This is a genomic window from Leuconostoc sp. UCMA20149 (assembly GCF_030400235.1).
In the GTDB taxonomy this organism is placed as follows: Bacteria; Bacillota; Bacilli; order Lactobacillales; family Lactobacillaceae; genus Leuconostoc; species Leuconostoc pseudomesenteroides.
Genome location: NZ_VJYC01000012.1, coordinates 1 through 56829 on the forward strand (window position 1 = coordinate 1; position 56829 = coordinate 56829).

Consider the following 56829-nt stretch of genomic DNA (forward strand, 5'->3'; position numbering starts at 1 on the left):
TATAAGCCTAACATTTTGCAAAACCAATGTGAAGACATCGGCTTATTTCAGTAGTACTTTATTATCAATTGCATCATAAGAAAAAGAAGCTAAATGCATTGAAACACTTGACTTCTGGTAGAAAAAATACCTTTCTTCAATAATCTGTATTGCCTTAATCGGAAAAGCGCTAAGCAAATCACAACGCCGTATAGCATCATTGATAACATTATTAAGCTGAATTTTAGTTGCCCATTGATTAACCAAAACATCATTAAAGTGGTGACTAGCACCGTTTCCATTAAAAAAACTAGGGCAATTTGATGCCATTTTTTCTTTAAAAAGGTGGCGTATGTTGGATTAACTCGCGGTAGTTCTGACATAAATTGCAAATACAGGCTTTCTAATTTGTCAGTCATTGAAGCGTCGACGAAAAAAATGGTGACTTTATCTTTGATAGAAGTTATTGGTAAGGATGTATAGAGGTTATCAATCATAAATGGTCTTGCTCCAATTAATCGTATTTATCAAATAGGTGTGAATAGTGTGCAAACTGATTATTAGCCGTTATTGTCGGCTTCAATTTTTTAGCACCAATGCGGGTCTTTGTGTCTGACTGTATATTTTCCGGTGTCGAGGTTAAAATCTTCATAGATTTTCGTGAGTATGCCCGAGCCTGTGAACGAGCCGTAGCCTTGTTAATCGGGTGTTACTTAACACGACAAAAAATGGCAATCCAAATTGATGGTTTGTCATCATGCCATATTATTCAAGATTTTTTTCAACGGCAGACTAATATTTTTAGTTTTTATTACAGACCACCAGTGGGGAGCCAGGGGAAAAATAGAGTCATTAAAAAGTGCATACGATATACCTCTCTTCATGTGCTTTTTGCAAATAAACTGTATAAGTGTATGATATGCTTTAAGTAATAACGCACAACATTTTATGCAAAATCGGATAAAATTTATTGTGAGGGTGGGGATGAGTATGAACCAAGGACAATTGTTGAAAAAAATCAGAGTCTCTAGAAGATTGAGTCAACAGCAGTTGGCCCAAAATATTACATCACAAGCAGCATTATCGCGAATGGAGAAATCTGGCAATATTGATGCCAATGTTTTATTACGTTTTTTGGATAAACTTGATATTCATCCGACGGAATTTTTTATGTTGGCCAATCCTGATGGTTGGATTGATTCTCAGGACTATCAAAAAAAGTTGTATGCAGCTTATTATAATGAACAAAATAGTCAAACCCTAATCAATCAAGAGTTGCTTTTATATGACAAGACGAAAATTAAAAAGCACCAAATCAACGCATTACGCGTTCAAGCGGTCTATGCTAAAATTAATAATTTGCCGTTAGAAAATCGCGAAGAAATAACGTATGAGATTCAGAATTATTTATTTGGGTTTGAAACGTGGTTTTTAAGTGACATTTTGATGTATCTTGATGTCTTGTTTTTGTTTGATGATACTTTTATTCGGAGCTACCATAACAGAATGATCCGTTCGTTAGATAAACTGCCTTTTAGCGCTGTGCAAAAGCATTATTTGCAAATAGCGTACGCCCATAATGCCACGGTTCTAGCATTTGACAGAAATAATATGCAGGATGCGCAATTGTACTTGCAAGCCTTTGAAAAATTTGTCTCCCTAGACACTAGAACCTTGACCGACACAATCTACTACTTAACCTACTCAAAACTTTTTAGTTTAAAACAAGGATTTGATCAACAAATATACGATGATATGCTTGATGATTTAGCGGTATTTAAACGATTTGGATATACGAAAGAATATCATGATATTCTTTATTTTATAGAAAGTATACTCAAGCCAAATAAACCATAGGGAAGTAGATGATTAGTATTAAGGTGTCAGAATGAGAGAGGCGTAATTATGAAAAATTACAAAAAGAGATATATTATCATTGCTGGATTAATAATTGGCATATTAATTTTTATGGCATTGAAATCTTGGCAAGATACCATCAGTAGTCAGAAAATGGATCAAGAGATGAGCCAAAAGGTATCTCGTGAAAATGCGGCAATTCCTGGACCAAAAGGAACTAAGCGACCAAAAAATGTTCCAGAAACATCTGGTAAAAGTTTTGCTGCGTCTACGTCCGTTACAGCGTCTGAATTGGGAAATGATGCTAGCCGAAATGCTAGTCCAGTGTATTTAATGCAGGAAGATGGCGTTTGGATATTTCGAAACTTTGAGACTGGAAAAAATCATGTTTTGACTAAAGAGGAAATTCAAAAGTATGTAACTGATCAATGAATGATTGTTAATAAGATATTTTTCAATTGAAAAAGTCACTCCTAAGAAATTAATCATTGGATTAATTTTTTTGTTAAAAGAATCAATCGCTTTACTTTGGTCATGCACATTCTGATAAGTTCGCTTCTTTTAATGTGTGTTTTGCTTTTTACCTTGAAAAATACTATAAAGTTTTTCGCTTATAACTTAATACCATAGCAATGAATATGAGTGCAAGTGACCAGGAGAGTACACATCTATAAAGATTACTAACCACAGGATAGTTATAACATTGGTTAGTAATACATAAATAATATAAGACATAACAGGTATATCCTTTGCTGGAATTATTTCTCTTTTTTTATTATTGGTTGACTGTGATAATCGATATTTAAATATAAAAAATTCACAAAAGTGTTATATTTAATTATATAAGGTGCATATTGTGTAGTTAGGCGGTTTAACGCTAAAGGAGAACACAAATGAAAGATCAAAAAACAGTAATGAAAAATCCGCCTATTTTGTCAGTTCCTGATAATCTGGTGTTGGTTTATGATCACTTTATTGAGTTGTGGGCGATGCAACTCAATGGGCAGTTTTACCCTGATAATGGTACGTTTTCAAAGATTTTTAATCGATTCATGAGTGCAACTATCACGACCGATAAAATAATAGTGAATGAAAAAAATAAAGAAAAGTTGTCAATTGATATAGCAGATGTGTCACAAGCTACTGTTTTAATTAAAAAGGTTAATTATCAAAATTTTATGGCTGGTGGCGCTAATGAAGGACCGATGTATTTAACCTTGCTGATCATTGAAGACAAAAGTGGTCATAATTATTATTTCAATTTTATGAGTGCATTAGGTGCTTGGCAACTTGTCACGAATCCACCGAAAAACCTAAAAGTGGTGGATCCTCTAAACATTAAACGACTACCGTCATTTAAAAACGAGTATGAGATTGTTGCTGCAATCAATGATCTAGGATTTGCAAAATTTATTGCAGGAACAGGATATGAGTTTTTGGATTTGAAACCTTCAGAGGTGATAAAACAAAAGGATTAAGTACTTTGCATATAAAAAACTCGTGATATTAATATCACGAGTTTTTTATGAGAACGATATTATAGTCAACGATGTACTGACTAATTTGATAATAAAACTGCTCCACCTGGATTCGAACCAGGGACCTGCGCATTAACAGTGCGTTATTCTACCGCTGAACTATGGAGCAATTAGTTGAATAATCAACTATTAAAGTATATCAAGATTAAAAATATTTGTCAACGTTTATTATTTTGAAAGAGAATTTTTAATAATATCCAAACCGATTAACAATTGTTCAGTTGGAATGGTCAAGGGAGGTAGGAGCCGAAGTGTGTTGTGACCGGCACTGAGGGCCAAAACATGTTGTTGCTGTAAATCAGATACAACTTTTGCGACAGGTACATTTAATGAGATTCCTGCCATCATACCCAAGCCACGGACATCATTTACAGTCTCTAATTGAGAAAAAGTAGCCAAATTCTTCCATAAAATGGCAATTTTATCAGAAATAGTCGGTAAAATTGTGTTGAGCTCATCAAGTGTGGCACTGGCAGCAGCCATGACCAAAGGGTTACCACCAAAAGTTGATCCGTGTGTGCCATAGCTGAAGGCTGGTGCAAATTGGTTTTTGGCAAGCATTGCGCCCACTGGTATGCCATTTGCTAAAGCTTTAGCGCTAGTTACAATATCGGGTGTAAACCCAAATTGTTCATACGCAAATTTAGTCCCAGTGCGCCCAATGCCTGTTTGAACTTCATCCACAATGATCAACGTGTGGTGTTCGTGTGCCAGAGCAACAAGGTCATTGACAAAATTTGAATTGGCAGGAACAACGCCACCTTCACCTTGCACCAGTTCTAACATAATGGCAGCCACATCATCATTTAACAACGCCTTAACGCTTTCAATTTTGTTGAATTCGGCGTACAAAAAACCGTCCAGCATAGGCAAACCTTGATGGATACTGTCTTGACCAGTTGCTGACATGGCTGCATAAGTTCGGCCATGAAACGAATTAGTAAAAGAGATGATGTTTGGGCGCTTGGTGACCAAACGGGCTAATTTGATGGCTGCTTCATTGGTTTCAGCACCGGAATTTGCAAAATAAACAGTATACTCTGAACCGCCGAGTTTATTGGCGACAGTTTCTTGTAGTGGATTATCATAAAGATTAGGCAAATGCCAAAAAAGATCTGCTTGCGTTTTTAAAGCATTAACAACAGTCGGGTTATTAGCACCAACATTATAGACACCAATACCGCTGGATAGGTCAATATAGTCGGCGCCAGTTTGATCAGTCCAAGTTGCATTGGACATTTTGGCAAATGTAATCGGCGCGCGTTTGTAATTTGGGAAAAGGGTCATTGAGATGCCTCACATTGAAATGGTTGTGCCATGACTGGCGATTGTATTAGTTATATGAACCGCGTTAACACCGTTTTTAACGGCAGAAAAAGCGCTGTTGACTTTTGGTAACATGCCACCATGAATGACAGATTCAGTCTGTAATTCAATAGCACGTTGTGGTGTGAGTTGCTGCAAAATGTTGCCGTGGACTTCAATGCCAGACACATCAGTTAACAAATAAAGTTCATCAGACTTCAAAAACTTTGCAACCGTAGTTGCGGCGCTATCGGCATTGACATTAAGCCACTGGCCTTGATTAGTGATGGCTAGTGGTGCAATGATTGGAATCAAGTTTTGCTGCCAAAGCGATTGAATTAGTTGGGTATTAACTTGATCAATTTGTCCTACCAGACCAAAAACTTCCTGATTGATATAATGACCAGTCAAAAGTTGATTGCTCTCGGCATTGAGACCAATGGCGCTCAAACCATGATGACGGAATGCTTCAACTAAATCTGGCTGAACTTGTCCTAATAATGCCATCTTCGTGATAGCGAGTCCAGTTGGTGTTGTTTGACGAATACCATCAATTTTGACAACAGGTTCGTTAAGTTGGGTCATCAGGGTTGAAATACTGTCGCCGCCACCATGAACGATTGTGATGTTGTAATTATTTTTTTGCCAATGCTTAATTGTTTCAAAAAAAGCAGGTGTGAGTTGGCTGGCAGCGTTACCGCCGATCTTAATCAGAATATTTTTCATAGTTTTTTCCGTCCATGTGTGATGACTTGGTGGGTTAGGTGGTGTATAAGGCGTTTATTTTGACGTAACCGTATGTGAGGTCACTGCCCCAAGCTTGACCTGTGGCAGTGCCGTCATGTAGATCAATGGTAATATCAATGTCGTGTTGTGCTAATTGCTCGCTCATTTGTTGCGCGTCAAAGTCAATAGGAGCGCCAGCCGACATTACGGTGATGTCATTTAAAGCAATGTCGATGCTATCGGGATTGATGTTAACACCGCTAGCACCAATTGCTGCGATGATACGTCCCCAGTTAGGATCTTGACCAAACATAGCTGTTTTGACGAGGGACGAGCCAACGATTTTTTTGGCAACCATGCGTGCGCCAAGACCATCCTGTGCGTGGTTGACGGTGACTGTTAGCAGTTTGGTTGCACCTTCGCCGTCGTTAGCAATGGCAATCGCCAGTGCCGTAGTGACAGTGTTAAGCATAATCTTGAACTGGGAAAAATCATCATTTTCTGTTGTGATAGGTGGATTTTGAGCGCCGCCATTAGCCATCACAAGGACCGTATCGTTAGTTGATGTATCACCATCGATGGTGATTTGATTAAAACTAGTTTCGACGTCAGCTGACAATGCAGTTTGTAGAAGAGAAGGCGTAATACTGACATCTGTTGTGATAAAACCTAGCATTGTCGCCATATTGGGGTGGATCATGCCAGAGCCTTTGGCTACACCGCTCATAGTCACTTGATGCCCTGCAATTTCTGATTGAATTGTGATGGTTTTTTTGACCGTATCAGTGGTTTTAATTGCTTCGGCAAAGCTATCTGCATCACCGTCAATATTGAGTTTTGCAATGCCGGCGGTGACAGTGTCGATAGGCAGTGGCTGACCAATCACGCCCGTTGACGAAACAGCTACTAATTCTGGTGAAATATTGAGTTGCGTAGCAGTAACGGCTTGCATCGTTTTGGCGTGAGTCAAGCCAATGGCGCCAGTTACGGCATTAGCGTTGCCAGAATTAACAACGATGGCTTGTATTTGACCGTTTTGGATCACGTTTTTGTCAAGCTGAACCGGTGCGGCTTGCACTTGATTGGTTGTGAAAACACCAGCCACACTAGCAGGTACATCACTATAAATCCAACCAAGATCCTTTGATTTATGTTTGAGTCCAACATGCTGACCGTCAGCATGAAAACCTTTTGGTGTGGCAATATTGCCATCAGTGATGGTGTGAATTTGTGAGAGAAGTTTTGTCATAAGTAGTCCTTAAGCATATTGTGCAATGAGATTTAGACCGATTGATTCGGTAAAACCGAAAAAGTGATTAGCATTTTGAATTGCTTGACCGGCAGCGCCTTTGATCATGTTGTCAATGACGCTAACAATAGTGAGAAATTGTGTCTCTGGGTTGTAAGTTAACCCGATATCCGCGAAATTAGTGCCAACAACTTGCTTGATATTTGGTAATTCATTGCTAGGCATGACACGTACAAACGTTTTGTCAGCATACGTGTTTTCAAATAGTTCTTGTAGTTGCTGCGGTGTTCGAGGTTCTTTTAATTTGACATAAGCACTGACGAAAATACCGCGATTAATTGGCAATAATGATGTTGTGAACTGAATATGAGCAATATCTGGTTGCCAAATATGTAACTGCTGGGTGATTTCGGGAATGTGTTGATGTGAATTTGGTTTATACATTGTGAAATTATCGATGACATTGACAAAATGGCTGGCTGTGGTTAATGATTTGCCAGCCCCAGACAAACCACTTTTGGCATCAATCACGATACTATTTTGATCGAGTAAATGATGTTGGGCTAGTGGTGCTAATGCTAACAGTGTTGCTGTTGCATAACAACCCGGATTGGCAATGTAACTTGTCGTTTCGTTATCATAAAAATCAGCTAAACTGTACTGACTTTTTGCTAACAATGCTGGTTCTGCAGGCGTTTTGTGATACCATTTTTGATAATCATCAGCAGTGAGACGGAAATCACCAGACAAATCAATCACTGGAAAGTTAGCAAGAATAAAGGGCTCCGCGAGATCCTTACTGATACCACTGGATGTTGCAAAAAAAACAATGTCAGTTTTTTGCATAATATGCAAGGCGTCAAACGCTTCAGGTGACAAATTATACATTCCAGAAAAATGTGGGAATTGTTCACTGATGTCATGACCATCCGGTTGTGTGTTGGTAATGATAGCAACGTCAATAAAGGGATGAGAATAAAGAAGACGCAGCAATTCAAGTCCGGCGTATCCTGTAACGCCGACAATTGTCGCTTTGATTTTTTGTATTGTCACTGCAAATCTCCTATCTCATTTAATGATTAAATATTAAATTAAAATGAATTTTAATTCAATAAATATGCATGATAAAGGTGAATAAGCGTTGAATTATTGCATAAAAAAAACACTTCCGAAGAAGTGTTAAGCGCGAGCGGGTAAATCAAGAATTGCAGTTGCAAGCACGTGGTTTTGACTTTTGTTACGCAGCTCATTCAGAAAGAATCCGTCTTGTAAATCTAATTTGGTGTCTAAGGCAAACACAGTTAGCGTATATTGGTGTGTTTTGTCGGGTGGCATTGGGCCAATATAAGCTTGGTTGATATCAGGATTAGCTGTTTCACCCATTTTTTGGACATTGTGCCAAGTAGAATTTGTACCAAAAGTAGCTGTCCCGGTTGCACGCAAATTTTCTGGAATATTGGCAACGGGTAAGTTAGCAGCTAACCAGTGAATCCAAGGGAAACCAGTTACAGGTACAGCGTCGTAATCAATTAAACTCACTGATAATGATACGGTGCCCGTGGGAATGTCGCTAATATTGACTGGAAAGTTAACAGTAGGCATGCCATTGGTACGATAATTATCTGGGGCATATTTAGCATAAATATTGGGTAATAATTGATTTTCTAATGTAACGTTAAGTTTCATTTTGTTTCTCCAATCAAATTTTTTTTGGCTTGTGCGAGACGGGTGCGAACTTGGATTGGCATGTCAGCGTTATATGCGCGGACGGTTGCAATCGCTTTAATAATGGCATCAGTCTGTTCATCTATGTCAGTAACTTTGGTAATTTGACGTTGTGTTTCAACTTCAAAGCGGTCGATAAAATCCAGTTGAAGTTGGGTTTTGTCTGCGCGCAACGTTTCGGCTGATGCTGATTTACCTTCGGACTCAAGCGCCTTAATGGCTGCTTGATAACCCTCAAAAAATTCATTGGCATCGCTAGTATTGCGCCATGTTTTAGGCGCTTGTGGTTCGGGTTCAGATATTGTATCAAGCTTTTTCTCAGTGGGCTTTTTTTTGAAAATATCGAATAAAGACATTATATGTCCTTTCTCCTGAAAATGCAGGGAACATGCTTATCTAAGATGGGAATGGTTGTTTTTGTCATGAGACTGGAATAGCGAACAAACGTTTTATTTGATACAATAAAACTAGTTTTTGAATCGGGGAAAATCATGGCAGCACGGAAAACAATTTTTAATGACAAACAACGCATCTTACGCTTATATTCATCACTCATTAGTCATCGTGAGCTTTCAATAGAAGAAATCGAAGACATGTTTTTTGTTGGGCGCAAGACAGTTCAACGCGATATTTCAGAAATACGGACTTTTTTGCATGACTTACAAATTGGTGAACCAGTTAAGTCTGAAATTATTTTTGATCGTAATTCTAAAAAGTATCGTTTAACCGAAATGGATAATTTGTTTGCCGTGTTTGATAAGATCAATCAGCTAGATGAGGGCATTTAATTAAGTTGATTGGTAATTTGGTCGAAGTCATCAACCATATCTTTAGGATCAACGACTGATACAATGTCTTTTTCTTGAAGGGTGTAGCTTGCCTCTGGGGCAACGATGACTTCGTTAGCATGCCTGACGGCAATCACATTCAGACCAAATTTTTTGCGGATGTTGAGGTCTTTGATCGAACGACCGTAAAAAGCAGGATTGACAATTTGTATTTCTGCCATTGAATAGTCATCAGATAACTCTATAAAGTTTAACATGTTGGGCGCTAATAGTTTGCGTGCCACTCGTTCGCCCATCTCGCGTTCCGGTTGCACAACGACATCAGCGCCTATTTTTGTGAGCACACGCAAATGGGTATGATTTTCCGCTTTAGCAATAACATTTTTGGCGCCTAAATCTTTGGCGTTGATGGTAGCTAGAATGCTGGCTTGCATGTTATGACCAATGGCAATGATAACGTGATCAAAGCTTGCAATGTCAAGCTTTCGTAAGACATCATCTTCTTGTGCATCTGCGACAACTACCTGTGTGGCAATATCACGATAATCGTTGACATTTTCTTCATTAATATCAATACCCATCACATCCTGACCGTTAGCGATCAGTGTTTGTAAGAGGGCACCGCCGAATCGACCAAGTCCAATAATAGCGTAAGTTTGTTTCATAATTTACCTCAAATTTTTTATCCGATAATGACTGATTCTTCGGGATAGCGATACGGTGCGGCTTCGTCATGAACATTCAAAATTGAAAACATAACGGTATAAATACCAACACGACCAATGAACATTGCTAACATGATGACCAATTGCCCAAAAGTCGTCAAATGTGGCGTGAGACCAAGTGTCAAACCAGCAGTGGCAAAGGCACTGACCACCTCAAAAATAACATATTCCAGACCGTGGTTGGCGGCATGACTTTGAGTGAGCATCAACATAAACGACAGAATACCAAGAAAAACAAGTGACACACAAACTAATAACAACGCTCGCATGATATTTTCTTGGGTCAAGCGCCGATGAGCAAATGTGACATCTTTTTTGCCACGTAAAGCAGCATGCGTTTGTAAAATTAAGACACCAAGAGTTGTTGTCTTAATACCGCCGGCGGTCGAGCCCGGCGTACCACCAATATACATTAACATCATGGTCAATAGAATAGTGGCAGACCCAAGACCACCGACATCAAACTGTGTAAATCCGGCGGTACGATACGAAATAGACATAAATAGCGTATCAAAAACACGCATGACGGGTGACAAGCCACTGGCAAACGCTAAGTTGCGTTCAGTTAATTCGAACAAAAGCCAACCACCAATGATTAAAGCGCCGGTCATGACCAAAGCTAACTTTGAATGAAGTGTTAGACGATGCGTTTTTTGATACAATAACACGTCACGCCAAACCAAAAATCCTAACGAACCAGCAATGACTAAGGCCGCAATAATCGCTAACACAAAGGGTTGGTTGACATACTCGGCAGTGTTTTTTGGCAAAATGGAAAAACCTGAATTACCAAAAGCAGAAATGGCATGGAAGATTGCATAAAAAGCACCACGGCCCCAACCAAAATCATGAATAAAAAAGGGTGCTAATAATATAGTGCCAATGAATTGAATTGCAATCGAAAGTTTAATCACATAGCCAAAGACGGCACGTGTGTCATATAGACTTTGTAAATTATAGACCTCTTGCACCATCATTTTACTGCGCAAGTCCATCTGCCGACGAGTGGCCGTAAATAACAATACTGAAAAAGACATAAATCCAAGAGCACCAATTTCGATTAAAATCATGATAATGGTTTGCCCGAACGTAGTCCAATGGGTTGCTGTATCAACAACGGTGAGACCAGTAACAGATGCAGCAGAAGTGGCAGTGAATAAGGCATCCATAAATGTATGATCACGACCACCAACATAACTGATGGGTAGCATCAATAATAGTGCGCCAACTGTAATCACGGTTAAAAAACCTAACGACAGTCGTTGCGGCATTGAAATACGCGACCAAAAAAAACGTCGCTGTGAATAATCATGGAATTTCCGCATTTCCGCAGCGGAGGGCAGGTCGATTTTTCTAGACATGCTCTTATTATAACGCATCTAATAAGGTTGATGAGGGTTTATTAGTTGGTATGGGGGAATATGTTGAGTCACTTTATTGCCATTTTCACGATTGAAAAGCGTTTAGCAATAGGTAAAAATAATGAAATATATGTGTTTATAGAACATGGTATAATATTCTTTAAGGAATTTCCGCGAACAGCATTTGTCCGCGGAATTTTTACAAATGAATAGAAAGAAGTGGATGATATATGACCGAATCAACACCAGTCATTGAAATGCGACACATCGTCAAAAAGTTTGGCGATTTTGCTGCCAATGATGACATCAATTTACAAGTCCAACAAGGTGAAATTCACGCGTTACTTGGTGAGAACGGTGCCGGCAAATCGACATTAATGAATATTTTAACAGGGTTGTTGCAACCAACTAGTGGGGACATTTTAATTAATGGACAACCAGTAGTGGTAGATTCACCCTCAAAGTCAGATTCGTTAGGTATTGGTATGGTTCACCAACATTTTATGTTGATAGATGCTTTTACAGTGACGGAGAACATTGTTTTAGGATCGGAAATTACAAAAGGACTCTCATTAGATACCAAAACGGCGGCTAAAAAAATCCAAAGTTTGTCAGACCAATATGGTTTGGCAGTTAATCCAATGGCTAAAATCTCAGACATATCTGTGGGACAACAACAGCGTGTTGAGATTTTAAAGACCTTATATCGCGGTGCTGATATTTTGATTTTTGATGAGCCTACGGCGGTTTTGACACCACAAGAAATTGATGAATTGATTGCAATTATGCACAATTTAGCCAAAGAAGGCAAGTCAATTATTTTAATCACCCATAAGCTGGATGAAATTCGTGCTGCCGCTGACCGCGTAACGGTTATCCGTGCTGGTAAGTCTATCAAGACATTCCCAGTTGCTGGTGTTTCATCACAACAATTAGCTGATTTGATGGTTGGACGTGAAGTGAGCTTCAAAACGGAAAAAGAACCTGCGCACCCAAAACAAACAGTGTTGGCGATTGACAATATTGAAGTAGATGATGCACGTGGCGTTGCCGCTGTAAAAGATTTCAGTCTTGAAGTTAAAGCTGGTGAAATTGTTGGTTTGGCCGGTATTGATGGTAATGGTCAAACTGAACTAATTCAAGGGATTACAGGGTTAACCAAGGTTAAGTCCGGCCATGTCACATTGAATGGTAAGGACGTGACGAACAAAAAACCACGTCAAATCACGGAATCTGGCGTTGGGCATATACCGGAAGACCGTTTACGTTTTGGCATGGAAGTTGACATGACCTTGTCAGAAAACTTGTCATTACAAACTTACTATAAGCAACCAATTTCCAAATCTGGTGTCTTACAGCCAGCAGAAATGGATAAGTTGGCTAACAAATTAGTCAAAGAATTTGATGTTCGTGCAGCAAGTATTCATGTGACAGCAGGTTCAATGTCAGGTGGTAATCAGCAAAAAGCTGTTGTCGCGCGAGAATTAGATCGTGACAATGACTTGATTATCGCAGCTCAGCCGACGCGTGGTTTGGATGTTGGTGCAATTGAATATATTCATCGGCGATTGATTGATCAACGTACCGCTGGAAAAGCGGTTCTGGTAGTGAGTTTTGAATTAGATGAAATATTAAATTTGTCAGACCGGATTGCTGTCATTAATGCTGGTAAAATTGTTGGTATTGTAGACGCCAAGGAGACAAATAAACAAGAATTAGGTTTGTTGATGACTGGCATGAGTTTGGAAGCAGCGCGTGAAGCGTTGAAAGAAGAGGTGACAGTCTAATGGTGGTGCAAAAAAATAATTTTTCAGTTGCACTGTTTTCTGTATTGTTTGGGTTGATTGTCGGCGCTATCATTATGTTAGTGTTCGGGTATAACCCTATTTCAGGTTATATTGCGCTAATTAGTTCGGCGTTCGGGTCAATGCAAGACATTGGTGGCGTCCTGACGCAAATGACACCGTTGATATTGACTGCCTTGGGATTCACGGTTGCATCAACGGCGGGATTCTTCAACATTGGCTTATCTGGGCAGGCATTAGCTGGTTGGGTAGGCGCTGTATGGTATGCGCTAAGTTTCCCTGATATGCCAGCATTTGTGATGATTCCCAGTGCGTTAATTTTAGGTACTGCTTTGGGTGCCGTTGCTGGATTAATTCCGGGTTGGCTACGCGCACAGTTTGGTGCTAGTGAAGTGATTGTCACCATCATGATGAACTATATTTTGCTCTTTTTGGGTAACAATATTTTGCAAAATACGATGGCAAAAAGCATCAAAGAATCTGCTGAAACGACGAAACAAGTCGGGCATAATGCCTCACTTCAATTAAAATGGCTGACAGATTTGACACAAGGTTCAAGCGTTTCGACGGGCATCTTTATCGCGTTAATTATGATAGTGGTAGTTTGGTTTGTCATGAAAAAGACAACATTAGGCTTTGAAATTACCGCTGTTGGCTTGAACCCCGACGCCGCTAAATATGCTGGTGTTTCGGCAAAAAGAACAGCAGTTGTTGCGATGGCAATTTCTGGTGGTTTAGCTGGTTTAGCAGGTACAATCGAGGGACTTGGCAACTATCTTAACTTCTTCACACAAAATAGCTCACCATCTATCGGATTTGATGGTATGGCCGTTGCATTGTTGGGCGGTGGTTCATATTTGGGTATCTTGGGTGCTGCTGCGCTATTCTCAGTGCTCAAAATTGGCGGCCTAGGTATGCCAATGAGTTCAGGTGTGCCATTTGAATTAGTAGATATTGTGATTGCCTCAATCATTTTCTTCGTTGGCGCAAACTACTTAATCCGTCTGATTCAAAAGCGCATTAAAGCTATGGATGAAAAGGCAGCAACTCAAGACGCTGCTAAAAAGTCGGCCAAAGTTGCTAGCAAACAAGCGAAAGGTGGTGAATAAACATGTCATTAGTAGCGATTCTTACATTAGTTGTGTCAAGTACATTGGTTTATTCAGCACCACTGATATTTACATCAATTGGTGGCACATTTTCGGAACGTAGTGGTGTGGTCAACGTTGGTTTGGAAGGTATCATGGGTATGGGTGCATTTGCGTCCGTTGTGTTCAATCTTACGTTTGCAAATACTTTTGGCACGTTGACCCCTTGGCTTGGTCTGGTTGCTGGTGCGATTGTTGGATTAGTCTTTTCACTCTTACATGCAGTGGCGACGGTCACTTTGCGAGCTGATCACATTATTTCTGGTACTGTTATTAATTTGATGGCGCCAGCGTTGGGTGTCTTTTTGATTAAAGTCATCTATGGCAAAGGACAAACCGAACCTATTTCGCAAGACTTTGGTTATGCTAACGTACCTGTTTTAGATAAAATCCCGTTTATTGGACCAATCTTTTTTGAGAAAACATCAGCACCGGCATGGTTAGCAATTATCGTGGCTGTTCTATCATGGTATATCATTTTCAAAACAAAATTTGGCTTGCGCTTGCGTTCAGTTGGTGAAAATCCACAAGCAGCGGATACGCTAGGTCTAAATGTTGCCCGCTTGCGATATTCTGGTGTGATGATTTCTGGTGTTTTAGGTGGTGTTGGTGGTGCAGTAGTTGCTCAGTCAATTTCACTTAATTACAGTGTCGGCACTATCGTGGGACAAGGATTCGTGGCTATGGCGGCCATGATATTTGGCCGATGGAATCCATTAGGTGCCATGGGCGCTTCATTATTTTTCGGATTATCACAGTCACTTGCAGTTGTGGGTGCACAATTGCCGGGATTGAAGAATGTCCCATCAATCTGGTTACAAATTGCACCTTACGTACTGACAATTGTCGTGCTTGTCTTCTTCTTTGGTAAGACACGAGCGCCAAAAGCAGATGGTGTTAATTATATTAAAGCAGCTTAATACCCTTCAAAGCATGTCAAAATGGCATGTTTTTTTGATGTAAAAAACCCTTCGCGAGAAGGGTTTACGATTTAAGAATAATCTGTGGTTTTGGTTTGAATAGCTTTCGCGCTGGCTGCCAACTTGTCTTGTTCTTCGGGAGTTAGTGGCAAATCAAAGTTAGCGACAACACCGCCACGACCAATAATCGCTGGAGATGAAATATAGCCATCAAAATCCTCGTTATAGTGAGAAACAATCGCTTCTTTTCGTGCATCAGACAAAATGATTTGTAGCAATGAAACAGCAGCGTGGGCAATGGCAAAATTCGTATAGCCTTTACCAGAATGAACAGTGAAGCCACCGACGCGAGCGTCATTTTCTAATTTATCCAAATCAAGTGATTTTTCTGCTGCCCACGTACGGGCATTTTGACCCATAACATTAACTGTTGACCAAGCGGCAAACTGGGAGGCACCGTGTTCACCTAATACATAGCCGTTGACACTACGCGGGTCGACACCTAGCGCTTCGCCAAAGACGCGCTTGAGTCGCGCTGTGTCAAGGTAAGTCCCTGTCCCAATAACTTGTGCACTTGGCAAGCCGGTAGCTTGCTGGTAGATACCAGTAATGACATCAACAGGATTACTAATCGCTAACAATACACCATTAAAGCCGACTGCTTTCAAGTCAGCACCGACCTGCTTGGCCATTGGCAAGTTTGCTTTGAGTTCACCAAAGCGATCACCATCTGGTTTGATGAGATGAATGTGACCAAGTGCGCTAATGACAACATCTGCATCTGCTAAATCAGGGTAATCACCAACATGCACATCAATGTGTTTATCCAAAAGACTTGAGGCGTCGCTGAAGTCTAATGCTTCAGAGGCCACTTTTTCTGGTTTCTTATCAATCAGCACTAGTTCATCAGCTAAACCTTGGGACACAATCAAATGTGCGACGGTTGCGCCCACATGACCGATACCAACTATTCCTACTTTACGCATAAAAACCCCACCTATTCATTTTCATTAAATATGAATTAAATTATACACTTAATAAGTTAGAATTTCCTTGCTAATATCACATTTTAAGCGTTAAGCAATAAAATACTTTAGAATTTGTTCTTCAGTAAGCATATCTTTATCTTCACCACGAACATCAAGGACAATTTGACCAGCATTTAAAATAATGAGGCGATTACCATATTCTAAGGCATCTGCTAGATTATGAGTAATCATCAAAGCAGTTAAATGATTCTCCGTGACCTGCTGATTGGTGGCTAACATCAGTTGTTCTGATGTTTTTGGATCGAGCGCTGCCGTGTGTTCGTCTAGTAAGAGTAGCTCTGGCTTGACGCGCGTTGCCATTAAGAAGCTTAAAGCCTGTCGCTGACCACCAGATAAATCACCGGTGGCTGTTTGTAGACGTGTATCTAAGTTATTACCCATGGTTTTGGTAATAGTGGCGTACTCATTGAGCTTTTCTTTTGTCAGGCCTCGACTGCGCAAACGACGCTTAGCGCCTCGTTTTTCAGCGAGCAATAAATTTTCGGCCACAGTCATTCGAGGCGCTGTCCCCATCTTCGGATCTTGAAAAACACGAGCGATATAGTTGGTGCGTGTTACGGCAGATTCGTTGGCAATGTTATGATTATGGTGCAAAATTTGACCCGTACTAATCGGTAAATTACCAGCAATCGCGTTGAAAAGGGTTGATTTTCCAGCGCCGTTGGTGCCCAAAACAGTAATGAAGTCACCGTCAAAAATATCAAGGTTAAGCGATTTGAGAATTTCGGTATTCTCACCGACAGTCACAACGACATTTTTAAGTGAAAAAACAGGTTCAGTCATGAGGGGCAACTCCTTTTTTAAGCATAGTGTCTAATTTCAGCGCGTGGCGAATTTGTGGCAACATCATAGCCAAAGCCAATACAAAGGCAGAAATTAAGTTCAAATCGTTAGTGCTAAAGCCAAGTTGCAAGACAGCCAGCAAGACCAAACGATATAAAATCGAACCAACAATCACGGCAACAAGTCGTTCATTTAATGTTAATTCGCCAAAGACAACTTCACCAATAATGATTGAGGCTAGGGCAATAACAATAATACCAATGCCCATGTTAATGTCAGCGTAGCCATTATTTTGAGCAATGACAGCCCCGCCAAAAGCGATTAAACCATTTGATAACATCAGTCCCATGATGGTCATCCGATCAGTTTTGATACCAATTGATTGCGCCATATTAGGGTTATCGCCAGTGGCAATGAAAGCTTGTCCGAGTTCAGTTTGGAGGAAGAAAATCAGTGCGATGGTGATAATTGCAATGATGACAGAGCCAACCAATACAGAGTCAAAATATTTAGGCAGGTGCCGCAAGAAAGCGGCCGAAAAGAGTGACTTTTGGTTGAGCAATGAAATATTAGCTGACCCCATAATGCGTAAATTGATGGATAACGAGGCTGTCATAACCAAGATACCAGCTAACAAGATAGGAATTTTTCCTTTTGTGTAAAGTAGACCAGTGATTAAACCGGCAATTGCACCAACAATAAAAGCGCTGATGGTTGCCAAATAGGGATTCACGCCGTGGGCAATCATAGCTACAGCAGTAGCTGCGCCCAATGGAAATGAGCCTTCAACAGTCATATCAGGAAAATTTAAGATACGAAATGTGAGAAAAAGCGCGACCCCTAATACGGCCCAAAGTAGTCCTTGACCAATGCTTGAAACGATAATACTCATTTGATTACTTCTCCTTTACTTTCAGCATCTTTGACGAGAGATTGCGGTAGTGTGACTCCTAATAATTTAGCTTGCTTTTCATTGACAACGGGTACCCCCTTAGTGATGGTTTTGACAGGGTATGTGGCGGGGTTTTTGCCTTTCAAGACTTTAGCAGCCATGATACCGGCTTGGTAGCCGATGTCATATTGGCTTACTGAGATAGTAGCTAAACCACCGTCTTTAACCATTGTATCAACTGCGGGGATGACTGGAATTTTTTCTTGATTTGTGACATTAATTAGGGTTTTCATGGCTGAAGCAACACCGTTATCTTGTGGGGCGTAGACAACATCGACTTGACCTGCCATGGTTTCAGCAATTTGTTGCATATCGTTGGTTGTGGCAATCGTGTACATTTTGACGTCATAGCCTTGGCTCTTAGCTAAAGTTGCCATTTTTTTGGCATTATATTCGCCACCGTGATCAGAAGTTGTATAGATAATGCCAAGTTTTTTGGCAGCTGGGACAACTTCTTTAATCACATCTAAATGCTGTTGAAGAGGTGAATCACCTGACGTACCAGTAATATTTTTACCTGGGCGTTGTGTTGATTTTACTAAGCCTCCTCCGACAGGGTCAGTAATGCCGGCCAAAATAACGGGTGTTTGTCCGTCAGCTGTTTTAGCTAAAGATAAGGCAGCAGGAGACGCAATACCAACGGTTAAATCAGCATTTTCGTTGGCAAATTTCTGTGACATGGTCTTCAAATTAGACTGATCTGCTTGCGCATTTTGATAATCAATTTTGATTTTGCCTTTGGTGTAGCCTTCATGAGCCAAACCAGCGACGACACCTTTGTGGATTTGATCCAGTGCCGGATGGGTTACTAGTTGTAGAATGCCGACCGTTGGTATGTACTGCTTTTTGGCGGTTTGAGGCTTGGATGTTTGGAAAAATGCGACACCCAAAAATGCGACAATGATGATAATGACTGCTGCTAAACGCTTGTTCATAATATAATCTCCGTAACTGTTCTCTTCATAAAAAATGACCTTGGGAAGCCACACAAAGCTTTCCAAGGTCAAAAGAAAAGTCTGCATGGCGTGTTGATTGCCATACAGACTCAAAGTAATGCAAAAGTCGTCGGTATGGACAAAACTGATTGTCTCAGCTTGTCCGTTACCGAAAAGCTGATTTACCGACGCCACCAAGCGTTACTAAATTGTGCTGAAACTTTTTGCATGATTTATCTCCGAGTTGTTTATGAAATAAGGATACTAAGAATTTGATGAGTTGTCAAGCATATTGTTAAGATAATTATTAAATCTTTTGTGTGATAATACAAACAGTGGTGGCACATCTAGTTAAGAACTGTGTATAAACTAACAAAATCTTATATTTTATTCACAGTACGACGCAACAAGGGGCTAGATTTGCCTGTCAAAATGCCGGCCACTTCTTTGGCAAATTCAGCTCTGTCAACCGGTCGAAATTTATTGAAGTAGGCGATACTTTTCAAATGGGTCAAGGCCACACCTGGCCAATATGAACTTTGGCGCGCGGGATCAAAAATAATACCCGGATAAACTGCAAAAGCGCGACCAGGTAGTACTTGCGCCATTTCGCGCTCCACGGCTAGTTTGGCTTTTAAGTAAGGTCGCATAAAGAAGGGTCCAGCGTTTGCTGATATGAAAAGAAACTTTGGTTTGACTTCCTGAGCTAATAAATGAATCAGTTGATGAGCTGGTTCATAACTGCTGTTTTGGTAGGTTTGATTCTTTAATGGGTTGGGTAACAGAATACCAACAGCATCAATTACCCAATCCGCATCGCTCACAATAGGACGTAATTGTTCGCTTTCACTGAGATCAATTGCATGATACTGTGTTTGATCGCCTGGTTTACCGTTGAATGAGTGTCGTGAAATGCTGTGCACCTCAAATAAGTCGGACGACAAATACTTAATTAAACCCTGACCAACGAAACCAGTACCACCTACAATGACAATCTTTTGTTTCTTTTCAATCATTGGCTGACCTCACCATTATTTAAGCATATTGTTGCGATTGTCCCAAATATATGAAATCGCTAAAATCAATAATCCTAAGTTAGAAGCTAAAATAGCAAATGTAGATTGCTTCATAATCCAACTAATCAATGAGACAAACATCAAAACTAATGCTAGTATTACGACGTACACGGTGCTTTTTTTCATGATAATCTCCTTAAATATATTACAATTACTATTTTAACACGAGTCCCTTGATAATCGTGAAATGAGGAACGGGTCGCAAAAAAGTAACAGTTCTGTATGAAGAGGTGTTAATCGCTTGTAAATAGGCCGTACTGGTGTAATATAGATGAAGAACATTTGTCGGAAGGGATAGACAGATATCTGGCTTATCAAAAGTCGATTTGTTAAAATAGAGGATATGCAAAAACAGAGTGGCTTCTTAACTGAATTAATAGTAGTTGGTATTGGCGGTGCCATTGGTGGTAGCGCACGATATCTGTTGGGATTAGTGCCAAGCATTGGTGCTATGCCAGTGATGACAATGCTGATTAATTGGATAGGAACGTTTTTGCTTGCATCACTTGGCGCGTATCTTGCGAATCGTGAGAGCCGATTACAACCGTGGCAAACTTTTATTGGCACAGGGGTAATCGGAGGTTTCACAACTTTTAGTACGATGATTTTGCAAGTTAACCAGCAGGCTTTAACGAGCATGACAAATGCCATTATCTATGTTGTCTTAACATTGGGTGGTGGCTTGATTATGCTCAAAATTGGTCAAAAGTTTGGTCGTAAAGTGAGTGAGGTGCGTTCATGACATTACTAATTGTTGCGATTGGTGCAGGATTAGGGACAATGTTGCGATACTTAACGGTCACATTTTGGTCGACTAAGCCACAGTACCTCACAGCTATTTTTGCGGTTAATATGGTTGGTGCTTTTTTTATGGGCATACTAATGGCAACAGGCGCTACTAATGCCTTGCATCATTTTTGGTCAACCGGTGTACTAGGCGGATTGACGACATTTAGTACGATGATGACCCAAAGTGAACAACATGCTACCGTGCAACAGCTACTGTATTTATTGATACAACTGGTTGGCGGGTTGGTCATATTTGGTTTGGGATTTGCGTTAGCCACCTTTTTGTAATTATGGAGAGAACACATGAGTAAAATAGCAGTTATTATTGATTCCTCATCAGCGATGCCAGTGGTAACGCGGAATCGTTATCACATTTTTCAGGTCAATGATCCCATCATTTTTGGTGATGAAGTCTACAAAGAAAGTGTTGATATTCATGACCTTGGTGAGCTGGTTAAGATGATGAAAGATAAGAAGCAAATTGCTTCGACTTCGCAACCAGCACCTGGCGATTGGGAAGAAGCTTTGAATTTAGCTAAGGCCTCAGGTTACGATCAGGCTTTGTTGGTCACATTATCATCAGGTATTTCAGGCACTTATCAAACGGCTGCAGCAGTCGCTGATAGTTATGAAGGTATGTCTGATGTGCGCGCATGGGATTCAAAAATTGCCGTCATGGGCGCTGGCATGCAGGCGTTAATGGCTGCTGCTATGGCTGAAAAAGGAAAAACGCTAGATGAAATCATGGTAGCGCTTGAGAAATTGCGCGAGTCGATTGTGGTTCGTTTTGTGGTTAATGACATTTCACATTTGCAACGGACAGGGCGTTTGTCACGTGGTGCGGCCTTAGTGGGCGGTTTGCTCAATATTAAGCCGATATTATCAATGGACGTGCAAGATGAAGGTAAGATTGGTGCTGTTGGTAAGGCCAGAAAAATGAGTGGGGCGTTGAAAGAAATTAAAGAAACGCTACGTCAATCATTAGCCGAAGTCGATTATCCCGTGCGTGCCATTGTAGTCGACGGAAACGACGCCAAATTAGGAGATAAGTGGCTTAAAGATTTGCAGGCTGAGTATCCTACTGTCAAATTTGAACGTGGGGTATTAGGTGCGTTTATTGGTGTTCACACAGGTGACGGCGCTATGGGCGTTCTCTGGGCACATGATTGGGAAGATTTAATTTAACTTAGAACAAAAATAGAAAGCATTGTCATATCGATGACAATGCTTTTTGAGTCTTTTAGTATCGTAAATGAAAGCGGTGCGTTACACTAAAAGGAGAGGAAATCACGATGGTAATAAAAAAATGGCAGCATGTCGCCCTATTAGTTGGAACGGTTGTTGTTGTGGAAGCAATTGGTGGGTTATCGGCTTTGTTGGCTGGTGACATTAAGCAAATTTATAATCAGTTAGTACAGCCACCACTATCGCCGCCAGATTTTGTTTTTGGGATTGTTTGGCCAATTTTGTACTTATTAATTGGTGTGGCTGCCTATCTACTCATAGTTAGCCAGTATCATGCAGCAGCCAAAAAGACTAATTTACTGATATTTGCGTTACAGCTCTTTGTTAATTTTATCTGGAGTATTGTGTTTTTTGGCGGTAACCTTTACTGGATTGGCGTGCCGATTATTCTTGTATTGGATGCTTTGGTAATTGCTTGTATTGTTAACTTCAGGCGCAATCAATTGTGGGCAAGTTATTTGATGTATCCTTACTTGGCGTGGATTTTGTTTGCGACTTACCTCACGATTGCCGTGGCTATCTTAAATTAAAAAGTGACAGTTTCGTCAACTGTTAATCAACCGAGTCGTTCTAAAAATGGCTCGGTTTTGTTGTATAATTAAATCACATAACTATTTACGGGGGTTACTAATGCAACGTTCAAAACGTTACCTGATTGTTTATGAGGTATTAAACGCTGTAACACACGGTTTAGGTTTTATTTTAGCCGTGATTGCTGGCATCGCATTGCTATTTCATGTCTTGCAACGACCAGTATCTGCTTTTGAGTTGACAGCGATAATCTTATATATCGCCACAGTTGGCTTGTTTTTGCTAGCATCAACTTTGTTTCATTCGTTGGTATTCACGCGTGCGGCCAAAGTATTCCAATTTTTCGACCATGCGGGTATTTATCTGGTGATTTTAGGCAGTTATACACCGTACACCTGGCTACTGATTAAAGGCTGGGTCGGCTGGAGTATCTGGGGTGCCATTTTGGCAATGACGATTGCTGGTTTTGTCTACGACTTATTCTTTGTGGGACGCTGGCCATGGGTGTCGGTAGTCATTTACCTTGTGATGGGATGGTTGATTATTTTGGCAATGCCGATTTTGTGGGGTGTGTTGTCGCACACAGCCTTCTGGTTGCTTTTGGCTGGCGGCTTAACCTATTCTGCGGGCACGATTTTTTATCTGATCCCTAAGATTCCTATGGGGCATGTTTACTGGCACCTCTTCGTACTCGGTGGTGCTGGCTTGATGTATGCCAGTATCTTTATTTCACTCTAAAAATTTAAACAAAATCAATGTGATATTATTGTTTTTGAGCTATAATATAGCTGTTAAATGATTGCAGGAGGAATGAAAATATGGCATTGACACAATCACACGTTAAGCAATGGGTAATTGATCAGCACTTGGATACTTGGGGGCCAGTCAACGTTACCTGGCAGGATGATTTGAAGCGTACGGTGATTATCGTCGCTGACGGTACGAAAAACCAAGTTCGTCAAGAGATTGAGAAAATTGTTGCTGGTAATATTGAAAAGGGCATCATTTCAAAAGAAGACGCAAATGACTTTCTTGATTCCTTACATGTTAATGATTATGCTGTTGAAGATTGAGCCGAAAGGCTTTTTTTTTGACAAAAATTGTGTGTTTATCGGTCAAGTGTGTGTTTAAAATGGTCAATTGTGCTGGTTTATCAATATTATTTTTATGAGTCGATATACTTAATTTTGTACCAAGCAAGGTTAGCAAGTAGTTGACCCATTGGTTCAAAAAAGGAGGATAAGACAATGATTAAAAAATCATTATTACTGAGTATTGCTACATTAGGAATAGGGATGTGTGTGGTAACCGTACATCCACATGCAGCCAGTATTGAGCAAATGAAAGCCAATGTTAATGCAGATACAGGCGCAATTTTTAGTGAAGAATTGGGGCGTGATATGACTAAAAGTGAGGCAGGTCTTTACTTTGAAACGGTTAGTCAAGCACAACGCAAATTAGGATTATCAACTTCACAAGTGACGCCGGAAATTGATAAAGCGGCTCGACAAGTGGTAGCTGAGAATACCAAGAAGCCAGTGGTTGCTGCTAAGGATAAGACGAAGATTAAGTCTTTGACATTAAAGCATCAAGCGATATCACCAGTTAAAAGTCATGTGAATTTGCTAGAAGGTGTTTGGGAAACCATTCAAAGTGTCTTATTATAATTTTATTACGAAATTAATTAAAAATAATCCTATCAAGCTAATGGCCGCCTAGTGTACAAGGCGGTTTTTACTTGTTAATATATAACATGAAAGAATAAATTATATTTTAGATATTGCGCTAGTATATTACAAAAAATGAGGTATCTATGAAGGTAGCAATTTGTGATGATTCACTCGTATTAGCTAATCAAGTTGACACACTGTTGCACAACTATGATATGAAGCGATTTGATGTTGATGTTTTTACTAATCCTTTGCGACTATTAGCTTCATTAGCTGATAACTATTATGACTTTTTCATCCTTGACATTGAAATGCCTGAAATGTCTGGTGTTGTGTTAGCAGGTCAAATCAGGGATTTTGGTAACGCTAATCCTATTATTTTTGTGACCAGCTATAAGGAATACATGGAAGATGTTTTTGCTTTACACACATTTGATTATTTAATCAAACCGCTGACACAAGAAAAAATGAATCAATCGTTGAAACGCTTAACCAACTATTTAGGGTTACAAAGTCGACGATTCACTTTCACTTTCAATCGTACGTCACATAGTTTGGATTTAACAGAAATTAGATATTTTGAAAAAAATCGCCATACGGTTCTGATTCATACAAGAGACCAAATCTATGAAACATCGATGACTACTGCTGATGTATTAGCTAAATTAGATCATCGTTTCGTTCAGGTTCATCAATCCTTTATTGTAAATGTCAATGCAGTTAAGCATTTGAAAAATCAATCGTTAATTCTAAACGATGAGATCATAATTCCAATTAGTCGCAAGTATCAAAGACAAGCTAAAATCGCCATTATGGCGGCTTTGAGGGAAATGATGTCATGAAATTAATGGTAGAAATTTATGTCAGTAATCTGACTTTATTGGCTGTTATGTTGGGGATGGTTGCCAGTTTTTTTAGGCAATCCTTGTTTATCAATTATCGGCCAACGCGTGTCACTCTCGGAATTTTGGGTAGTTTATTGTTTTACTTGTGGTTTTTAGTGGCGCAAAATAATGTAGGATTCGTGCAATTATTGTCAAATGAAATTGGCAAACAGTGGCATTTGGACATTAGTTTGCTATTGTCACTGTTGATTGTTGTATGTTTTTGCTGGTTTGCTGTGATTCCGGCTAAGTCAAGTCTGTTAGCCAGTTGTTTTTGGACGAGCATTTTGGTTGAGGGGCTTTACGCTAGTCAGTTTATTGGTGATATTGTCTTCAATCAATTATTGCCATTATTGCAATCGTTGCATGTCGTTAGTGTTTGGGGACGTACAGGTATTGAACTAATATTGGTAGTAGCCACGACACTGATGTTGAAGTATTGGTTAAAGCCAACACTTGTCCAAACCACAAATCGTAATCAGTTTGTTCAAATCACCTTAATTTTAATGGTCAATATGTCAACGGTGGTGTTGTTTTATTTCATGCGCGACATTTATTATCCAGTGGATTTATCGTTTGAAAAGGTTTGGTTAGTTGTCCTCATTATTGTGGTACTGAATATTTTTGTTCTAGTCATTTATCAAGGGCAAAACATCTATTATTTGAAATTACATCAAATTGAACGTGAAAATGAAATCTTGCAACGGGAAATTGCGACGATTAACCTCACTAAGGCTAATTGGGAAAAGATTACAGCAATCAAACATGATTTACGCAACCAAAACATTGTTTTATTGGGATTAATTGAACAAGGCGACTATGATCAAGCAAAGACATTGATTCGAAATGGTATGTCAGGATTAACGATAGGGACGCATTTTTTTACGCGTAATACCTTGCTTAATTATTTACTCAATGAAAAAAATAATTTAGCTAAAGCACAAGGTATTCAATTAGACAGTCAAATTTTGGTGCCGGAATCTTTAACCATTCCTAATGATATTTTGGCAATTGTGATTGGCAATTTATTGGATAATGCGTTTTCAGCAGTTGCGCGTCATCGTCAAGGCAAAAAAATCGTCTCACTCGTGGTTAAGGCAGTCAATCAAAAATTATTGATTCAGGTCAGCAATGCGTTTAATGTTGATGAAGTCGATAGTCGACGTGACCGGTTGCAAAAGGGGTTTGGATTGAAAAATATCAAACAAATTGTCGAAAAATACGACGGTTTGTATCAACAACAAACCAATGGTTCTCAATATGACGTCAGCATTATATTTTTTGACATCTAAGCACAAAAAAAGCTATCAGAATTAATTCTGATAGCTGATATAGTGGTCAGCCAGGGGCTCGAACCCTGGACCCACGGATTAAGAGTCCGTTGCTCTACCAACTGAGCTAGCTGACCATATTTTTTGTTTCACAACAATAAATATAATACCACGTGATTTATGAAAAAGCAAGCAGCAAATATGATAAAATGGAACTATTCTCAATATGGAAGGAAAAGCGTTGACTGTTGATAAACAGTTTTGAACGCGTTTAGACACATGCTAGATCTGATTAAATCAATCATTATTGGTATTGTTGAAGGCCTGACAGAATTTTTGCCAGTGTCATCAACAGGGCACATTATTTTGGCGGAAACACTGATGAAAATCCCCGGCGGCGCTGTGTGGACGAAGTCTTTCACCCCATTTTTCGATTATGCCATTCAATTGGGTGCCATTTTTGCCGTGATTCAGCTTTATTTCAACAAACTGAATCCGTTTTCATCTCAAAAAACAGACCGTGAAAAGTTCCAAACATGGCGTTTGTGGATTCGTGTAGCAGTTGGTGTTTTGCCCGCTGTGGTCTTTGGTTTATTGCTGAATGACTTCATGGACGCACATTTGCTGAATTTCTGGGTTGTTTCAGCGATGTTGATTATTTATGGTGTGATCTTCATTGTGATTGAAAATCGTCAAAAAGGCATTGCACCTTTAATTACAGACGTCAATCAAATTACGTTTAAGCTAGCGCTCTACATTGGTTTGTTCCAAGTTTTGTCATTAGTACCCGGAACATCTCGTTCAGGTGCCACGATTCTTGGGGCGATTATTCTTGGTGCTTCGCGCTTCGTCGCGGCGGAATTTTCATTTTTCCTATCAATTCCGGTGATGTTTGGTGTTACGTTATTGAAGATGTTCAAATTCTTCCATGAAGGTGGCTCATTCACGGGTATGCAAGGCTTGGTTATGCTCTTTGGCTTCGTAGTATCTTGGATTGTGGCGTTGTTTGCGATTAAGTTCATGATGAATTACATCAAAAATAACGACTTCAAGGCGTTTGGTTACTACCGTATTATCGTTGGTGTGATCTTCTTGTTGCTTGGTGTGACAGGTGTGATTACGACAATGCATTAAACTATTAAAAATCCCTGACACGATATGGTCAGGGATTTTTTTGTGCTTATGATAATGATACCAGTGGCACATCGTTCATAACCCAAGTTAGTTCTGCTTGATATTGCTTGTTGACGATAGTTGTACCAGCAGGAATATCAAGTGAAAAGCCACCAACGATATAGTTTCTTTTACTGTTGTTTTTGTTGCCAAATGTATTAGTCCAATCTCCGGCAGCAGTCGTTTTTTCACCCATAATCATACACATTGCGTTAGCATCAGCAAATGCTTGATTATTATACCCTCGTGTGTTGGCGGTAGCACCTAACTCCGTTCCGCTCAAATTATCATCCGTTGTACTAACTTTTAGTTGTGCGTTGGGTAAAGTTTCACCATCAGCTGTCTTAAATTCACTGGTTTGAATAACGGAAGCGCACCATACGTGAGCATCTGAGACACTGTGAACTTGAACAAAGGGATTGACATTGATTTGTTTGTTGTTTAGTAAAACTTGGTCTGAAGCTGGATACAAGGTGTGATCAGTTTTGAGTACCAAGCTTTCCTTGCTTTTTTTACCAGCCAAATTTTCAACAATGGGCGAAAAATTAAGTTCAGATGCATAAGCGACATACAAATCACCCGCGCCGATTGTTGCTAAAGCATTGTTGTTTATCGGTTGTACGGGAGTATTGTCATTTATCACGGTAATGGGCTTTTTACCAGACAACCTGACAGTTGCTTTGGAGGTAGTGTGACCATCTGAATTTGCTAAATTGATAGGTATAATTGCTAATGCTAAGATACCTAGAGCCCCAAATAAATATTTTTTCATCGACATTATCCTCGATTCTTCTTTGCTTTCAGTGTAACAAGGGAGTAGGTCTAAATTGTCAACAAGTTGCGAATAGTTTGTGACTTGTTGTGAAGAAACTATTTCTTAACATAAATCTCTACAAAATTTGTTTTGAAAAACAACAACAGGCTCACGGGCACAAAAAAGTCGTAATTTAGGCACAGCAAACTCACAGAATATGCAAAGTGAGGTCACAAACTCTTGATATAGTAAAGCTATATATTGAAGTTGAGAAGGTAAAAAGGTATGCTAACTAAAAAAATTGGCCTCATTTTGGCAGCGACAACATTTGCTATGGCACCGTTACTTGGGTTGGCGCATGCCGATGATGCATCGTCAACGTCAGATAGTTCGAGTGCGATGGGGATGCGTGTTAGCGCAGTCCTGCCAGAAAATCAAGTGAATAAGGCACATACTTATTTTGATTTATTAGTGAAGCCAAATGATGAGCAAACGCTAGTGGTTAATCTCACTAATACAACAGACAAAGCGCAAACAGTAAACACTGAAGTCTCTGCTGCAAAAACCAATATCAATGGCGTAGCAGAATATGGTCCGTCAAACAATAAGTTAGATCAATCAGTGCCATTTGATTTTGGTAAAGTGGCTGAAATTCCTAAACAAGTTGAAGTGCCAGCTAACAGTACCAAAAAACTTGAGGTAAAAATCAAGATTCCTAATAAGACGTGGCAAGGTATCGTGGCTGGCGGGATTACAATCACGCAAGCTGCTAGTTCAAGTACAGCAGATACATCATCAAAAGCTGGTGTAACGATTCGTAATCGCTACGCTTATGCTATTGGCGTCGTATTACAAACAGCAGACAAAACAGATTTGAAAGAAAAATTGAATTTGGCAGAAGTGTCAGCGGGACAAATTAGCTCGCGCAACGCGGTTATTTCGGAATTGCACAACACAACAGAAGCTTATCTCAATGGAATTTCCGTGACATCAAAGGTGACACGTCAAAACAGTAAAAAAGTGATATACGAGGCTAAAAAGAGTAGCATGCAAATTGCACCTAATGCGGTCTTTGAATACCCGTTATCGCTTGAAGGACACCCCTTCAAAGCTGGTCGATACACGATGAATATGACAGTTAAATCTAAGAAAAGTACTTGGCATTTCACCAAGAATTTTACGATTACCAATAAAGAAGCAAAATCACTCAATGACAAGGATGTCACCTTGGTTCATGATGAAGGCTTTAATTGGTGGTGGCTAGTGGCAATAGCTATTGTTCTGATTGCTGGTATTTTCTTCTGGTGGAACCGTCGTCGAAAGGATAAAGGTCAGGTAAGTGATGAGATTAATTAATAAAATAACGATTGTCATTTTGACTATTCTAGTAGTACAAATCCCGATTCCCGTGTTAGCTGATACGGCAGTTACGAGCTATGTTCAGTTTGAAAATGGTGGATTAGAGATGGCAGTCGATGACATTGATTTTGGAACGCTGGATACTAGTAATCTGACAGAAAATGACAATCAAGCATTTTTGCAAGGAATGGGACATATTTTGTTGTATGGCGGTAGTGGTAAATTGACCGTAACTGATAATCGTTTAGACAGTAATGCAGGTTTATCAGTCACTGTTAAAACTGGTGATAACAACTGGTATGATGATCAAGATGAACAAGCATGTAGCATGTCAGATATTAGCTTATTACAAATGACAGGAAACAGCTTAGACTTGATGTCTCCAGATATCGCGTATCCCGCAATGAACGTCGCAGAAAGCCCACTGGCTCATGTTGAAACAGCAGGACTGAATAAAGATGCTCCGATTAGTTATGCTATTTTTGTGCCAGCCACCTCAAATGTCTCTAGCCTATTGGGAAAAACTATTCATACTGACATGGTATGGACACTTGGAGACTACGTTACAGCTGAATAATACAAATATATGGTAATTTATGTTTATGAATGGCGTTGGCACTGATAAAACAAGGCCAACTTTTTTGTGTGGTCACAAAATGTTCAATATTATTCACAGTTTCTCCCCCCCCCGAAATTAAGACATATTTGCTCTGTATAGTTAGTAGTGTAGAGTGAAACCATTTACTAAATCAAAAGCCACGAACAAAATAATGCGAGGTGAGCTAATGAAAAATTACATTCAAAAAATACTAACAATCATAGCAACCATCGTGATTGTTTTGCCATGTGTTATGGGCTTGGCACCGCTTTGGCCATTGCAATCAACTAATCCGATTAAGCAACAAATGGTGTCAGCAGCAGAAACGCTGAGTAAGCAATTGAACCCACCCATTGGTGATGGTTACACAAAATATGAAACCGATGGAGATGGTGAAGTTGCTAATTCAGAATTTCCGACTAATCATTACTCGTTACTAGGGGAAGCAATGGCACAAAATGGACGACATACAAACGCCGTGCCAGCTATAGACAATAACACTGCCGCCGCTACTAATCGTAATTATGTCGGTAACACGACAGGCAGCTGGTATGGTGATACGAATTGGTTAGATTGGTCGCATCTTGGAACAGAATACAATGGCTTTCGCGCCAAAAAGATGGCATCGCCAGCCAAAGATAGTAATGGCAATGTCATCCAAGGTGCTTATGATATCTCGATTAAAATGACAGGTGCCACAAAAGCCGAATATGAAAAGAAAAAGGCCGAAATAGTCTTTGTTTTCGATCGTTCTTATTCAATGATTAGTAATGGGGCTGGCACGAATGGTAGCGATGTCAATCGTTTGCAGCAAGCCAAAGATGCGTTTAACACGTTTTCTGCCGAAGTTAGTCCTTATGTAGCGAGCGACCAACTACGAGTTGGGCTTGTGACTTATTCAGATGGTATTAAAAGTGTTCGTAATTTGAATAATAACATCGATACTATCAACCAAGATATTCAAAACATCAGTATTAATATTCAAAACGATGCTGGTACGTATACTGATGGTGCTTTGGAGAGGGCGCAAGGATTATTGAATGCATCAAGCTTCAGTGAAACCAAAATTATTGTGTTAATTTCTGATGGTGCGGCCAGTCAACATAACGGACAAAATGGTTCAGCAGCGACCAATGCGCCATGGACGTCGGCTGGTGGTACTTATGTCCGAACGACCGATGAACCTTTGCTTGGACATGCTGACGATGGCGGTGAACTGGAGGATGGATTAACAGCTAACGATGCAAGTATGAATTATCCAGCAGCCAGCTGGATGGGAGGAAACACCACTGCTGACAAGGCAAATCCCTTTAATGGTAATTATCAATGGGCAAACGATAATCTTGGTTCATCAGTTAATGACAATCGTTACCGTGTTCAGTCATCAATTGGTAGTGGTGATTTTATCTCAATTCAGTCAGCGATTGATACCGCTGCAACCATAAAACAAGCAAATACTAAAATTTATGTGTTAGGAACAATGGCGCCGATTAATGGTAACACAGAAACTCAACGATCAACTCGTCTTGCAGAAGCGTCACTCAAACGTTTAGCAACTTCTGACGAAAAAGGGACACGTTACTATTATGATGCTAGTGCAACAGACTTATTGGTTGAACATCTTGAATCGGTGACGGCAGACTTGTTTGATTTCGTTAAAGATGCGACGCTTACGGATACATTAGCCCCCGAGATGTTGCTCGATGGCAATATTCCTAGCGACAATTTCATTACTGGCAATAACGCAGTCAAAGGCACGCGTTGGGCATTTGCTGACAATGTGTCTGATTATACACCACGGCCGGTAATCGAGACCAATGCCTTTAATAGTTCAGGTAGTGTTCAGCGAGCCATTACTGGCACGTACGATAAGGGCACGAAGACCATTAAATTAGAAAATATTGATATTCCAGCTGGACAAATGATTGAAATTTATTATCGTGTTCGAATTAACACCGAACAAGACACCTTTCAGGCTGATCGCTGGTATCCAACTGGCACTTTGACAACTTTCCAAGCAGAACCGACAACGCCCATAGTTGAAATTGGTGAGCCATCGGTAAAAGCACCCGGAGTCGTTTTGTCACTTAATAAAAGCTGGGTTGGCGATTTAGCAGATGATGTTTTGACACGACCAGATCATTTAACTTTCGCCGTCAGCCGTACTGATGTGATTGATACCGCTAATTCTTGGACAGAGGGAAAACTTGTGCTTGATAAGCCATATAGTGATAGCGATAATCCAGATAACACCACGTTAGCTGCCAACTGGCAAGACACTTACCAAACAATCAGTAATCAGGACGATACTAAAACGTACAGTTTGGCCAAGTTCAATAATCGAGGTGTTGATTTTAAATACAGCATACAAGAGGAAAACATTCCTGGCTACGAAAGCACGATTAGCGCTAATGGTACGACCTTCGATGTCACGAACACACTATCTGATTTCAAGTACACCATGCGTAAAATAAATCAAGCTGGTGACTCGCTTGCTGGGGCAAAATTCTTATTTGAATATTACAACCAATCAAACAGTGAATGGCAACCTTACCCATACATCGGTGATGAAACAGATGATGAGGTCGGTATTGTGACAATTGGTAGTTCTGGTGAATTTAACTTACCACCATTTACGCATGATGAACAGTACGGCAACCGCTTCCGAGTGAGTGAAATTGAAGCACCGACAGGCTTTGCCTTGCGAGAAGGCTATACTTACGGCATTGTGACTGATGGTAATTGGCAAGGTAACGATAACCCAGGATTTACAGTGCCTGCTGGTAGTGATGACAATGGTGGATGGGTTGAAGGTGATTTGGATCATTTTGATCAACGTGAAGTTGCCGATTGGAATACACGTCGGAAAATCTTGTTATTCACAGATTCAAGCTACACGACGCTTATAGATCCAACAGGTGGACCAATTGAAGGCGTTGATTTTGCCATTCAAGGCGATTTGACTTATATCAACTATGAAAATCGTTTAAAGCCATTTGAAATGACAATCACCAAAACTGATTCAGGTAGCACGGTCTTGGCGGGAGCTAAGTTCGAACTTTATCAAAAAGTAGGTGATGATTGGCAGCTGGTTAAAAACGATCAGACCAATCAAAGTGTTTGGACGACGTCAAGCGACGGTAAAGTGATTGTTGATGCTACGATTGCCATTCCCGGACAGTATCGATTGACAGAAGTCTTTGCGCCTGATGGCTATTTACGAGAAAAACATGATTTAGTTTTTGATATTCATGCGACGGGTAACATTACCACAGATAATGACACATCAGTCACTTGGACTATCAATCATAATTTACTAGAAAATAGTGACAACAATCGAATTGATATCACGTTAAAGGATTACAACCAATTTAAAATTCCAGCCACAGGAAGTCGTGGACATTATCTCACGATTGTCGCTACCCTTATCATACTGGTAACGGGAATTTGCATGGTAGTATACATGACGAAAGGAGACCACGAACATGCGTAAACTAAAACATATTTGCTTAATGCTAAGTTTAATTTTGCCACTCTTTGCGGGTCTCAGCGAATTGCGTCATGTTAAAGCCGCAGACGAAACATTTGACACAACCGTTCGCCTGCATAAAATTGTGCAGGGTACGGGTACGGGTACGGGTACGGGTACGGGTACGACCTTTGACAATGATGGTTTGGAAATTAGTGCCGATAAATTGAGTGGTTGGCGTCCAGTTAAGGGTGTAACCTTTGCTTATATGAGTTTGGACCAGTTCCTTGATTGGGAGGAAGGTGAGGCAACACCACACTGGAAAGCCGGTGCAGAAGCAATTACGAAATATTTTTCGATTGTTGATGATGCGGCCAATGGTCAGTCTAAATTTGTGTTTAATGCTAAGGGATATACCTATACTAATGGTATTTATCAAGTTGATGAGTCGAATAACAATCCTGTCACAAATGACCAATTATTAGCTGCAATGACGCAGCTTGCTGAGGACAACGATAGCATTACTTTAAATGAAACAAATCCAACTGACCAAGACGGCATGGTTGAGGTAACATTGCCTGACGAATTATGGCTTATTGTCGAAAAAGAAAAGCCATCGGGTATCACTGTTGATGCGACACCGATGTTGCTGATGTTACCAGCTTCAGACCAAGACAATATCATTTTCGGCGGACCAAACGCTGATGAAGCACATCAGTACTTACACCTTTATCCAAAAAACTTTACACAATCTACTACTTTGAATAAGGTGATTGACCCTGATGGTAATGGCTACGTCGAAAATGATGAAACAGTTGGTGTTACGCGTGGTGAAATCTTCAAGTGGGGGTTAGATATTCACATTCCTGCAACAGCGGATAGCTTTGAACAATATCTCCTCAAAGATGTATTACCATACCAAGTAGACTTATTACAAGTCCGAATTTTAGCCCTTAATGCTGATGGCACCGAAAGCAATCTTTTGTATGATACAGGGCAACGATCTCGTTCAGACTATGCCCACAATGCGACGGAAGAAGGACATGATTATCTTAAAGGTATTTCAGGTTTAGGCAAAACCTATACGTTAACAGATCAAAGTGACACAACACCATTAGGGAAAGTTATTAAATCAGTAGTTGGTAAGGATAGTAAATATAATCGCATTGCTCGAGATGACAAAGGTGTGTTCTTAGATGTTGATGGCAATCCTTTCTATGATAAAGATGGTAACTGGGCTGGCAAAGCACCCATGATTAATCGTGTGACTGAAACTGATGACACTAATATTGCCAAATGGATTGATAAGATTAGTACAGATTTAGATACCGAACAAAGCGATATTAACAAAGATAATACACGTGATGGTTGGTTTGAAATTGATTTGCAACCAGCATTGGCTTATTTGGCAGAAAACAGGATTAATGATATTCGTGTTGAGGTGTCAACGTTAGTTAATGCGGCTGCCCATACCGGTCGTATCACTAACGAAGCAAAAATTACTGATGATATGCGAACACGTTATGACATTGCTACAACATGGTCAGGTGGTTGGGGAATGGTCAAAACAGTCGGCAAAGCGGATTATAATGACGACCAAATTGGTGTTAAAAATCCACTGGCAGGGGCTGAGTTTTACTTACAATGGCCAAGTGCTCCAGCCGGTATTGAATTGGTCGAGGGTGGGCAAACTAAGGGCGGCGAAATGCTGGTAATGGCTCGTGATTATACCAAAGAAGATCATGCTTTAGCATGGTGGACTGTGAAAAGTTCAGATCATGAGCAATACTATGATTATAAATACAGTCAGAGCGATGGTTGGTTTGGTTTTTCAGGATTACGTGGTGGTACTTATGAAGTCATGGAGTCAAAAGCCACTAGTGGCTATTTTCAACCCGACGCGCCGGTGTTAGTCTTTAAAATTGTGTCAGCCTATCACGCACCAAAAATTGTTGACGGAGAAGTCGTCAGTGATTGGACTGATGAAAGTAGCGCAGGTTATATTGGTACAGATGAAAATGGTGTTGTTATTGGCAACGGTTATGTCACTGGCGTGGTAAATGGTCTGGAACTCAATGTCATTAATTATCATAAATTGATTTTGCCACTTACTGGTGGCATTGGCATACTTGCTATCTTACTGATTGGTGGGCTATTAATGATTCGAGGGCTTCGCAAGCGCCACCAGCGAGGTATTTCACCATGAGAAAAATAATGATGATGTTAATCGCGATTTTATTCATAGCCTTTGGCGTGTTGAGTTATCCTTTCATTCGCAATGCGATTGCAACACAAGAGCAGCAGCGTGAGGCAAAACGTTTTGAACAACAGGTGGCGCATTTATCAAGTAATAAGCGACAAGCTATGGTTAAAGAGGCCAAGGCGCATAATAAGGCACTAGCAAGCGCAAAGATCAATGCTAAAGATCCTTTCACACTAACACAAAAGACACGAGCTAAGCTTTTGGCCAAATACGATATTTCCGAAACAGTTTTGAATAAACAATTGGGACCGTTAGTTGCCACGTTACGCATCCCTAAACTTGATTTAGTGACGCCAGTATTTAACGGTGTGAGTGAGGTACAACTGTCGCATGGCGTTGGTCTGTTACCCAATACGTCATTACCCGTCAGTGGAAAGGGTGTCCATGCCGTCATGACCGGACATCGTGGTCTGCTGCAATCAGCACTTTTTACCCATTTGAATCGCCTTAAAAAAGGAGATCATTTCTATGTTGAAGGGATTGATCGACCATTAGCTTATCGTATCGACCAGATTAAAGTTGTTAAACCAGATGATACCAGAGATTTAATGGTGGATAAGGATCAAAATTACACGACATTAATTACATGCACGCCATTTTTACAAAATACGCATCGCTTATTGGTTCGTGGTGTGCTCACCACTTATCCTAAAAAAACACAGGCAAAAGTTAAGCAGAACAATCCCACGACAAAACCACTGCTCAAAGTAGTTGGAATTGTCGTCATAGGTATTAGCTTAATCAGCGCCGGACTAATTTTTATCAAGAAGATACCAAAAACATAACAATGAGAGAAAACGAGAAAGGTAGATAACACTATGAATATGAAACATATAATTTTGACTGGCGTACTACTAGCGCCGATGACCTTGTCGAGTGGTATTGTCATTGCCTCAAGTACACAGCCAAGCGCAACAGATGTCATTATTAACAAAGTAGTTAGTGAAACTGACATAAATGATGCTCAAAACATACATACTAATGATGGCACAGAAATTTCAGGGGACTGGGCAGCACAAGCTGGCGCTAAGTTCACGGTTTACAAGTTACCTAGTGATGCCATTGCTGGCTATGACGCCGAGGCAACGGATAAACCCAAAATAAAAACTAGCTATCAAGAATATCTTGAAGTTGTTGCAGTCACGGTCGTTGATAATGATGAAATCACGAGTCCTTGGACTATCAAAGTAAAAGATGGCAAAGAAAGTGATTTCAAAACATTTCTGAATAATGCAGGCGATGTATCGAAAGTTGAGCAAGATAGTAGTACTGAATTTACAACTGATAGTGACGGTAAAATAACGCTCGATAATCTGGCTGATGGACATTATGTTGCGTTTGAAACAGGTGTGAAGCCTAATACCAAGACCCATGCTGTACCAATGGTGATTAGTTTGCCAATGATGGATCGTAATGGATCGGGTGAGACGACATGGTTTGATGACGGTAGCCATCCCTATAATTTATATGCTAAGAATTACTCTGACACAGCTAACTTAACCGTTAAAAAAGTTGCTGAAAATGGGACAACAGCAGTTGGTGGTGCATGGGTAGGCTTGTTAAACATCAGTGATATTGCCGATGAAGTCAAAAGTGGTACTTTATTGCAAGATGCTGTGTCGCAATTGACACATGATATGCAAGGTAAAACATTTGAAAATGAAGCCGCTCTAAAAACAGCGATTTCGACTTGGATTGACAAAATGAAGACAGACCATTTTTTCACCGATGATCAAGCCACTATTGCTCAAAATCTCCTTGTGACAAAAACGAGTTACGTAAAGACTGACAGTGAGGGTAAAGCGAAATATTTAGACTTAGATCCTGGGTCAAGTTATTATGTCGCTGAATTAGTAGCGCCAAAGGGTTACATGGCAAATGGTAAATTACAGCAAGTCAATTTAAGTGCTGCCGAAGGTGGTAATACCGAAGACGTTACGGCAGGATATGGTGCAACAGATAATGACATCTATTATCAAGGTGCTACTTTTAATTTGGTTAACTACGGTGACGTTGATATTGAAAAAACTGTTGATACCAATCAAGATAATGTATTCGGAACATCCGAGTCCGAACAGTCAGGTATTTCCCGTGGCGAAGACTTTACTTGGCGCTTGAAATCTGACGTAGACGCAGATATTGCCGATTATAAGAAGTATGACATTGTGGATAACATGCCTTATCAAGTTGATTGGTTAACAGCTGATATTGGACTTGATTATGATAATGACGGCAAAGTTGACGAATCCCTAGCTAAAATATTGTCAGATATTGGCAGCAAAAATGGTATGACGGGGGATGGCTTGGCGTATGATTCTGATAACGCCTCGACTGGGATTACCTTTGCCGAAGGATCTACTTGGACTACAGATGACATCAAGATTTCAGGGACAACATCAAAGTACGAATTTGATACTGACAATCGGGTTGTTAAAGATGATGCCCAAAATGGTACTTTGACCATTAGTTTAACTGCCGCGGGACGGGCTAAATTAGCTACGCTTTTGCAGAATCATAATGGTAATGAATATAGTGCCAAGCTAATCATTGATTTGGGATCTCGTGCCAACAGAGCGGCTCAAGCAGGTGAAATTGAAAACGAAGTCGAAGTTAATGTCGATAACGGTTATATCACCAATACCGACAAAGACACAGAAAAAACTTATACCGCTGGTTGGGAAATTATCAAAACTGATGGTAATGCCAATTTTAATGGCACGACTTTAACTAATGCTTTAAGTGGCGCTGGATTTGATTTGGCTATGAAAGTAACCGCGGATAATAAAGAAGCGGTTTGGGGATTGTTATATGAAAACACGGCAAATGGTCATAAAAACCCCGACGAATCAGGGAAGAACAACTTTGCCAATAAGGATGCATTTGAAATGTGGCTTGAAGCACAAATTGATCCTTATGTTTACTTTATGCATGTTGCCGAAGATGGCAAGGCCATGGCTGGCATGACCGCTTCTGATGACATGACTATGGGTGACATTATTTGGTCAATCTATCCGGAAAACGCCACAACACATATCACAGGTGACGACGGATACTTGCAATACTGTGGTCTAGCCGGTGGTGACTATAAGCTCATCGAGTCAAAGGTACCTAGTGGTTATAAAAAGATGGCTGATAAGACATTTACATTAAGTGGCAAGACAAGTGAAGACAATGGTTTGAATGGCAAAGGTACTGGTGTTATTAACGGACACGCTGATGAAAGTGACGTCAACATTGTGAACTATAAGAAATCAATGTTCCCAGTGACTGGTGGTATTGGTATGATTGGTGCCCTGCTGGTCGGTGCTATGTTGATGATTGCTTCACGTATTAAGAAGCGCAAGGCCGGTGAACAAACGACGACCTTAATCCGTAAGTGAGTCAGAGAGTGTTTCACGTGAAACACTCTTTTTTTGGACACAATTGGGCAAGATTTCATCACATTTTACCCGTAAAAAGCGCCACATCAATAGTTTACAATCAGGATAGCAATGGTAGAAAGGAATGATTGTATGCCTAAAAAATGGTTTTCAACGTTAGTTTTTTTACTAGGATTCGTTATTTTTGTCTCACCATTTTTATTGCAAGGTTATCATGCCCTTCGGCAAACACAAGTTGCACGCAAAGTTGATCGGCGTGCGATGACACTGGATACACAGGTGGTCAATCAACTGACTAAAAAGGCCGAGAAACGTAATAATAGCAATAAAACTGGTGTTTCAGAATCAACCATGCAATCACTCGGGAAAAAACAACAAGCTGATGATACTGGGTTCGCCATACCAGATAGTGACGCTTTAGGGACTATCTCAATTCCCAAAATCAATCTGCATTTGCCAATTTATGATGGCGTCAGTGAAAAAGTGCTGCAAAAAGGCGCGGGATTATTACCTGGCTCTTCTATTCCCTTAGGCGGTCAAGGAGAACACGCAGTTATTACCGGACATTCTGGTTTGCCTAATAAAACGCTTTTCACGTATATTGGCCGGCTCAAGAAGGGCGATCGATTCTTTATTCAAGTATTGGGAAAAGAATTTACTTATGAAGTTGATCAAAAAAAGGTAGTTATCCCAGAAAATGTTCAAGATCTTGTCAAACATCATCCAGAAAACTTTGTGACGTTGGTGACATGCACGCCCTATGGGGTTAATTCACATCGATTGCTTGTGAGAGGTCATTTGACCAATAAAGTGCCCATTCCAGCTGTTATTTGGGAGCAGTGGTGGTTCATGGCGTTGCTGGCTGTTGGAATTATAATGTTTATTCTGATCATGGTCACTATCGTAAAACATTTATGGCACAAACAAAGGAGGTAATCATGAAAAAACGTTATGCCTTATTACTGTTATTGATTGCGCTTGGTCTAATTGCTTGGTGTTTTACTGACACCAGCCATCAACAAAGACAACTTATTAACAGTATTAAAAAGACAGTATCTGCGCAATCTTTTGATTTGAACCAACCCGAAGCGGTGATTACCATTCCTAAAATCAATGTTGAATATCCAATTTTTAATGATACTAGTGATGAGTCACTGGCAAAGGGAGCAGGATTTTTGGAAGACTTTGATCGCCCCGATGCTGGGAAGGGTGGATTAACAGTAATTGCTGCTCATCGTCTGTGGCGCACACACCTTGGATTTTTGCGACTAAATGAGTTAGGAAAAGGTGATACTTTTCAAGTGCTATACCAAGGGGTGACCTACCATTATCGGGTTTTCAAAAAAGTAGCTATTCCAGTATCACAGTTAGAAACAATTCATGATTTGGCATCGCCAACTAAATCGCGTGCTGCGCTTTATACATGTCATCCGTTTCCAACGACTAAAGAACGTTTACTAGTCGTGGGTGATTTGGTGGCTGTAGATTAAAAAGCTAGCCGGCGGCTTGTTTTTCGGGTAAAATAGAAGTACTATGGAAAACTTTCAAGAACAACTTAAAAATCGGCGGACTTTTGCGATTATTTCTCACCCCGATGCTGGTAAAACAACCCTGACTGAGCAGCTATTGTTGCACGGTGGGGTGATTCGTGAAGCTGGGACGGTTAAAGGCCGCGGCTCAAACAAGCTGGCTTCATCGGACTGGATGGCAATTGAACAGCAACGTGGTATCTCAGTGACCTCATCAGTGTTGCAATTTGATTATGAAGGTAAGCGAATCAACATTTTGGATACACCAGGGCACGAGGATTTTTCTGAAGATACCTATCGAACGCTGATGGCGGTCGACTCAGTTGTCATGGTTGTCGATGCAGCTAAGGGAATTGAGCCGCAAACGAAAAAGCTCTTTGAAATTGTCTCGCAACGTGGTATTCCCGTGTTCACTTTCTTCAACAAAATTGATCGTGATGCACGCCCAGCACTGGATTTGGTTGATGAATTAGAGTCTATTTTAGGCATTCAAGCTTATCCCATGAACTGGCCAGTTGGGTCAGGACAAATTTTGCAAGGCATTTATGATTTGCAAAAAGATGCGTTAGTGCCATTCAAAAATGCCAGTGATCACCCAGAAGTTGTTAGTGAAGCAATGGACGAAATTGAGTTATTACGTGATGCGGGTAACGAATTTGACGCTGACAAAATTGCTCATGGTAAATTGACCCCAGTCTTCTTTGGATCAGCCTTGGTGAATTTTGGTGTGACCGAATTTCTGCGTGAATATTTGACTTATGCGCCAGCGCCAGCGGCTGTGACAACGGTTGACGATCAGGCTATCACCCCAGATAGTCCACAATTTACTGGTTTTGTTTTCAAAATTCAAGCCAACATGGATCCTCGTCATCGTGATCGCATTGCCTTTGTTCGCATTGTCAGTGGTGAATTTGATCGTGGTATGGATGTCACTTTGCAGCGAAATGGCAAGAAATTAAAGCTCTCTAACGTCACACAGTTCATGGCTGAAGAGCGTGAAAATGTTCAAACAGCGGTGCCTGGCGATATTATTGGTGTCTATGATACCGGAAACTTCCAGATTGGTGACACAATTTATGCTGGCAAAAAGAGTGTGCAGTTCCCTGATTTGCCAACATTTACCCCTGAATTATTTAACCGTGTGATTGCCAAAGATGTGATGAAGCAAAAGTCTTACCATAAAGGCATCGAACAGTTGGTACAGGAAGGTACAATCCAACTTTACAAGTCTTGGAACGGTGGCGACTATATCATCGGTGCGGTCGGGCAATTGCAATTCGAAGTTTTCCAGTTCCGTATGGAAAATGAATACAACGTTGAAATTCAGTTCGAGCCAATTGGGTCAAAAGTGGCACGCTGGATTAAGCCAGAAGAACTTGACGAAAAAATGGGTTCATCTCGTAATTTGCTTGTGAAAGACCGTTACGACGCCCCAGTTTTCTTATTTGAAAACAAGTTTGCGCTCAACTGGTTCCACGATAAATACCCAGATGTGACACTAGAAGAAAAAATGTAATGTGACAAAAACCACAAAATCAATAATGATTTTGTGGTTTTTGTTTGCCCTTTTCGTGTTCTAGTTGTGAACATATGCGATAATATGTTACATTTTAGGACAATAATGTGTTATTATTACATGTGAAATAGTTAACGAAAGCAAGGGGAGAATATATCATGGCTTTTCACATTGATGAAAATCATTATAATGAAGCACTAAGGTTTTTTATTAGGGAAAAAGGGGTGCCCGTTAAAATTATTTTGGCACATGCTGATATTTCGCGTAGTCGATTTTATGGTTATCTGAACGGATCGGGTGATCTGGCGATGAGTCGATTACTTTCGATTCTGGAAGTAATTCACGTGTCACTTGATGAATTCATGTTGTATGCGCGGTCGTTAAAAGGTATCAATGGCAACATGACGTTACAACAAGAGACGCCACTTATTAATGAAGCAACAGTTGAAAGTGCATTACAAACATATAAGCAAACCAAGGATGTGGCAGCCATTGCAACAGCTGTTACACAAATCAAAACTCATGCTTCGGAAGAAAGCGCGGGAAAGTTACTTAAAAAACTGTTACCAACAGTTCGTAATGTTTTGTGCAAACGCCATTATTTTTCGATCATAGATGCAAATTTGTTATTGGATGTGATGGATAGTCTCCGGTACGAGGATCTGCAAACGATTTTGCCATTTGTTCGCAAAACGATTATGCAGCAACAAGCGAGTCAACAAACTGGTTTAGAAATGGAAATTACGCGTCAGCAAGCGTTACTCACTGTCATCTATCAATACACATTGCGGGCGTTTCACGAGCAAGCAAGTGCTGATACAAAGCGCGACTTTGAACTTGTTGACAGCTTGGAACCCGCTATTAGTGATTGGTACACCAACGTTATTCGTAAGTTGATGACAGTAGTGCGAACGCTTGCTGTGGCTGATAATGAATATGAAGCGCGCGTAGAATATAATAATATTTTGGCAGCCGTTTATGCGATTCAACCGCAATCCGTTTGGAATAATTATGAGCGACTGATGCACAACAACTTCAATGATTTCAAGACTTACACTATGCCATGACCCCATTAATTTGGGATTGGCATTCAGTTTTGGTCGTGAGTTATGTTAAAATGTAGTAACACCTACATTGGAGAATAATAATGGCATATTACACACAACAACTTTTTAATGGCCAAAGAGATCGCATTTTGCGTGTCGTTGACGCTGCGGATGAAACGCAAGCAACAGCAGGCTTTATCCATATTTTTGACGAACGTCGTCCGTTTGATTTTGAATACGCAACGGAATTAAGTAATGGTGAAATGACGCAAGAGGAATTTGATGAACAGGGCGGTGCTGGTAATACATTCAGTGCCAATTTTATGCCCATTGCTCAAAATGAAGACGAAGAGATACCGGCAGAAGTGTTTGAAGAATGGGCTGGTTTAGTTGGACGAGAGTACGCATTGATTCCTAATTTGCACATCAATATGTACCAACAATCACTCAAAGCAGAAATTGAAGATATTGATAAAGATACGTTTGAAGAGCGTTTGATGGAGTTAATCACACGCGTGTTGGGTTCATCTGTTGTGGGATTTGAAGAAAAGTCATTGACACTTTATCCAAGCTTCTTAATTCAAGAACAACCTGAACAGGCTGAACCCCAAGGCCCTTCAACGCAAATTATTTTACCAGAATAAGACGCTGCCTAGAGGTGGCGTTTTTTACGAACAATTACCAAACTTTAACACCAACGTTCGGTTCATTTGGTGTTACAATGTTCGTTGTCGATAAGACAAAATAAAATCGGGGTAGATTGATGCGCGTTAAGTGCAGCGGAAACGGAATGTGGGTCGCTGACGAAACACGCTTGTGTGCGGTGCATCAATCACATTCACCAATATAATCATATAGGTGAACACTCCACTCGGAGGTTCTTTATTATGGAAAGTACATCGCGTACATGGGCGCTGTCAAAATTAGACACGCGCCAATTTGTTGTTTTGGCATTTTTAATGGCTATTGACATGGCATTAAATAAATTCACTGTTGGAACGAATGTGCTACAAGTTAGTTTTTCGTTTGTGGCAATGTCTTTGATTGCCAAGTGGTATGGCCCGCTGTGGTCGATGCTGATTGCTGCCGTATTAGACGTGGTTAATATCACGATTGTTAATCCTGGTGTCTTCTTCATTGGGTTTACGTTGACGGCGGTTGTTTCAACATTGATTTATGCACTAGCTTATTATCGTCAAGATCACACAAGTCTATGGCGAATTATTGTTGCCGTTGGCTTGGTGTTACTCATTACTAACATTGTGATGAACACGGCTTGGTTGGTCATCATGTATCACACAGCGCATGATTGGCCATCATTGGTGGCGTTTACGATACCAAGAATTATCAAAAACTTGATTATGTATCCAATTCAGGTTGCAATCACTTATTTTTTCTTAAATAATCCAGTCGTACGACGCACAACAAAAACAATTTTTAGTTAAACAGCTTCGGCTGTTTTTTTTGAAAGCAGGTTATGATGACAAACGAATTTCCTCAAGTATTAACAATCGCCGGTTCTGATTCTGATGGCTCGGCTGGTATGCAAGCTGATTTACATACCTTTTTTATTCGTAAGACGTATGGGATGAGCGTCTTAGTAGCAGCCGTTGCTGGTAATTCTTACGGTATTCATGCGGCAGAAACGCTACCACTGGCATTTATTGATCAACAGTTTGAGGTTTTGGCTGATGATTTTAAAATCAAAGCTAGTAAGACGGGAATGCTTTCTGATGCAGCTTTAATTGGTACGGTGGTTAAGGCTTATCAGACTTATGATTTTGGGCCATTGGTCGTGGATCCTGTTATCACTACCAAACATGGGGCACAGTTATTAGAAAATGAGGCGTTCAAAGCTTTGAAACAACAGCTGTTACCATTGGCAACTGTTGCCACACCCAATTTTTTTGAGGCACAATTGTTGACGGGACGAACAATTCAGAGCGAAGCTGACCAGGCCTCAGCAGCGCGTGATATCCAGGCGTTGGGCGTTAAAAATATCATTGTGAAAGGTTGGCATCATCAAGATGACCAACAAGAAGTTGCCGATTACGTGTTACTAGCTGATGGATCAGACTTTTGGCTGCGCCATTCTTATTTTGATACGACACATATTAACGGCACGGGCGATACGTTAAGTGCCACAATTGCAGCTGAAATTGCCAAAGGACAGTCAGTTGCTAATGCCATTCGCACAGCGCACGATGTCACAACAGCGGCTATTGCTAGTGAAATTGCCGTTGGCCATCAATTTGGTCCAATTAATCACTGGGCAGCCCAGTCAGTTAATTAAATCATTATAAAAGGGTATCTATATTTAGGCTAATTCGACATAGAATTAGCTTTTTTTAGTGTTAAAAAGCCGATTCAGTCTGTTAAACAGGATTAGTTCACTATATTTTTTAAAATACAAAAAACTATGAATTTTAAAGCATGTTTTTTCTATTAAAATCATAATCGTAAGTTATGAAGGTTCATAGAGAAAGAAGGATAACAAAATGACTGGTTTACAAAAAGTTTCATCGTTGGTTTTGGCAAGCACATTTGCCGTGTCGGCACTTTCACCTATTATTGCTTCTGCTGATACAGTAGATACTTTGAACGGGGATGCGCACTTGGTTGTGAATAGTAATGGTGGTGCTGATCCAACGCCACGACCAGACAACCATGGTCAAATTTTGATGACCGGTGTGCCATCGTTTGATTTTGGTACACATAATGTCGGAAAGCTGAATGACGACGCCACTTTTACTATTAATGCAAAGGCAGCAACTGGTACGGCAGCTGGCACGAAACTAGCTGATCCGGCAAAAGATACTGCAACGACTCTGAATGTGAATGATTTACGTCCGGATGCCAATGCGTGGTCTATCACTGCTGAAGTGGGGGATTTGAGTTCAGCTAACAAAGGCACGGTTGGGCTAGATTCATTTAAGATGACCGTAGCTGATAATGCAGATAGTCATGTTACTGGAGCGACATCTGCATCAATGACGTTACCAGCAGATATCGTGACTGGAGACTATCACGCCAATATTACTTACACATTATCAGATGCAGAATAAGTTGTGATTTAAAAATTCACTCATTTCTTAACACTTAATCCACTTATATGCATGAATTTTACTAGATTAAATCAGCTGTTGATTTAATCTAGTACATAGAAATGATAGAAAGAAGCTTTTCAGATGTTGAATAAATCTGATGTTAAAAAGTTGCCAAACATTTTGGGGCAGTTGCTCTTATTAACGATCGTTATTTTCGGTTGTTTTGCATTAAATAAACAAGTACATGCAACGATTGTGCAACAGCCTTTAGAAGCAACACAAAAAAGAAATATCAATCAAACTGTTGGCTATACGATTACCAATGAACCGTCTATCTTACAAATTTCGGATAAGAAGGTTTCGTATTATTATTTAGCCACACGCCAAAAACAAGAATTTACTGTATATATTGATATTTTGAATGGTGCGCATAAAAATACTTTTGATATTAGTGTTAATACAGGTGTTACGAATCGTAATTTGTCAGTTGATTATGGCACACCACTTAGCCAGAACACAGGTGTCGCTGTAGTAGCACCATTCGAATTTGAAAAAATTGTTGGTGTTGACACAACTAAGTATGGTGTAGAAAAAAATTCTCGAACAACGGTAACAGTACCAGCTGACACACGGGCAAGAGTTCCTGTGACCATTCATATGCCAAAAAAACACTATAACGGCATTATGTCAGGTGGTATATCGGTTTTGAAAGAAAATCAGCAGGTTAATGCAAAGTCGACGTTACAAAACCAGTATGCTTATGTGAAAGGATTAGTATTACAACACGGCACTGCTGATATTCAACCCCAACTAGACTATGGTTCGTTGAAAACAATTGCTAAGGATTACCAGCCAAAAACAATTGTGACAATAAATAATTCAACTTTAGTGAACATTGAACATGTTAGTATGTCGGGTACAATTACAAATAAGTTGAATCAAGTTATTAGTAAAGTTAATGTTCAAGATGGTGAGATATCACCCGCTGCAAAGATACCGGTTGAATTTGTTTGGTCGAAAAAGAATTTCAAGAATGGCCACTACAAAATGCATCTTCAATTAAATGATCAAAATAACCATCGCTGGGCATTCACTCGTGATTTTACTGTTACAAATCGTCAAAAAATTTTAAAAGCAGCTCAGTATCACGCGCCAATCAATCGCTTGTTAGTTTTGTTAGTTAGCGTGATTGTACTTTTGATTGCCATTTGTGTTTGGCTATTAGTTAAAAACCATCAAAAAAAAGACTGATGTTGTTGGGAGGAGGAAAGTAGTATGAAAAATTATTGGCAGAAACTGGCACAATGTTTTGCAGGTCTGATAGTGCCACTATTAATCGGTGATAAAGCAAGTGCTGATGATACTTTAACAGGATCAGTTTCGATCAATATTCATAACGATATTAATTCATCAGTTCCCAAATTTTCTACTAATCCCCATTTTGTCGAACATAGTAGTACACACGCTATATCAAACTTGCCAAGTACATCTGCTGTGCTTCGAATCGAAATCGGTTTTGCGATAATTACGTTGGTAATTTTACTGCTGGTTTTTTTGATGCTAATAAAACGGAAGAGGGCAGCTAATGGTCAGTAAAGGTTTCTTCAGAAATATTATTGCTATACTAATTGCTATGGTAGCGTTATTGATCGGCTTTCCATTAGGTTATGCCGACACTCAGTCATTTATTGATCAAGATGGTAGCATCACAGGCGTACGTCATGCAACATATTATAAAGTAACAACATGGCAAGAGATGTTTAGTGCATACCGGTCTGCGCCTGATAACCAAATGGTTTATTTGTCAGTTGAAAAGGATATTGCGGGGTCACCTGATTTTGCAGGCGGCAACGGTCGTATGATTGCTGGCAAAGGTGTTGATATACTAGGAAACGGTCATAAAATATTTGTCGACAATGATACTAACTATACTTCCGGTACAGCTAGATCAGGTGGGGGACAAGGTTTTTTCTCCAGTGATGCTAGCGTGACGGGCAATACTGAAATGACGGTTGAAAATGCCACGATTATTAACAATCATGCCGATGGTATTTTCGCAATCACGGGTAATGCCACAGCGACAACTATCTATAAGAACATTCACACTGTAAATGGTGCATTGACTAACGGTGCTGGCCCTATTCGAAATGAAAATGGCACTATTAAATTTATGGGGAATAATGTGTTTAATATCCTGCAGGGGCAAAGTATGGTAGACCTTGGATCTGGCTCAAAAATTGATATGAGTCAGACTAAAGCCAATAATTCGGGTGCTGACAATAATGGTGAATGGATTCAAGGTGGTCAAAATGTTGAAGTAGTTGATGGCAATACAACAGTTAACCAGTCATGGGGCATGGATCAGCCTTTTTATACGTATTACACGAAGAATGGTTCTAACTTTTCTGTTGATGCTAATGCAAAGCTGAACTGGAATCTTAATGAAACCTATACAATGTGGTACGACGATGGCAATGCTAATGGTCCACTTAATTGGAATTTAGGAGAAGGCAGCCAATTTATCGTTAATAGTACAAAAAATACTGCTATTCACAATAACAATTGGTTCATGTGGATGAATACCTTAAATGCCCTAAATATCAACATGGCAAGCCATGCTTTGCTTGATATTACGTCAGGCGGTGGTTCAATTAATTTGGATGGCTTCCAAAATGGCAAAACTATGATTAATATGGCTAAAGATAGTAGTCTGAACTTGTATAACCTCAACACTAGCACATCGTTATTCAGTGGCGTTCCTGTCAGTGGATCAGAAATCAATTTGAATGATCCAGCTGATGTAACGATGAAAACAGCTGGTGGATCAGTCTTTCAAAACGGTTGCAATATTCCAATTAATATCAAAGGTAATGGGCTACGGTTACATGCTTCCACTAATACAGCAGCCGAACAGGACAATGACCTATACAAGCGATTGACTACGGGTAGTACCAACGGTAATTTTACAAGTGCACAAATGTCGCCAACAGCGTATAGTGCCGATGACCTTAAATTTTTACAGAAAGCGAGATATATACAATGGGCGCAACCGAATGGCAACCATTTGATTGATGGTAATCTGAATCGAACTTTTGTATTCAATGTTCAAGATTGTCCTCAAAGTGGTCTAGGAGGATTAGCTAGTGAAGGTGGATATTTTGTTGGGCCTAGTGATAACGACATGCACTTTACATTTTGTGCTGATGAAGGAACGAGTCCAAATGTTAAAATTCAAGTCTCACTAGCAAGCAATCTTTTGCCACACCAAACTGCTTATTATTGGCGAAGTGCAGGAGAAAATGATGTTACTACTTTGTCAACAACACCCGACACGATTTTGTCAGTGACTAGTGATGATCATTTACCAGAAGGTGTCACAATGAAAGATGCTGGGGAAGAATATGATGTGACATTTAAGAAGGATGAGGCTTTACTGCTCAAAGCAGGAAATGGCATACCGACTCAACCTTTAGATGGCGCTCAAGCCAGTTTTACTTATTCAATGGTTGATGCGCAATAATGACAGCGTTTTGTATCTACTGTTCAGAAATGTCTTTGTGTAAGTGATACACTAGATAGGTGCTTTATCTGTCATAAATACGGTGATATAGCAAGACGGGACTGGAGAAACTATTATTTCAGTCCTATTTATTTTGACAAGGGTGGTCCGATTAAAACATGAACAAATTTGATTTTTTGTATGAAAAAGATCAATTAACAAAACTGATAATTCTCGATATACTAATTACTAAATCGAAAATAGCACCTACTGGTCAAATTACGATGTCGATTCATGATCTGCAATGCAATCTGAAAATATCATTTGGGATAATTTTAACGTTAACGACACTTAAAAAAGAATATTAGCATTAGCAGATGATGTTACAACGCTGCATTATGACAACTGGATTGTTGTAGATGGGGATGGCGAGTGGATAAAACTCAATGTCAAGATGGCTGATCATTATATTTGTTTAAAGCAATTTTATTTAAAGACAAGCACTAAATTCAGATTGTTAGACCGAATTATTCAACATGAAGATGATCATTTAATCGATTTTTGCGAAGCGTTGCATTTGTCGCGAACAAAAATCAATGACATGAAATCTCATTTAAATCAAGGTATCACACAACTAAATCAAGGTATAAGGATAAAAAATTATAAATTAGTTGGTGAAGAAAAAGCTATTAGAGATTTTTTGTTTGCGTTATATTTTTTGTGCTTCAATGGTGCCTACGTACCCGTTAGTGAGCGTGTGATTAAACAAGCAAATCAGAATGTAGTAAGAGTAAATAGCACTTTACAAGAACCTTTGTCTCAAGTTCATGTTGTGGCTTTTCGTTGTTATTATGCAGTCGCTGTCTTGCGTCTGAATTTGCATCATGTGATTAAGGATGATTTGCAGCTATTTGTGCCACAAGCCTATAAGTGCTCACAATGGATAGGCCCTAGTATCAATAGTTTGTTTACCCAAGATCCCTTTATACCAAGACTTACCGGTGCTGATTTGGTAAATGAAATCGAATGGTATATGCTGTTCATTATGGCGTGCGACAACAATACTAAAAAAATCGGCAAGACAGTATTTTTAAGTCCCTATTATTGTGAGCTATTCCAAGCAATTTCAACTACTATTAATCGGCAATTTGTACTGACGTTTGGAAACAACTACACAAAACAACAAGACGTGACAACAAAATTAAGCGACAAATTTTTCACAATCGTTTTGCGCTATGTGGTTCGTCATAGCATTGGGTCTACCAATGTTAGTGATCATTCTTTCGATCACATCAACAAGTCTATTGATCGGCACCCAATTTGTGCAATATTTCTCTTGAATTGTTTGGCGGATTTAGCTCAGACAATTTATCCGGCGCATTTGCATGAACGGGAAAATTTTTTAAAAGCGACTTTTTCACAATTGTTATATAAGACGTTAACAATTATACCCATTTCCCAATTTATTCAACCGATTAACGTCTATATTGATTTTTCTCAAGGGTTCATGGACAATACTCACGCTGCTCGTTTATTAGAGGAAATGGGGGAGTACTTAAACATATATTTCGTGAAGGACTGGCAAAATGAACCAATAGACGTCTACATATCAGACATGCCTGATGGTGACTGTTTTTCATCAAAAAATGGTGTTTCAGTCACAGTGAATCAATATTTTTCAGATGTCGACTTAACTCGTATTCGTCAATTGCTCATTACAGTACTAGGTAATAAATTTTGGCAGCAAAAGGTTGGTTTGCCAAAATAAAAACGTGTGAGTTGATAAATTGCAACTCACACGTTTTTTAAGCTTCACCTGTGATATCACCGTGAACAAGCCGTTTGAAAATATGTCGATCGGCCCAAGCAATGTTACGACCTTGGAAAAGGAAAGAGACAATCGTGCCTAGTCCCAAAGCAACGAGCTGGTGACTGAACGGGAAACAGACTGCTGAAATACCAATTGCAACAACAAAGTTACTCATTTGTGCTTTGCTGGCATTGCCGTGAAAATAATCAAACCGTAAAATGTTGGTTAAGTCATCAAGGGGATGTAGAATCCAATTGACACGCTGATAAATGGAAATCGCAACCCCAATCGTCCACACCGCAAAAATATCGATTGGTAGTAACCACCACCAAGCAAGATGGCGAATGCCTAAGGCAACAAATAGGTTAGCAAAAACACCAACCAATAAACTAAACGACATGCCAAACACAATATTGCCAATTAAACGGGGCCAATTAAAGTGCATGGCGAGCCACATATTCAAAAAAGCGACACTCGTAGCAAAAAAAGCAAGAAATAAACTGATCGGCGCACCAGTTAGATTGGCTAAATTAGCTGCGCCAGCCGTCCAAGGGGCTGATCCCATTGCAGTTGCGACACTCAAGCCATTCCCAAAAGAATTGATAATTAGAGATACAACGAAAAAACTAATTTTTTGTTTGTATCCTAACTGGTAAAATTGTCCGTCAATATAATACATGTCATCTTGTCCTCAAGCTAATATATTATCTTATTATAGCATTGTCACCGTAAAGTGCTTGGCACGTTTATCGTACGAATTCATGTTTTTATCATATTTAGGACGCAATATTTACACTTTCTTCATAGAATAGTTATATAATAAGCCGTAGGCGTAATATTAAAAAAATATGCTGATACTGTGATTAAGTACACAATATTACCACTGTGTTTGTAAGCGCTTGCAAATGTACATTTATCAAGTGTTTAACAAATAAAAATTAAAAGTGTTGCTTTTTCTTGACACTTATTATATACTTAGATTGTTAAGAAATGAGCAAACAAAAAGGAGCACAAAATTATGGCAGAAGCAACTGCAAAGAAGCCCGCTAAAAAGGTTTTGACACCTGAAGAGAAAGCTGAATTAACAGCTCAAGCTGAAAAAATGACAGCCGAATTGGTTGAAAAGTCACAAAAAGCTTTGGCTGAATTTTCAACATTTTCACAAGAACAGGTTGATAAAATTGTTGCCGCAATGGCATTAGCTGGTTCTGAAAATTCACTATTGTTGGCCCATGAAGCCCACGATGAAACTGGTCGAGGTGTTGTTGAAGATAAAGATACCAAGAACCGTTTTGCCTCTGAATCCGTTTATAACGCGATTAAGTTTGACAAGACAGTTGGCGTTATCAATGAAGATAAAATTCAAGGAAAGGTTGAATTAGCAGCACCACTTGGTGTATTAGCTGGTATCGTACCAACAACTAATCCAACGTCCACAACGATTTTCAAGTCAATGTTGACAGCTAAGACGCGTAATACGATTATCTTCGCATTCCACCCACAAGCACAAAAGTCATCAGTTCACGCTGCACAAATCGTTTATGAAGCAGCTGTGAAAGCTGGTGCACCCAAGAACTTTATCCAATGGATTGAAAAGCCTTCAATCTACGCTACAACTGCTTTAATTCAAAATCATGGCATCGCTTCAATCTTGGCTACTGGTGGTCCATCAATGGTTAACGCCGCTTTGAAGTCAGGAAACCCATCAATGGGTGTTGGTGCTGGTAACGGTGCTATCTACTTGGATGCAACCGTAGATACTGACCGCGCTGTGTCAGACTTACTTTTGTCAAAGCGTTTTGATAATGGTATGATCTGTGCCACTGAAAACTCAGCGGTTATCCAAGCGCCAATTTACGACGAAGTTTTGGCTAAATTACAAGAACAAGGTGCTTACCTTGTGCCAAAGAAAGACTACAAGAAGATTGCTGATTACGTCTTCAAGCCAAACGCCGAAGGTTTCGGTGTAGCCGGACCAGTTGCTGGTATGTCAGGTCGTTGGATTGCTGAACAAGCTGGTGTTAAGATTCCTGAAGGCAAAGATGTTTTGTTGTTCGAGTTGGATCAAAAGAACATTGGTGAAGCGCTGTCATCAGAAAAGTTGTCACCATTATTGTCAATTTATAAAGTTGAAAAGCGTGAAGAAGCCATTGAAACAGTTCAATCATTGTTGAACTATCAAGGTGCTGGTCACAACGCCGCAATCCAGATTGGTTCACAAGATGACCCATTCATCAAAGAGTATGCTGATGCAATTGGTGCATCACGTATCTTAGTTAACCAACCAGATTCAATTGGTGGTGTTGGTGATATCTATACAGATGCTATGCGTCCATCATTGACGCTTGGTACCGGATCATGGGGGAAGAATTCATTGTCTCACAACTTGTCAACATACGACTTGCTTAACATCAAAACTGTTGCACGTCGTCGTAACCGTCCACAGTGGATCCGTTTGCCTAAGGAAGTTTATTATGAAGCAAACGCGATTACTTATTTGCAAGAATTACCATCAGTTAAGCGCGCCTTCATCGTGGCTGATCCTGGTATGGTGCAATTCGGCTTCGTTGGTAAGGTTTTGAGCCAACTTGAATTGCGTCAAGAACAAGTCGAAACTAACATCTACGGTTCAGTTAAGCCTGATCCAACCTTGTCACAAGCAGTTGAAATTGCACGTCAAATGGCTGACTTTAAGCCTGACACAGTCATTTTGCTTGGTGGTGGTTCAGCATTGGATGCTGGTAAGATTGGTCGTTTCTTGTACGAATATTCAACACGTCATGAAGGTATCTTGGAAGATAACGATGCTATCAAAGACTTGTTTACAGAACTACAACAAAAGTTCATGGATATCCGTAAGCGTATTGTTAAGTTCTACCATGCACGTTTGACGCAAATGGTTGCAATTCCAACCACATCAGGTACTGGTTCAGAAGTGACACCATTCGCGGTTATTACTGATGATGAAACACATGTTAAGTACCCATTGGCCGACTATGAGTTAACACCTGAAGTTGCCATTGTTGATCCAGAATTCGTGATGACTGTACCAAAGCGCACAGTTGCATTCTCTGGTTTGGATGCTTTGTCACACGCCTTGGAATCATACGTTTCAGTAATGGCCTCAGAATTCACACGTCCTTGGGCGTTGCAAGCTATTAAGTTGATTTTTGATAACTTGGCTGACTCTTATCACTATGATCCAAAGAACCCAACTAAAGAAGGTCAAAACGCACGTACAAAGATGCACTATGCTTCAACTTTGGCAGGTATGTCATTTGCTAACGCCTTCTTGGGTATCAACCATGCTTTGGCTCACAAGACTGGTGGTGAATTCGAATTGCCACACGGTTTGGCAATCGCGATTGCAATGCCACATGTGATTAAGTTCAATGCCGTAACTGGTAACGTTAAGCGTACACCTTATCCACGCTACGAAACTTATACAGCACAAAAGGACTATGCTGACATCGCACGTTACCTTGGTTTGAAGGGTAACACAGATGTTGAATTGGTTGATTCATTGATTGCAGCTGTTAAGGATTTGGCTGCGTCAGTTGAAGTTAACCAAACATTGTCAGGCAACGGCGTTGACAAGAAGCACTTTGACGATGCTTTGGATAGCTTGATTGATTTGGTTTACAATGACCAAACAACACCAGGTAACCCACGCCAACCTAGTTTGGCAGAAATTAAGCAATTGTTGAAAGATCAATTTTAATTAATGTTAATGAAAAACACACGCAACGTGAGTTGTGTGTGTTTTATTGTGTGATCACATAAATCAATAATGCAATTATCACGATGACAACCAAAATTATAGTGCCTTTAATTGATAATAAGCTCAACCCACGCTCTGGGTGGTTGGTGACATCGTTTAAAGTATCATCTAAATCACTGCGACCAAAACTGTCTTTTTTCATGTCGTTCTCCAAAGGGTAAGTTGACGGGATATGTTTCTTTTATTGTTAGATATTGTAATGCAAATTGATGAGGAATACCAGCTGTAATTAAAAAACACAAAGGATAAAATTATCCTTTGTGTGTCAAACTTAGCATTAAATATTTTCAAGATGACCTTTTTTATCTTTAGCGATTAAGTAGTAAACGGTTGCGGCAATTGACCACGCCCAAACGATATGTCCCCAGAATTCTGAGAAATGTTCATCAAATGGTTGATGCCATGGTGCAGGGACCGTTCCAAAAGCGGGCATCAAGATGACGTGCCACACAATCCAAAGAACGATACCATAAGCGGCACCTTGCCACAAACCAATTTTTGACCAGTATTGTGATACAAAAACGTACAAGACTGAAAAGGCAATAGCAAATGAAAAGTGCAAAATTAAGGTGAACCAGAAAACTTTTTGATCTTGTGAATAGTAGAAATAAGATTCAACTAATTTTTTTGGAATACCTAACTGCATAGCCATGTGTTGTGGCGGATTAATCAGGTTACGGGCAATTGTACGAGGTGGAAAAATATTTTCCCAACCAATTTTGACCATACCGGAAATCATACCGGCGATGAAACCGTACCAGACACTTTTGATAATGATTTCTTTGAGACTAGCCTTTGGCTTATTTAAAACAAACATCAATACTCTCCTTAAAATGTGAATAAAATAACAAACAAATATTAATTTTAAACGTTTATCAATCAATTGTCAAGTGAACAAATCAAGGGAGATAGTCACTTCAAAAAAATGAGACAAAAGCTCTCAAAATCGTTTTGATACAAACAAAAAGCCACCAAATTGATGACGACTATTTGATGGCAATAAAATGAGTGTTGTTGTTTTTTGGTATAAGCTGTGGTGCCTTTACACTAACAAATAGATAGTGATTATGAGAAACATTGAACATGAAACCACATATTACTACAGGTTAAAATTAAGCCTCGTCGTACCAAGAATAGTGGAACATTTCGCCGGCTGGCTTATCCACGCGTTCATAAGTATGAGCGCCGAAGTAATCCCGTTGTGCTTGAATCAAGTTTGCTGGCAAAACAGCTGATCGGTAGGAATCGTAATAGGCGACTGCGGCAGACAACGACGGTGTTGGAACACCGGCTG

56 protein-coding genes, 2 tRNA genes, 1 pseudogene and 1 riboswitch are annotated in these 56829 nt (G+C 39.9%); of the genes and pseudogenes, 36 read left to right on the plus strand and 23 right to left on the minus strand.

The features are described from left to right. Positions 1 to 42: 42 nt before the first annotated feature. Together FF105_RS08705 and FF105_RS08710 are read right to left on the minus strand one after the other, a co-directional pair. The gene (locus tag FF105_RS08705; RefSeq protein ID WP_290046681.1) at positions 43 to 309 is read right to left on the minus strand and encodes a hypothetical protein; all 267 of its coding nucleotides are present in this window, start codon (positions 307 to 309) and stop codon (positions 43 to 45) included. A gap of 184 nt (positions 310 to 493) precedes the next feature. Continuing rightward, positions 494 to 631: a hypothetical protein gene (locus FF105_RS08710; RefSeq protein ID WP_010292574.1), complete on the minus strand. Its 138-nt coding sequence runs from the start codon at positions 629 to 631 to the stop codon at positions 494 to 496. 338 nt (positions 632 to 969) lie between these two features. Here FF105_RS08710 and FF105_RS08715 point away from each other — a divergent pair, with 338 nt between their 5' ends. The 3 genes from FF105_RS08715 (at position 970) to FF105_RS08725 (ending at position 3314) form a co-directional block, all read left to right on the plus strand. After that, the gene (locus FF105_RS08715; protein WP_010292576.1) at positions 970 to 1836 is read left to right on the plus strand and encodes a helix-turn-helix domain-containing protein; all 867 of its coding nucleotides are present in this window, start codon (positions 970 to 972) and stop codon (positions 1834 to 1836) included. A 48-nt stretch (positions 1837 to 1884) separates the two neighbouring features. Continuing rightward, on the plus strand, positions 1885 to 2268 hold the full coding sequence (locus FF105_RS08720; RefSeq protein WP_010292579.1) for a hypothetical protein: 384 nt from the start codon (positions 1885 to 1887) through the stop codon (positions 2266 to 2268). Positions 2269 to 2729: 461 nt separating this feature from the next. After that, positions 2730 to 3314, plus strand: coding sequence for a hypothetical protein (locus FF105_RS08725; protein ID WP_010292583.1), 585 nt, complete (start codon positions 2730 to 2732; stop codon positions 3312 to 3314). 97 nt (positions 3315 to 3411) lie between these two features. Here FF105_RS08725 and FF105_RS08730 read toward each other — a convergent pair. The 7 genes from FF105_RS08730 to FF105_RS08760 all read right to left on the minus strand — a co-directional run bounded on the left by FF105_RS08730 (position 3412) and on the right by FF105_RS08760 (position 8735). Continuing rightward, a tRNA-Asn gene (locus FF105_RS08730) sits at positions 3412 to 3483 on the minus strand. A gap of 59 nt (positions 3484 to 3542) precedes the next feature. Next, positions 3543 to 4661: an aminotransferase class III-fold pyridoxal phosphate-dependent enzyme gene (locus FF105_RS08735; protein ID WP_010292586.1), complete on the minus strand. Its 1119-nt coding sequence runs from the start codon at positions 4659 to 4661 to the stop codon at positions 3543 to 3545. Between the two features lie 9 nt (positions 4662 to 4670). Then, positions 4671 to 5405: an acetylglutamate kinase gene (argB, locus tag FF105_RS08740; RefSeq protein WP_010292589.1), complete on the minus strand. Its 735-nt coding sequence runs from the start codon at positions 5403 to 5405 to the stop codon at positions 4671 to 4673. 34 nt (positions 5406 to 5439) lie between these two features. Continuing rightward, on the minus strand, positions 5440 to 6654 hold the full coding sequence (gene argJ / locus FF105_RS08745; RefSeq protein WP_147651134.1) for a bifunctional glutamate N-acetyltransferase/amino-acid acetyltransferase ArgJ: 1215 nt from the start codon (positions 6652 to 6654) through the stop codon (positions 5440 to 5442). 9 nt (positions 6655 to 6663) lie between these two features. Continuing rightward, positions 6664 to 7707: an N-acetyl-gamma-glutamyl-phosphate reductase gene (gene argC, locus FF105_RS08750; protein WP_290046682.1), complete on the minus strand. Its 1044-nt coding sequence runs from the start codon at positions 7705 to 7707 to the stop codon at positions 6664 to 6666. 126 nt (positions 7708 to 7833) lie between these two features. Then, entirely contained in the window at positions 7834 to 8340 is a 507-nt protein-coding gene (locus FF105_RS08755) for a YbhB/YbcL family Raf kinase inhibitor-like protein (RefSeq protein ID WP_010292595.1), read from the minus strand. Beyond that, positions 8337 to 8735, minus strand: a complete 399-nt coding sequence (locus FF105_RS08760; RefSeq protein ID WP_010292597.1) for a hypothetical protein — start codon at positions 8733 to 8735, stop codon at positions 8337 to 8339. Before FF105_RS08760 ends, FF105_RS08755 begins: the two co-directional genes overlap by 4 nt. A 135-nt stretch (positions 8736 to 8870) precedes the next feature. Between FF105_RS08760 and FF105_RS08765 the strand changes: the two genes are divergently transcribed. Continuing rightward, positions 8871 to 9167 (plus strand): HTH domain-containing protein, encoded by a 297-nt coding sequence (locus FF105_RS08765; RefSeq protein WP_004911862.1) that lies wholly within the window; start codon positions 8871 to 8873, stop codon positions 9165 to 9167. Here FF105_RS08765 and FF105_RS08770 read toward each other — a convergent pair. Together FF105_RS08770 and FF105_RS08775 are read right to left on the minus strand one after the other, a co-directional pair. Further along, the gene (locus FF105_RS08770; protein WP_290046683.1) at positions 9164 to 9832 is read right to left on the minus strand and encodes a potassium channel family protein; all 669 of its coding nucleotides are present in this window, start codon (positions 9830 to 9832) and stop codon (positions 9164 to 9166) included. The two genes, FF105_RS08765 and FF105_RS08770, sit on opposite strands and share 4 nt — an antisense overlap. Before the next feature lie 17 nt (positions 9833 to 9849). Continuing rightward, positions 9850 to 11253 (minus strand): TrkH family potassium uptake protein, encoded by a 1404-nt coding sequence (locus tag FF105_RS08775; protein ID WP_031941306.1) that lies wholly within the window; start codon positions 11251 to 11253, stop codon positions 9850 to 9852. 230 nt (positions 11254 to 11483) lie between these two features. Here FF105_RS08775 and FF105_RS08780 point away from each other — a divergent pair, with 230 nt between their 5' ends. The 3 genes from FF105_RS08780 to FF105_RS08790 are packed head-to-tail and all read left to right on the plus strand — an operon-like array spanning position 11484 to position 15126. Beyond that, positions 11484 to 13040, plus strand: coding sequence for an ABC transporter ATP-binding protein (locus tag FF105_RS08780; RefSeq protein ID WP_031940967.1), 1557 nt, complete (start codon positions 11484 to 11486; stop codon positions 13038 to 13040). Further along, the gene (locus tag FF105_RS08785) at positions 13040 to 14167 is read left to right on the plus strand and encodes an ABC transporter permease (RefSeq protein ID WP_010276210.1); all 1128 of its coding nucleotides are present in this window, start codon (positions 13040 to 13042) and stop codon (positions 14165 to 14167) included. The genes FF105_RS08780 and FF105_RS08785 overlap by 1 nt, the downstream gene beginning before the upstream one ends. Positions 14168 to 14169: 2 nt before the next feature. Continuing rightward, positions 14170 to 15126: an ABC transporter permease gene (locus FF105_RS08790; RefSeq protein WP_004911876.1), complete on the plus strand. Its 957-nt coding sequence runs from the start codon at positions 14170 to 14172 to the stop codon at positions 15124 to 15126. Between the two features lie 71 nt (positions 15127 to 15197). Here FF105_RS08790 and FF105_RS08795 read toward each other — a convergent pair whose 3' ends face one another. The 6 genes from FF105_RS08795 to FF105_RS08820 all read right to left on the minus strand — a co-directional run bounded on the left by FF105_RS08795 (position 15198) and on the right by FF105_RS08820 (position 20047). After that, entirely contained in the window at positions 15198 to 16112 is a 915-nt protein-coding gene (locus FF105_RS08795; protein ID WP_010276205.1) for an L-lactate dehydrogenase, read from the minus strand. A gap of 90 nt (positions 16113 to 16202) precedes the next feature. Then, the gene (locus FF105_RS08800; RefSeq protein WP_010276203.1) at positions 16203 to 16958 is read right to left on the minus strand and encodes an ABC transporter ATP-binding protein; all 756 of its coding nucleotides are present in this window, start codon (positions 16956 to 16958) and stop codon (positions 16203 to 16205) included. Next, positions 16951 to 17850, minus strand: a complete 900-nt coding sequence (locus FF105_RS08805) for an ABC transporter permease (RefSeq protein WP_010276199.1) — start codon at positions 17848 to 17850, stop codon at positions 16951 to 16953. Before FF105_RS08805 ends, FF105_RS08800 begins: the two co-directional genes overlap by 8 nt. Continuing rightward, positions 17847 to 18845: a tryptophan ABC transporter substrate-binding protein gene (gene trpX, locus FF105_RS08810; RefSeq protein ID WP_010276196.1), complete on the minus strand. Its 999-nt coding sequence runs from the start codon at positions 18843 to 18845 to the stop codon at positions 17847 to 17849. The genes FF105_RS08805 and trpX overlap by 4 nt, the downstream gene beginning before the upstream one ends. A gap of 380 nt (positions 18846 to 19225) precedes the next feature. Beyond that, on the minus strand, positions 19226 to 19861 hold the full coding sequence (locus FF105_RS08815) for an NAD-dependent epimerase/dehydratase family protein (protein ID WP_010276195.1): 636 nt from the start codon (positions 19859 to 19861) through the stop codon (positions 19226 to 19228). A gap of 15 nt (positions 19862 to 19876) precedes the next feature. Next, positions 19877 to 20047 (minus strand): hypothetical protein, encoded by a 171-nt coding sequence (locus FF105_RS08820; RefSeq protein ID WP_010276193.1) that lies wholly within the window; start codon positions 20045 to 20047, stop codon positions 19877 to 19879. Between the two features lie 217 nt (positions 20048 to 20264). Between FF105_RS08820 and FF105_RS08825 the strand changes: the two genes are divergently transcribed. The 9 genes from FF105_RS08825 to FF105_RS08865 all read left to right on the plus strand — a co-directional run bounded on the left by FF105_RS08825 (position 20265) and on the right by FF105_RS08865 (position 26332). Continuing rightward, the gene (locus FF105_RS08825) at positions 20265 to 20663 is read left to right on the plus strand and encodes a fluoride efflux transporter FluC (protein WP_010276191.1); all 399 of its coding nucleotides are present in this window, start codon (positions 20265 to 20267) and stop codon (positions 20661 to 20663) included. Beyond that, positions 20660 to 20998 carry a fluoride efflux transporter FluC gene (locus FF105_RS08830; RefSeq protein ID WP_010276189.1) on the plus strand — a complete coding sequence of 113 codons (339 nt, stop codon included), beginning with the start codon at positions 20660 to 20662 and terminating at the stop codon, positions 20996 to 20998. The genes FF105_RS08825 and FF105_RS08830 overlap by 4 nt, the downstream gene beginning before the upstream one ends. Before the next feature lie 15 nt (positions 20999 to 21013). Beyond that, positions 21014 to 21895, plus strand: a complete 882-nt coding sequence (locus tag FF105_RS08835) for a DegV family protein (protein ID WP_004911894.1) — start codon at positions 21014 to 21016, stop codon at positions 21893 to 21895. Between the two features lie 107 nt (positions 21896 to 22002). Continuing rightward, on the plus strand, positions 22003 to 22485 hold the full coding sequence (locus tag FF105_RS08840) for a TspO/MBR family protein (protein WP_010276179.1): 483 nt from the start codon (positions 22003 to 22005) through the stop codon (positions 22483 to 22485). Between the two features lie 100 nt (positions 22486 to 22585). Continuing rightward, a complete protein-coding gene (trhA, locus tag FF105_RS08845) occupies positions 22586 to 23224 on the plus strand; it encodes a PAQR family membrane homeostasis protein TrhA (protein ID WP_010276175.1) in 639 nt (212 codons plus the stop codon). An 80-nt stretch (positions 23225 to 23304) separates the two neighbouring features. Further along, on the plus strand, positions 23305 to 23559 hold the full coding sequence (locus FF105_RS08850) for a hypothetical protein (RefSeq protein WP_010276172.1): 255 nt from the start codon (positions 23305 to 23307) through the stop codon (positions 23557 to 23559). Positions 23560 to 23733: 174 nt separating this feature from the next. After that, positions 23734 to 24153 carry a hypothetical protein gene (locus FF105_RS08855; protein ID WP_010276169.1) on the plus strand — a complete coding sequence of 140 codons (420 nt, stop codon included), beginning with the start codon at positions 23734 to 23736 and terminating at the stop codon, positions 24151 to 24153. Between the two features lie 146 nt (positions 24154 to 24299). Beyond that, positions 24300 to 24998: a LytR/AlgR family response regulator transcription factor gene (locus FF105_RS08860; RefSeq protein WP_010276168.1), complete on the plus strand. Its 699-nt coding sequence runs from the start codon at positions 24300 to 24302 to the stop codon at positions 24996 to 24998. Continuing rightward, entirely contained in the window at positions 24995 to 26332 is a 1338-nt protein-coding gene (locus tag FF105_RS08865) for a sensor histidine kinase (RefSeq protein WP_010276166.1), read from the plus strand. The genes FF105_RS08860 and FF105_RS08865 overlap by 4 nt, the downstream gene beginning before the upstream one ends. 43 nt (positions 26333 to 26375) lie before the next feature. On the opposite strand, the gene FF105_RS08870 is transcribed toward FF105_RS08865, so the two are convergent. Continuing rightward, positions 26376 to 26448: transfer RNA gene (locus tag FF105_RS08870), tRNA-Lys, on the minus strand. Between the two features lie 142 nt (positions 26449 to 26590). On the opposite strand from FF105_RS08870, the gene FF105_RS08875 reads away from it, so the two are divergent. After that, the gene (locus FF105_RS08875; RefSeq protein ID WP_010276163.1) at positions 26591 to 27445 is read left to right on the plus strand and encodes an undecaprenyl-diphosphate phosphatase; all 855 of its coding nucleotides are present in this window, start codon (positions 26591 to 26593) and stop codon (positions 27443 to 27445) included. A gap of 46 nt (positions 27446 to 27491) precedes the next feature. On the opposite strand, the gene FF105_RS08880 is transcribed toward FF105_RS08875, so the two are convergent. Next, on the minus strand, positions 27492 to 28256 hold the full coding sequence (locus FF105_RS08880) for a WxL domain-containing protein (RefSeq protein ID WP_010276159.1): 765 nt from the start codon (positions 28254 to 28256) through the stop codon (positions 27492 to 27494). 267 nt (positions 28257 to 28523) lie between these two features. Between FF105_RS08880 and FF105_RS08885 the strand changes: the two genes are divergently transcribed. The 18 genes from FF105_RS08885 (at position 28524) to FF105_RS08970 (ending at position 51712) form a co-directional block, all read left to right on the plus strand. After that, a complete protein-coding gene (locus FF105_RS08885; RefSeq protein ID WP_010276156.1) occupies positions 28524 to 29594 on the plus strand; it encodes a DUF916 and DUF3324 domain-containing protein in 1071 nt (356 codons plus the stop codon). Continuing rightward, complete coding sequence (locus tag FF105_RS08890) at positions 29581 to 30174, plus strand: hypothetical protein (protein ID WP_010276153.1); 594 nt, start codon at positions 29581 to 29583, stop codon at positions 30172 to 30174. The genes FF105_RS08885 and FF105_RS08890 overlap by 14 nt, the downstream gene beginning before the upstream one ends. 208 nt (positions 30175 to 30382) lie before the next feature. Further along, a complete protein-coding gene (locus FF105_RS08895) occupies positions 30383 to 33688 on the plus strand; it encodes a SpaA isopeptide-forming pilin-related protein (RefSeq protein WP_010276151.1) in 3306 nt (1101 codons plus the stop codon). Then, positions 33681 to 35870: a pilin N-terminal domain-containing protein gene (locus tag FF105_RS08900; protein ID WP_290046686.1), complete on the plus strand. Its 2190-nt coding sequence runs from the start codon at positions 33681 to 33683 to the stop codon at positions 35868 to 35870. Before FF105_RS08895 ends, FF105_RS08900 begins: the two co-directional genes overlap by 8 nt. An 8-nt stretch (positions 35871 to 35878) precedes the next feature. Then, complete coding sequence (locus tag FF105_RS08905; RefSeq protein ID WP_010276145.1) at positions 35879 to 36712, plus strand: class C sortase; 834 nt, start codon at positions 35879 to 35881, stop codon at positions 36710 to 36712. Between the two features lie 39 nt (positions 36713 to 36751). Continuing rightward, on the plus strand, positions 36752 to 39307 hold the full coding sequence (locus FF105_RS08910) for a SpaA isopeptide-forming pilin-related protein (RefSeq protein WP_147651127.1): 2556 nt from the start codon (positions 36752 to 36754) through the stop codon (positions 39305 to 39307). A gap of 132 nt (positions 39308 to 39439) precedes the next feature. Then, a complete protein-coding gene (locus FF105_RS08915; RefSeq protein ID WP_187241132.1) occupies positions 39440 to 40243 on the plus strand; it encodes a class C sortase in 804 nt (267 codons plus the stop codon). A gap of 2 nt (positions 40244 to 40245) precedes the next feature. Then, positions 40246 to 40797, plus strand: coding sequence for a sortase (locus FF105_RS08920; RefSeq protein WP_010276137.1), 552 nt, complete (start codon positions 40246 to 40248; stop codon positions 40795 to 40797). Between the two features lie 43 nt (positions 40798 to 40840). Further along, positions 40841 to 42352 (plus strand): peptide chain release factor 3, encoded by a 1512-nt coding sequence (locus tag FF105_RS08925; protein ID WP_010276135.1) that lies wholly within the window; start codon positions 40841 to 40843, stop codon positions 42350 to 42352. A 158-nt stretch (positions 42353 to 42510) separates the two neighbouring features. Further along, positions 42511 to 43419 carry a hypothetical protein gene (locus FF105_RS08930; RefSeq protein WP_228934879.1) on the plus strand — a complete coding sequence of 303 codons (909 nt, stop codon included), beginning with the start codon at positions 42511 to 42513 and terminating at the stop codon, positions 43417 to 43419. 80 nt (positions 43420 to 43499) lie between these two features. Further along, a complete protein-coding gene (locus FF105_RS08935) occupies positions 43500 to 44042 on the plus strand; it encodes a hypothetical protein (RefSeq protein WP_004910942.1) in 543 nt (180 codons plus the stop codon). A 105-nt stretch (positions 44043 to 44147) separates the two neighbouring features. Continuing rightward, a riboswitch (THF riboswitch) is annotated at positions 44148 to 44244 on the plus strand. Between the two features lie 41 nt (positions 44245 to 44285). Continuing rightward, positions 44286 to 44843, plus strand: a complete 558-nt coding sequence (locus tag FF105_RS08940) for a folate family ECF transporter S component (protein ID WP_147651122.1) — start codon at positions 44286 to 44288, stop codon at positions 44841 to 44843. 35 nt (positions 44844 to 44878) lie between these two features. Further along, the gene (thiD, locus tag FF105_RS08945) at positions 44879 to 45691 is read left to right on the plus strand and encodes a bifunctional hydroxymethylpyrimidine kinase/phosphomethylpyrimidine kinase (RefSeq protein ID WP_031940963.1); all 813 of its coding nucleotides are present in this window, start codon (positions 44879 to 44881) and stop codon (positions 45689 to 45691) included. Between the two features lie 205 nt (positions 45692 to 45896). Further along, entirely contained in the window at positions 45897 to 46463 is a 567-nt protein-coding gene (locus FF105_RS08950; RefSeq protein ID WP_010276117.1) for a WxL domain-containing protein, read from the plus strand. A gap of 123 nt (positions 46464 to 46586) precedes the next feature. Beyond that, positions 46587 to 47696 (plus strand): WxL protein host-binding domain-containing protein, encoded by a 1110-nt coding sequence (locus FF105_RS08955; RefSeq protein WP_010276113.1) that lies wholly within the window; start codon positions 46587 to 46589, stop codon positions 47694 to 47696. A 24-nt stretch (positions 47697 to 47720) separates the two neighbouring features. Further along, positions 47721 to 48041, plus strand: a complete 321-nt coding sequence (locus FF105_RS08960) for a hypothetical protein (protein WP_010276109.1) — start codon at positions 47721 to 47723, stop codon at positions 48039 to 48041. Further along, the gene (locus FF105_RS08965) at positions 48031 to 49965 is read left to right on the plus strand and encodes a hypothetical protein (protein ID WP_010276105.1); all 1935 of its coding nucleotides are present in this window, start codon (positions 48031 to 48033) and stop codon (positions 49963 to 49965) included. The genes FF105_RS08960 and FF105_RS08965 overlap by 11 nt, the downstream gene beginning before the upstream one ends. Positions 49966 to 50398: 433 nt before the next feature. Next, entirely contained in the window at positions 50399 to 51712 is a 1314-nt protein-coding gene (locus FF105_RS08970; protein ID WP_290046687.1) for a helix-turn-helix domain-containing protein, read from the plus strand. Positions 51713 to 51749: 37 nt separating this feature from the next. Here FF105_RS08970 and FF105_RS08975 read toward each other — a convergent pair whose 3' ends face one another. After that, entirely contained in the window at positions 51750 to 52433 is a 684-nt protein-coding gene (locus tag FF105_RS08975; RefSeq protein ID WP_010276098.1) for a hypothetical protein, read from the minus strand. A 339-nt stretch (positions 52434 to 52772) separates the two neighbouring features. Between FF105_RS08975 and adhE the strand changes: the two genes are divergently transcribed. Beyond that, positions 52773 to 55475: a bifunctional acetaldehyde-CoA/alcohol dehydrogenase gene (adhE, locus tag FF105_RS08980; protein WP_188352233.1), complete on the plus strand. Its 2703-nt coding sequence runs from the start codon at positions 52773 to 52775 to the stop codon at positions 55473 to 55475. 43 nt (positions 55476 to 55518) lie between these two features. On the opposite strand, the gene FF105_RS08985 is transcribed toward adhE, so the two are convergent. The 3 genes and pseudogenes from FF105_RS08985 to FF105_RS08995 form a co-directional block, all read right to left on the minus strand. Next, entirely contained in the window at positions 55519 to 55677 is a 159-nt protein-coding gene (locus tag FF105_RS08985; protein ID WP_010276092.1) for a hypothetical protein, read from the minus strand. A 135-nt stretch (positions 55678 to 55812) separates the two neighbouring features. Further along, positions 55813 to 56352 (minus strand): YagU family protein, encoded by a 540-nt coding sequence (locus FF105_RS08990; protein WP_004910954.1) that lies wholly within the window; start codon positions 56350 to 56352, stop codon positions 55813 to 55815. Positions 56353 to 56647: 295 nt separating this feature from the next. Then, positions 56648 to 56829: pseudogene (locus tag FF105_RS08995) on the minus strand (NADP-dependent phosphogluconate dehydrogenase); the annotation flags it as partial.

What these genes read in the sequence shown, in the direction of transcription:
- FF105_RS08830 (WP_010276189.1), top strand. Translation starts at nt 20,660, where the DNA reads ATGACATTACTAATTGTTGCGATTGGTGCAGGATTAGGGACAATGTTG.
- FF105_RS08735 (WP_010292586.1), bottom strand. Translation starts at nt 4,661, where the DNA reads ATGACCCTTTTCCCAAATTACAAACGCGCGCCGATTACATTTGCCAAA.
- FF105_RS08825 (WP_010276191.1), top strand. Translation starts at nt 20,265, where the DNA reads ATGCAAAAACAGAGTGGCTTCTTAACTGAATTAATAGTAGTTGGTATT.
- FF105_RS08915 (WP_187241132.1), top strand. Translation starts at nt 39,440, where the DNA reads ATGCCTAAAAAATGGTTTTCAACGTTAGTTTTTTTACTAGGATTCGTT.
- FF105_RS08705 (WP_290046681.1), bottom strand. Translation starts at nt 309, where the DNA reads ATGGCATCAAATTGCCCTAGTTTTTTTAATGGAAACGGTGCTAGTCAC.
- FF105_RS08860 (WP_010276168.1), top strand. Translation starts at nt 24,300, where the DNA reads ATGAAGGTAGCAATTTGTGATGATTCACTCGTATTAGCTAATCAAGTT.
- FF105_RS08795 (WP_010276205.1), bottom strand. Translation starts at nt 16,112, where the DNA reads ATGCGTAAAGTAGGAATAGTTGGTATCGGTCATGTGGGCGCAACCGTC.
- FF105_RS08875 (WP_010276163.1), top strand. Translation starts at nt 26,591, where the DNA reads ATGCTAGATCTGATTAAATCAATCATTATTGGTATTGTTGAAGGCCTG.
- FF105_RS08865 (WP_010276166.1), top strand. Translation starts at nt 24,995, where the DNA reads ATGAAATTAATGGTAGAAATTTATGTCAGTAATCTGACTTTATTGGCT.
- FF105_RS08710 (WP_010292574.1), bottom strand. Translation starts at nt 631, where the DNA reads ATGAAGATTTTAACCTCGACACCGGAAAATATACAGTCAGACACAAAG.
- FF105_RS08725 (WP_010292583.1), top strand. Translation starts at nt 2,730, where the DNA reads ATGAAAGATCAAAAAACAGTAATGAAAAATCCGCCTATTTTGTCAGTT.
- thiD (WP_031940963.1), top strand. Translation starts at nt 44,879, where the DNA reads ATGACAAACGAATTTCCTCAAGTATTAACAATCGCCGGTTCTGATTCT.
- FF105_RS08925 (WP_010276135.1), top strand. Translation starts at nt 40,841, where the DNA reads ATGGAAAACTTTCAAGAACAACTTAAAAATCGGCGGACTTTTGCGATT.
- FF105_RS08715 (WP_010292576.1), top strand. Translation starts at nt 970, where the DNA reads ATGAACCAAGGACAATTGTTGAAAAAAATCAGAGTCTCTAGAAGATTG.
- FF105_RS08930 (WP_228934879.1), top strand. Translation starts at nt 42,511, where the DNA reads ATGGCTTTTCACATTGATGAAAATCATTATAATGAAGCACTAAGGTTT.
- FF105_RS08880 (WP_010276159.1), bottom strand. Translation starts at nt 28,256, where the DNA reads ATGAAAAAATATTTATTTGGGGCTCTAGGTATCTTAGCATTAGCAATT.
- FF105_RS08770 (WP_290046683.1), bottom strand. Translation starts at nt 9,832, where the DNA reads ATGAAACAAACTTACGCTATTATTGGACTTGGTCGATTCGGCGGTGCC.
- trhA (WP_010276175.1), top strand. Translation starts at nt 22,586, where the DNA reads ATGCAACGTTCAAAACGTTACCTGATTGTTTATGAGGTATTAAACGCT.
- FF105_RS08960 (WP_010276109.1), top strand. Translation starts at nt 47,721, where the DNA reads ATGAAAAATTATTGGCAGAAACTGGCACAATGTTTTGCAGGTCTGATA.
- FF105_RS08905 (WP_010276145.1), top strand. Translation starts at nt 35,879, where the DNA reads ATGATGATGTTAATCGCGATTTTATTCATAGCCTTTGGCGTGTTGAGT.
- adhE (WP_188352233.1), top strand. Translation starts at nt 52,773, where the DNA reads ATGGCAGAAGCAACTGCAAAGAAGCCCGCTAAAAAGGTTTTGACACCT.
- FF105_RS08975 (WP_010276098.1), bottom strand. Translation starts at nt 52,433, where the DNA reads ATGTATTATATTGACGGACAATTTTACCAGTTAGGATACAAACAAAAA.
- FF105_RS08950 (WP_010276117.1), top strand. Translation starts at nt 45,897, where the DNA reads ATGACTGGTTTACAAAAAGTTTCATCGTTGGTTTTGGCAAGCACATTT.
- FF105_RS08785 (WP_010276210.1), top strand. Translation starts at nt 13,040, where the DNA reads ATGGTGGTGCAAAAAAATAATTTTTCAGTTGCACTGTTTTCTGTATTG.
- FF105_RS08775 (WP_031941306.1), bottom strand. Translation starts at nt 11,253, where the DNA reads ATGTCTAGAAAAATCGACCTGCCCTCCGCTGCGGAAATGCGGAAATTC.
- FF105_RS08935 (WP_004910942.1), top strand. Translation starts at nt 43,500, where the DNA reads ATGGCATATTACACACAACAACTTTTTAATGGCCAAAGAGATCGCATT.
- FF105_RS08920 (WP_010276137.1), top strand. Translation starts at nt 40,246, where the DNA reads ATGAAAAAACGTTATGCCTTATTACTGTTATTGATTGCGCTTGGTCTA.
- argJ (WP_147651134.1), bottom strand. Translation starts at nt 6,654, where the DNA reads ATGACAAAACTTCTCTCACAAATTCACACCATCACTGATGGCAATATT.
- FF105_RS08900 (WP_290046686.1), top strand. Translation starts at nt 33,681, where the DNA reads ATGCGTAAACTAAAACATATTTGCTTAATGCTAAGTTTAATTTTGCCA.
- FF105_RS08765 (WP_004911862.1), top strand. Translation starts at nt 8,871, where the DNA reads ATGGCAGCACGGAAAACAATTTTTAATGACAAACAACGCATCTTACGC.
- FF105_RS08940 (WP_147651122.1), top strand. Translation starts at nt 44,286, where the DNA reads ATGGAAAGTACATCGCGTACATGGGCGCTGTCAAAATTAGACACGCGC.
- FF105_RS08800 (WP_010276203.1), bottom strand. Translation starts at nt 16,958, where the DNA reads ATGACTGAACCTGTTTTTTCACTTAAAAATGTCGTTGTGACTGTCGGT.
- FF105_RS08780 (WP_031940967.1), top strand. Translation starts at nt 11,484, where the DNA reads ATGACCGAATCAACACCAGTCATTGAAATGCGACACATCGTCAAAAAG.
- FF105_RS08790 (WP_004911876.1), top strand. Translation starts at nt 14,170, where the DNA reads ATGTCATTAGTAGCGATTCTTACATTAGTTGTGTCAAGTACATTGGTT.
- trpX (WP_010276196.1), bottom strand. Translation starts at nt 18,845, where the DNA reads ATGAACAAGCGTTTAGCAGCAGTCATTATCATCATTGTCGCATTTTTG.
- FF105_RS08840 (WP_010276179.1), top strand. Translation starts at nt 22,003, where the DNA reads ATGGTAATAAAAAAATGGCAGCATGTCGCCCTATTAGTTGGAACGGTT.
- FF105_RS08955 (WP_010276113.1), top strand. Translation starts at nt 46,587, where the DNA reads ATGTTGAATAAATCTGATGTTAAAAAGTTGCCAAACATTTTGGGGCAG.
- FF105_RS08760 (WP_010292597.1), bottom strand. Translation starts at nt 8,735, where the DNA reads ATGTCTTTATTCGATATTTTCAAAAAAAAGCCCACTGAGAAAAAGCTT.
- FF105_RS08910 (WP_147651127.1), top strand. Translation starts at nt 36,752, where the DNA reads ATGAAACATATAATTTTGACTGGCGTACTACTAGCGCCGATGACCTTG.
- FF105_RS08970 (WP_290046687.1), top strand. Translation starts at nt 50,399, where the DNA reads ATGGCTGATCATTATATTTGTTTAAAGCAATTTTATTTAAAGACAAGC.
- FF105_RS08850 (WP_010276172.1), top strand. Translation starts at nt 23,305, where the DNA reads ATGGCATTGACACAATCACACGTTAAGCAATGGGTAATTGATCAGCAC.
- FF105_RS08895 (WP_010276151.1), top strand. Translation starts at nt 30,383, where the DNA reads ATGAAAAATTACATTCAAAAAATACTAACAATCATAGCAACCATCGTG.
- FF105_RS08985 (WP_010276092.1), bottom strand. Translation starts at nt 55,677, where the DNA reads ATGAAAAAAGACAGTTTTGGTCGCAGTGATTTAGATGATACTTTAAAC.
- FF105_RS08990 (WP_004910954.1), bottom strand. Translation starts at nt 56,352, where the DNA reads ATGTTTGTTTTAAATAAGCCAAAGGCTAGTCTCAAAGAAATCATTATC.
- FF105_RS08835 (WP_004911894.1), top strand. Translation starts at nt 21,014, where the DNA reads ATGAGTAAAATAGCAGTTATTATTGATTCCTCATCAGCGATGCCAGTG.
- FF105_RS08965 (WP_010276105.1), top strand. Translation starts at nt 48,031, where the DNA reads ATGGTCAGTAAAGGTTTCTTCAGAAATATTATTGCTATACTAATTGCT.
- FF105_RS08805 (WP_010276199.1), bottom strand. Translation starts at nt 17,850, where the DNA reads ATGAGTATTATCGTTTCAAGCATTGGTCAAGGACTACTTTGGGCCGTA.
- FF105_RS08755 (WP_010292595.1), bottom strand. Translation starts at nt 8,340, where the DNA reads ATGAAACTTAACGTTACATTAGAAAATCAATTATTACCCAATATTTAT.
- FF105_RS08720 (WP_010292579.1), top strand. Translation starts at nt 1,885, where the DNA reads ATGAAAAATTACAAAAAGAGATATATTATCATTGCTGGATTAATAATT.
- FF105_RS08885 (WP_010276156.1), top strand. Translation starts at nt 28,524, where the DNA reads ATGCTAACTAAAAAAATTGGCCTCATTTTGGCAGCGACAACATTTGCT.
- FF105_RS08890 (WP_010276153.1), top strand. Translation starts at nt 29,581, where the DNA reads ATGAGATTAATTAATAAAATAACGATTGTCATTTTGACTATTCTAGTA.
- FF105_RS08820 (WP_010276193.1), bottom strand. Translation starts at nt 20,047, where the DNA reads ATGAAAAAAAGCACCGTGTACGTCGTAATACTAGCATTAGTTTTGATG.
- FF105_RS08855 (WP_010276169.1), top strand. Translation starts at nt 23,734, where the DNA reads ATGATTAAAAAATCATTATTACTGAGTATTGCTACATTAGGAATAGGG.
- FF105_RS08815 (WP_010276195.1), bottom strand. Translation starts at nt 19,861, where the DNA reads ATGATTGAAAAGAAACAAAAGATTGTCATTGTAGGTGGTACTGGTTTC.
- argB (WP_010292589.1), bottom strand. Translation starts at nt 5,405, where the DNA reads ATGAAAAATATTCTGATTAAGATCGGCGGTAACGCTGCCAGCCAACTC.